General features: G+C 71.6%; 51 protein-coding genes (1 of these 51 cut by a window edge). 39 read left to right on the forward strand and 12 right to left on the reverse strand.

Translation table 11 applies throughout. The features are described from left to right. The first annotated feature begins 92 nt into the window (after nt 1–92). The 4 genes from ACFWGN_RS13550 (at nt 93) to ACFWGN_RS13565 (ending at nt 4666) form a co-directional block, all read left to right on the forward strand. Nucleotides 93–1388, forward strand: a complete 1296-nt coding sequence (locus ACFWGN_RS13550; protein ID WP_377617466.1) for an extracellular solute-binding protein — start codon at nt 93–95, stop codon at nt 1386–1388. Then, nucleotides 1385–2371 (forward strand): sugar ABC transporter permease, encoded by a 987-nt coding sequence (locus ACFWGN_RS13555; protein WP_318244506.1) that lies wholly within the window; start codon nt 1385–1387, stop codon nt 2369–2371. Before ACFWGN_RS13550 ends, ACFWGN_RS13555 begins: the two co-directional genes overlap by 4 nt. Next, nucleotides 2371–3222: a carbohydrate ABC transporter permease gene (locus ACFWGN_RS13560; RefSeq protein ID WP_377617468.1), complete on the forward strand. Its 852-nt coding sequence runs from the start codon at nt 2371–2373 to the stop codon at nt 3220–3222. The genes ACFWGN_RS13555 and ACFWGN_RS13560 overlap by 1 nt, the downstream gene beginning before the upstream one ends. Before the next feature lie 172 nt (nt 3223–3394). Beyond that, the gene (locus ACFWGN_RS13565) at nt 3395–4666 is read left to right on the forward strand and encodes an ABC transporter ATP-binding protein (protein WP_191803381.1); all 1272 of its coding nucleotides are present in this window, start codon (nt 3395–3397) and stop codon (nt 4664–4666) included. Nucleotides 4667–4676: 10 nt separating this feature from the next. Here the strand turns inward: ACFWGN_RS13565 and ACFWGN_RS13570 are convergent, their stop codons facing one another. Both ACFWGN_RS13570 and xseA read right to left on the reverse strand, forming a co-directional pair. After that, entirely contained in the window at nt 4677–4952 is a 276-nt protein-coding gene (locus ACFWGN_RS13570) for an exodeoxyribonuclease VII small subunit (RefSeq protein WP_377617470.1), read from the reverse strand. An 86-nt stretch (nt 4953–5038) separates the two neighbouring features. After that, on the reverse strand, nt 5039–6292 hold the full coding sequence (xseA, locus tag ACFWGN_RS13575; protein WP_377617471.1) for an exodeoxyribonuclease VII large subunit: 1254 nt from the start codon (nt 6290–6292) through the stop codon (nt 5039–5041). Nucleotides 6293–6443: 151 nt separating this feature from the next. Between xseA and ACFWGN_RS13580 the strand changes: the two genes are divergently transcribed. Further along, complete coding sequence (locus ACFWGN_RS13580; protein ID WP_377617473.1) at nt 6444–7463, forward strand: 4-hydroxy-3-methylbut-2-enyl diphosphate reductase; 1020 nt, start codon at nt 6444–6446, stop codon at nt 7461–7463. Between the two features lie 125 nt (nt 7464–7588). Here ACFWGN_RS13580 and rmuC read toward each other — a convergent pair whose 3' ends face one another. Beyond that, nucleotides 7589–9199, reverse strand: coding sequence for a DNA recombination protein RmuC (gene rmuC / locus ACFWGN_RS13585; RefSeq protein ID WP_377617475.1), 1611 nt, complete (start codon nt 9197–9199; stop codon nt 7589–7591). Nucleotides 9200–9331: 132 nt separating this feature from the next. Between rmuC and ACFWGN_RS13590 the strand changes: the two genes are divergently transcribed. The 7 genes from ACFWGN_RS13590 to ACFWGN_RS13620 all read left to right on the forward strand — a co-directional run bounded on the left by ACFWGN_RS13590 (nt 9332) and on the right by ACFWGN_RS13620 (nt 18640). Beyond that, on the forward strand, nt 9332–10222 hold the full coding sequence (locus tag ACFWGN_RS13590; RefSeq protein WP_377617476.1) for an ABC transporter ATP-binding protein: 891 nt from the start codon (nt 9332–9334) through the stop codon (nt 10220–10222). Then, a complete protein-coding gene (locus ACFWGN_RS13595; RefSeq protein WP_377617477.1) occupies nt 10204–11790 on the forward strand; it encodes a hypothetical protein in 1587 nt (528 codons plus the stop codon). Before ACFWGN_RS13590 ends, ACFWGN_RS13595 begins: the two co-directional genes overlap by 19 nt. A 136-nt stretch (nt 11791–11926) precedes the next feature. Continuing rightward, nucleotides 11927–13012: a redox-regulated ATPase YchF gene (gene ychF / locus ACFWGN_RS13600; protein ID WP_030152107.1), complete on the forward strand. Its 1086-nt coding sequence runs from the start codon at nt 11927–11929 to the stop codon at nt 13010–13012. A gap of 186 nt (nt 13013–13198) precedes the next feature. Next, on the forward strand, nt 13199–13570 hold the full coding sequence (locus tag ACFWGN_RS13605; protein ID WP_377617478.1) for a zinc ribbon domain-containing protein YjdM: 372 nt from the start codon (nt 13199–13201) through the stop codon (nt 13568–13570). A 384-nt stretch (nt 13571–13954) separates the two neighbouring features. Next, complete coding sequence (locus ACFWGN_RS13610) at nt 13955–15802, forward strand: ABC transporter family substrate-binding protein (RefSeq protein WP_377617480.1); 1848 nt, start codon at nt 13955–13957, stop codon at nt 15800–15802. 259 nt (nt 15803–16061) lie between these two features. After that, complete coding sequence (locus tag ACFWGN_RS13615; protein WP_377617481.1) at nt 16062–17588, forward strand: ABC transporter permease; 1527 nt, start codon at nt 16062–16064, stop codon at nt 17586–17588. Continuing rightward, nucleotides 17585–18640 carry an ABC transporter permease gene (locus tag ACFWGN_RS13620; RefSeq protein WP_377617483.1) on the forward strand — a complete coding sequence of 352 codons (1056 nt, stop codon included), beginning with the start codon at nt 17585–17587 and terminating at the stop codon, nt 18638–18640. The genes ACFWGN_RS13615 and ACFWGN_RS13620 overlap by 4 nt, the downstream gene beginning before the upstream one ends. Before the next feature lie 23 nt (nt 18641–18663). On the opposite strand, the gene ACFWGN_RS13625 is transcribed toward ACFWGN_RS13620, so the two are convergent. Then, a complete protein-coding gene (locus ACFWGN_RS13625) occupies nt 18664–19245 on the reverse strand; it encodes a hypothetical protein (RefSeq protein ID WP_377617485.1) in 582 nt (193 codons plus the stop codon). Nucleotides 19246–19316: 71 nt separating this feature from the next. On the opposite strand from ACFWGN_RS13625, the gene ACFWGN_RS13630 reads away from it, so the two are divergent. The 9 genes from ACFWGN_RS13630 (at nt 19317) to ACFWGN_RS13670 (ending at nt 31787) form a co-directional block, all read left to right on the forward strand. Beyond that, nucleotides 19317–21140, forward strand: coding sequence for an ABC transporter ATP-binding protein (locus ACFWGN_RS13630; RefSeq protein ID WP_377617487.1), 1824 nt, complete (start codon nt 19317–19319; stop codon nt 21138–21140). Between the two features lie 248 nt (nt 21141–21388). Then, entirely contained in the window at nt 21389–23299 is a 1911-nt protein-coding gene (gene typA, locus ACFWGN_RS13635) for a translational GTPase TypA (RefSeq protein WP_377617488.1), read from the forward strand. Between the two features lie 99 nt (nt 23300–23398). Beyond that, nucleotides 23399–24520, forward strand: coding sequence for a PIG-L family deacetylase (locus tag ACFWGN_RS13640; protein ID WP_377617489.1), 1122 nt, complete (start codon nt 23399–23401; stop codon nt 24518–24520). Beyond that, a complete protein-coding gene (locus tag ACFWGN_RS13645) occupies nt 24517–24987 on the forward strand; it encodes a DUF6113 family protein (protein WP_377617491.1) in 471 nt (156 codons plus the stop codon). The genes ACFWGN_RS13640 and ACFWGN_RS13645 overlap by 4 nt, the downstream gene beginning before the upstream one ends. 83 nt (nt 24988–25070) lie before the next feature. Beyond that, nucleotides 25071–28073, forward strand: coding sequence for a VanW family protein (locus tag ACFWGN_RS13650; RefSeq protein ID WP_377617492.1), 3003 nt, complete (start codon nt 25071–25073; stop codon nt 28071–28073). Between the two features lie 293 nt (nt 28074–28366). Then, on the forward strand, nt 28367–29254 hold the full coding sequence (locus tag ACFWGN_RS13655) for a hypothetical protein (RefSeq protein WP_191803346.1): 888 nt from the start codon (nt 28367–28369) through the stop codon (nt 29252–29254). Continuing rightward, nucleotides 29251–30252, forward strand: a complete 1002-nt coding sequence (locus tag ACFWGN_RS13660) for a prephenate dehydratase (RefSeq protein WP_191803344.1) — start codon at nt 29251–29253, stop codon at nt 30250–30252. The genes ACFWGN_RS13655 and ACFWGN_RS13660 overlap by 4 nt, the downstream gene beginning before the upstream one ends. Further along, nucleotides 30249–31265, forward strand: coding sequence for a prephenate dehydrogenase (locus ACFWGN_RS13665; RefSeq protein ID WP_377617494.1), 1017 nt, complete (start codon nt 30249–30251; stop codon nt 31263–31265). The genes ACFWGN_RS13660 and ACFWGN_RS13665 overlap by 4 nt, the downstream gene beginning before the upstream one ends. A 120-nt stretch (nt 31266–31385) precedes the next feature. Continuing rightward, on the forward strand, nt 31386–31787 hold the full coding sequence (locus tag ACFWGN_RS13670; protein ID WP_191803340.1) for a RidA family protein: 402 nt from the start codon (nt 31386–31388) through the stop codon (nt 31785–31787). A 47-nt stretch (nt 31788–31834) separates the two neighbouring features. Here the strand turns inward: ACFWGN_RS13670 and ACFWGN_RS13675 are convergent, their stop codons facing one another. Next, on the reverse strand, nt 31835–32170 hold the full coding sequence (locus tag ACFWGN_RS13675; protein ID WP_377617496.1) for a hypothetical protein: 336 nt from the start codon (nt 32168–32170) through the stop codon (nt 31835–31837). Nucleotides 32171–32260: 90 nt separating this feature from the next. Here ACFWGN_RS13675 and fdxA point away from each other — a divergent pair, with 90 nt between their 5' ends. From fdxA to ACFWGN_RS13690, 3 genes are all read left to right on the forward strand, one after another. Beyond that, on the forward strand, nt 32261–32578 hold the full coding sequence (gene fdxA, locus ACFWGN_RS13680) for a ferredoxin (RefSeq protein WP_056764260.1): 318 nt from the start codon (nt 32261–32263) through the stop codon (nt 32576–32578). Nucleotides 32579–32599: 21 nt separating this feature from the next. Further along, nucleotides 32600–33736: a succinyldiaminopimelate transaminase gene (gene dapC, locus ACFWGN_RS13685; protein WP_377617498.1), complete on the forward strand. Its 1137-nt coding sequence runs from the start codon at nt 32600–32602 to the stop codon at nt 33734–33736. 251 nt (nt 33737–33987) lie between these two features. Then, the gene (locus tag ACFWGN_RS13690) at nt 33988–35286 is read left to right on the forward strand and encodes a citrate synthase (protein WP_056650274.1); all 1299 of its coding nucleotides are present in this window, start codon (nt 33988–33990) and stop codon (nt 35284–35286) included. Between the two features lie 92 nt (nt 35287–35378). Here ACFWGN_RS13690 and ACFWGN_RS13695 read toward each other — a convergent pair whose 3' ends face one another. Then, complete coding sequence (locus ACFWGN_RS13695; protein ID WP_377617500.1) at nt 35379–36389, reverse strand: hypothetical protein; 1011 nt, start codon at nt 36387–36389, stop codon at nt 35379–35381. A gap of 1 nt (nt 36390) precedes the next feature. Continuing rightward, nucleotides 36391–37374 carry a 2,3,4,5-tetrahydropyridine-2,6-dicarboxylate N-succinyltransferase gene (gene dapD, locus ACFWGN_RS13700; RefSeq protein WP_377617501.1) on the reverse strand — a complete coding sequence of 328 codons (984 nt, stop codon included), beginning with the start codon at nt 37372–37374 and terminating at the stop codon, nt 36391–36393. 59 nt (nt 37375–37433) lie between these two features. Here dapD and dapE point away from each other — a divergent pair, with 59 nt between their 5' ends. The 6 genes from dapE (at nt 37434) to ACFWGN_RS13730 (ending at nt 43781) form a co-directional block, all read left to right on the forward strand. Then, complete coding sequence (dapE, locus tag ACFWGN_RS13705; protein ID WP_377617503.1) at nt 37434–38591, forward strand: succinyl-diaminopimelate desuccinylase; 1158 nt, start codon at nt 37434–37436, stop codon at nt 38589–38591. Nucleotides 38592–38633: 42 nt separating this feature from the next. Then, nucleotides 38634–39452, forward strand: coding sequence for a TIGR00730 family Rossman fold protein (locus tag ACFWGN_RS13710; protein WP_191803331.1), 819 nt, complete (start codon nt 38634–38636; stop codon nt 39450–39452). Between the two features lie 110 nt (nt 39453–39562). Next, the gene (folP, locus tag ACFWGN_RS13715; protein ID WP_318244504.1) at nt 39563–40471 is read left to right on the forward strand and encodes a dihydropteroate synthase; all 909 of its coding nucleotides are present in this window, start codon (nt 39563–39565) and stop codon (nt 40469–40471) included. Next, entirely contained in the window at nt 40468–41817 is a 1350-nt protein-coding gene (locus ACFWGN_RS13720) for a hypothetical protein (protein ID WP_377617505.1), read from the forward strand. Before folP ends, ACFWGN_RS13720 begins: the two co-directional genes overlap by 4 nt. 161 nt (nt 41818–41978) lie before the next feature. Beyond that, on the forward strand, nt 41979–42146 hold the full coding sequence (locus ACFWGN_RS13725; protein WP_064506638.1) for a DUF3117 domain-containing protein: 168 nt from the start codon (nt 41979–41981) through the stop codon (nt 42144–42146). Between the two features lie 78 nt (nt 42147–42224). Next, the gene (locus tag ACFWGN_RS13730; RefSeq protein ID WP_377617507.1) at nt 42225–43781 is read left to right on the forward strand and encodes a leucyl aminopeptidase family protein; all 1557 of its coding nucleotides are present in this window, start codon (nt 42225–42227) and stop codon (nt 43779–43781) included. 154 nt (nt 43782–43935) lie between these two features. On the opposite strand, the gene ACFWGN_RS13735 is transcribed toward ACFWGN_RS13730, so the two are convergent. Then, complete coding sequence (locus ACFWGN_RS13735; protein WP_377617605.1) at nt 43936–44586, reverse strand: O-methyltransferase; 651 nt, start codon at nt 44584–44586, stop codon at nt 43936–43938. A 227-nt stretch (nt 44587–44813) separates the two neighbouring features. Here ACFWGN_RS13735 and sigE point away from each other — a divergent pair, with 227 nt between their 5' ends. The 7 genes from sigE to ACFWGN_RS13770 all read left to right on the forward strand — a co-directional run bounded on the left by sigE (nt 44814) and on the right by ACFWGN_RS13770 (nt 51419). Then, on the forward strand, nt 44814–45443 hold the full coding sequence (gene sigE, locus ACFWGN_RS13740; RefSeq protein ID WP_377617508.1) for an RNA polymerase sigma factor SigE: 630 nt from the start codon (nt 44814–44816) through the stop codon (nt 45441–45443). Continuing rightward, nucleotides 45440–46438 (forward strand): anti-sigma factor family protein, encoded by a 999-nt coding sequence (locus ACFWGN_RS13745; protein WP_377617510.1) that lies wholly within the window; start codon nt 45440–45442, stop codon nt 46436–46438. The genes sigE and ACFWGN_RS13745 overlap by 4 nt, the downstream gene beginning before the upstream one ends. After that, nucleotides 46435–48285, forward strand: coding sequence for a trypsin-like peptidase domain-containing protein (locus ACFWGN_RS13750; protein WP_377617511.1), 1851 nt, complete (start codon nt 46435–46437; stop codon nt 48283–48285). Before ACFWGN_RS13745 ends, ACFWGN_RS13750 begins: the two co-directional genes overlap by 4 nt. Nucleotides 48286–48294: 9 nt before the next feature. After that, entirely contained in the window at nt 48295–48669 is a 375-nt protein-coding gene (locus ACFWGN_RS13755; protein WP_377617512.1) for a twin-arginine translocase TatA/TatE family subunit, read from the forward strand. Nucleotides 48670–48739: 70 nt separating this feature from the next. Then, entirely contained in the window at nt 48740–49777 is a 1038-nt protein-coding gene (trpS, locus tag ACFWGN_RS13760; RefSeq protein WP_377617513.1) for a tryptophan--tRNA ligase, read from the forward strand. Then, the gene (locus ACFWGN_RS13765) at nt 49777–50328 is read left to right on the forward strand and encodes a 2'-5' RNA ligase family protein (protein ID WP_377617515.1); all 552 of its coding nucleotides are present in this window, start codon (nt 49777–49779) and stop codon (nt 50326–50328) included. The genes trpS and ACFWGN_RS13765 overlap by 1 nt, the downstream gene beginning before the upstream one ends. A 29-nt stretch (nt 50329–50357) precedes the next feature. Next, complete coding sequence (locus ACFWGN_RS13770; protein WP_377617517.1) at nt 50358–51419, forward strand: YihY/virulence factor BrkB family protein; 1062 nt, start codon at nt 50358–50360, stop codon at nt 51417–51419. 69 nt (nt 51420–51488) lie between these two features. Here ACFWGN_RS13770 and ACFWGN_RS13775 read toward each other — a convergent pair whose 3' ends face one another. The 4 genes from ACFWGN_RS13775 to sdhC all read right to left on the reverse strand — a co-directional run bounded on the left by ACFWGN_RS13775 (nt 51489) and on the right by sdhC (nt 55023). Next, nucleotides 51489–52262 (reverse strand): succinate dehydrogenase iron-sulfur subunit, encoded by a 774-nt coding sequence (locus ACFWGN_RS13775; protein ID WP_056650307.1) that lies wholly within the window; start codon nt 52260–52262, stop codon nt 51489–51491. Then, on the reverse strand, nt 52262–54094 hold the full coding sequence (gene sdhA, locus ACFWGN_RS13780) for a succinate dehydrogenase flavoprotein subunit (RefSeq protein WP_377617519.1): 1833 nt from the start codon (nt 54092–54094) through the stop codon (nt 52262–52264). The genes ACFWGN_RS13775 and sdhA overlap by 1 nt, the downstream gene beginning before the upstream one ends. 84 nt (nt 54095–54178) lie before the next feature. Beyond that, on the reverse strand, nt 54179–54640 hold the full coding sequence (locus ACFWGN_RS13785) for a succinate dehydrogenase hydrophobic membrane anchor subunit (protein WP_056650313.1): 462 nt from the start codon (nt 54638–54640) through the stop codon (nt 54179–54181). Continuing rightward, complete coding sequence (gene sdhC / locus ACFWGN_RS13790; RefSeq protein ID WP_191803309.1) at nt 54640–55023, reverse strand: succinate dehydrogenase, cytochrome b556 subunit; 384 nt, start codon at nt 55021–55023, stop codon at nt 54640–54642. The genes ACFWGN_RS13785 and sdhC overlap by 1 nt, the downstream gene beginning before the upstream one ends. 324 nt (nt 55024–55347) lie before the next feature. Between sdhC and ACFWGN_RS13795 the strand changes: the two genes are divergently transcribed. Both ACFWGN_RS13795 and ACFWGN_RS13800 read left to right on the forward strand, forming a co-directional pair. After that, nucleotides 55348–56511 (forward strand): mannose-1-phosphate guanylyltransferase, encoded by a 1164-nt coding sequence (locus ACFWGN_RS13795; RefSeq protein ID WP_068625338.1) that lies wholly within the window; start codon nt 55348–55350, stop codon nt 56509–56511. A 225-nt stretch (nt 56512–56736) separates the two neighbouring features. Next, nucleotides 56737–57282 carry the 5' end (the start) of an amidohydrolase gene (locus ACFWGN_RS13800; protein ID WP_191803854.1) on the forward strand. Its footprint extends 660 nt past the window's final position, so the window shows 546 of its 1206 coding nt (coding positions 1–546); the start codon lies at nt 56737–56739; the stop codon falls past the right edge of the window.

Raw genomic sequence — 57282 nt, forward strand, 5'->3', positions numbered from 1 at the left:
GTGGCGAGACGTCCCGCGACGGTGTAGCCCTAGGAGGAGGGAACCAACCGAGAACGGGCACGAGGCAGTGCCCGTTGGACGAAGGGGAGACCGTGCACCGACGCACCCGAGCACTCGCCGCGGCGCTCGCCGTCGCGACGATCGTGCCGCTCGCCGCGTGCAGCACCGGAGAGGGCTCCGGCCCTCCCGTGCTCACCTGGTACATCAACCCGGACAACGGGGGACAGGCCTCGATCGCGGCCTCGTGCACGGACGCCGCAGGGGGCGCCTACACGATCGAGACGTCCCTCCTGCCGCGAGACGCCGCCGCCCAGCGCGAGCAGCTCGCGAGGCGTCTCGCGGCCAAGGACTCGTCGATCGACCTCATGAGCCTCGACCCGCCGTTCATCCCCGAGCTCGCCGAGGCGGGCTTCCTCGCCCCCGTCCCGGACGACGTCGCGGCCGCGGCGACCAAGGACGTCGTGCAGGGCGCGATCGACGGCTCGACGTGGAAGGGAGAGCTCGTCGCGATCCCCTTCTGGGCCAACACCCAGCTCCTCTGGTACCGCAAGTCGGTCGCCGAGGCCGCAGGACTCGACCTCACCCAGCCCGTGACCTGGGACCAGCTCATCGACGCCGCGCAGTCCCAGGACAAGTACCTCGCGGTCCAGGGCGCCAAGGCCGAGTCGCTCACGGTGTGGATCAACGCCCTGATCGCCTCGGCGGGCGGCCAGATCCTCGAGAACCCCGAGGCCCCCGCGGACGAGCTCAAGCTCGGGCTCGAGACCGACGCGGGCCGTGACGCGGCCCGGATCATCGGCGAGATCGGGACGTCGGGCGTGGGGGGACCGGGCCTGCCGAGCGCTGACGAGTCGGCCTCCCTCACGCTCTTCCAGGGGGACAAGGGATCGTTCATGGTCAACTGGCCGTTCGTCTGGTCCTCGACGCAGGGCGGTGTCGAGGCGGGCTCGCTCGACCAGTCGCTGCTCGACGACATCGGCTGGACGCTCTATCCCCAGACCGTGGCGGGCCAGGACACCCGCCCGCCCTACGGCGGCATCAGCATCGGCGTCGGGGCGTTCAGCGACCACTCCGACCTCGCGTACGAGGCCGCGCAGTGCATCGTCGGAGCCGAGAACCAGGCTGCGTACTTCGTGTCCGACGGGAACCCGGCGTCCAACACCACGGCCTACGACGACCCGGCGGTGCAGGCGGCGTACCCGATGTACGACGTGATCCGGCAGTCGCTCGAGCAGGCCGCACCCCGGCCGCAGACCCCGTTCTACAACGAGGTCTCGACGGGCCTCCAGCAGACCTGGTACCCGCCCTCGAGCGTGACCGAGGACGGGACCCCCGTGAAGTCCACCGACTTCATCACCGCCGTCCTGCGAGGGGAGCGACTGCTGTGAGCACCGAGACCCGAGGCGCGCGCCGCGCCCAGCCCGAGCCCGCCGCACCGGACCCCGCGCACGGCAGGAAGGGCCGGGCCGCACGCAGCGACCGTGCCCGCGCCGAGGCCCGGCTCGGCTGGTACCTCGCCGGACCCGCGTTCGTCGTGATGCTGGCCGTGACGCTGTACCCGATCCTCCAGGCGGTCTACGACTCGCTGTTCAACTACAAGCTCACGGCGCCCGACGACCGCTCGTTCGTCGGGCTCGGCAACTACCTGGTGATCCTCAGCGACCCCGTGTGGTGGCGCGACTTCGCGGTGACGTTCTTCATCATGGTCGTGTCCGTCGTGGTCGAGCTCGTCCTGGGGTTCGCGCTCGCGCTCGTCATGCACCGGGCGATCAAGCGTCTGCGAGGGCTGCTGCGCACCGCGATCCTCGTGCCCTACGGGATCATCACCGTGGTCTCGGCGTTCGCGTGGTTCTACGCGTTCGACATCACCTCGGGGTACGTCAACAGCTGGTTCGACTGGGTGCCGGGGGTCGGCCCCGACCTCAACTGGTTCGCCCACCAGGGCACGAGCCTGTTCGTCATCATCGCGTCCGAGGTCTGGAAGACCACGCCGTTCATCTCGCTCCTGCTGCTCGCGGGCCTGGCCCAGGTGCCGGGCGACCTCGAGGAGGCCGCGAAGGTCGACGGCGCGACGGCGTGGCAGCGCTTCTCGCGCGTGATCGTGCCCAACATGAAGGCCGCGATCATGGTCGCGGTGCTGTTCCGAGCGCTCGACGCGTTCCGCATCTTCGACAACGTCTTCATCATGACCAACGGCGCGAACAACACCGAGGTCCTGTCGCTGCTGGCCTACCGGACCTCGATCGGCCAGCTCCAGATCGGCATGGGCTCGGCGATCTCGGTCCTGCTGTTCCTGTGCGTGATCGGGATCTGCTTCGTGGCGATCAAGCTCTTCAAGGTCGATCTGGCCGGCGCGAGAGGGGAGCGATGATGGGCAGCGTCCTGAGCACCCGGGCCCGCGTGTGGTGGGCCGTCATCACGGTCGTCGTCCTCGTGGGGGCGCTGTTCCCGGTCGTCTCGATCCTCATGACGAGCTTCAAGGGCCCGAGCGACATCAACTCGGGCACGTTCCTGCCCCCGCAGTGGAGCACCGACAACTACGAGCAGATCCTGTCCTCGGGCGGGTCCGCGCAGGAGCTCTTCCTGTCCGCGCTGCGCAACTCGGTGGGCATCTCGCTCATCGCGACGGCGATCGCCGTGGTCCTCGCGACGCTCGCGGCCTACGCGATCGCGCGCCTCGACTTCCCGGGCAAGCGGCTGATCCTGACGACCGCGCTCGGGGTGTCGATCTTCCCCGTGGTCTCGATCGTGACGCCGCTGTTCAACCTGTGGCGCAACATCGGGCTCTACGACACGTGGCTCGGGCTCATCATCCCGTACCTCTCGCTCACGCTGCCGATCTCGATCTGGACCCTCGCGGCCTTCTTCCGGCAGATCCCGTGGGAGCTCGAGCAGGCCGCGCAGGTCGACGGCGCCACGCCGTGGCAGGCGTTCCGCAAGGTCATCGTGCCGCTCGCGGCGCCCGGCGTGTTCACGACGGCGCTCATCGCGTTCTTCATCGCGTGGAACGACTTCATCTACGGCATCTCGTTGACGTCGACGAGCGCGGCCCGGCCCGTGCCCGCGGCGCTCGCGTTCTTCACGGGCGCGTCGTACTTCGAGGAGCCGACGGGGGCGATCTCGGCCGCTGCCGTGGTCGTGACGATCCCCGTGGTGATCCTCGTGGTGCTGTTCCAGCGCCAGATCGTCTCGGGCCTGACGCAGGGGGCGGTCAAGGGATGAGCAGAGCCACCGGCCCGACGGCGCCGCCCGCCCCGAGCGCTCGACGACCCCTGCGCACGGCGCGCCGCGCGCGGGGGAGAACCCGCTCGGAGGTGCGCGACGCCGTCGGGCACCTCCCACCAGCACGCGCCCGAACCCTTCGCTGCCCGACCCCCGACCGAGGAGAGAGCTGATGGCGTCGATCACCCTCAAGGACATCGTCAAGAAGTACGGCGACGGGTTCCCCGCCGTGAACGGGGTGAGCATCGACATCGCCGACGGCGAGTTCGTGATCCTCGTCGGCCCGTCGGGCTGCGGGAAGTCGACGCTGCTGCGCATGATCGTCGGCCTCGAGGACATCACCTCGGGAGACCTGATGATCGACGGGCAGCGTGTCAACGAGAAGGCGCCGCGCGACCGTGACCTCGCGATGGTCTTCCAGAACTACGCCCTGTACCCGCACCTGACCGTCGGGGAGAACATCGCGTTCCCCTTGCGGCTGACCAGGGGGAAGTTCAGCGACGCGGAGATCCGCGAGAAGGTCGAGTACGCGGCCGACCTCCTCGAGCTGCGCGAGCACCTCGACCGCAAGCCCGCCAACCTCTCGGGTGGTCAGCGACAGCGCGTCGCGATGGGCCGGGCGATCGTGCGAGACGCCAAGGCCTTCCTGTTCGACGAGCCGTTGTCCAACCTGGACGCCAAGCTGCGCGGGCAGATGCGGACCGAGATCGCCCGGCTCCAGCGGCGCCTCGCGACCACGACCGTGTACGTGACCCACGACCAGACCGAGGCCATGACGCTCGGGGACCGTGTCGCGGTGCTGCGCAAGGGCGAGCTGCAGCAGCTCGCGAGCCCGCGCGCCCTGTACGAGCAGCCCGTCAACCTGTTCGTCGCGGGGTTCATCGGGTCGCCGCCCATGAACTTCCTGCCCGGGCAGGTCTCCGGGAGCAGCATGGAGCTGCCGTTCGGGACGTTCGAGCTGCCCGAGCGGATCGTGAGCGCGGTCGGGGAGCGCGAGCTGGTCATCGTGGGGCTGCGCCCGGAGCACTTCGAGGACGCCCGGCTCGTCGACCCGACGAAGAAGGACCGAGGTCGCACGTTCGACGCCCAGATCGACGTGACCGAGTGGCTCGGGGCCGAGCTCTACGCGTACGTGCCGTTCGAGATGCACGCGTCGGTCGCCGAGAAGCTCGAGGAGCTGGACCGCGAGCTCGACGGCGAGGGCCTGCGGACCCAGTTCGTCGTCGCGCTCAACTCGGCCTCGCGCGTGCGCGACGGTGACACGACCGAGCTCTGGTTCGACCCCGACAAGATGATGATCTTCGACCCCGAGACGGGGGAGAACCTCACGCACGACCAGGACGAGGTGGACCGGCTCGACCGGGAGAACGAGGAGGACCGGCGCGCCTCGCTCGAGCGCGCCCAGGCGCAGGCCGACGCCCAGTCCCAGAAGGCCAGCGCCTGACGCGACCCGGTCAGTCGTCCTCGGTCGCCTCGGAGGAACCGCCCGCCGCGGCGGGGGCGTCCGCGGCGGGGGCGTCCGCGGCGCGTGCTGACGCGAGGCGCTCGCGCGCGCCGTCGAGCCACTGCTGGCAGCGGGCCGCGAGGGCCTCGCCACGCTCCCACAGGGCGAGCGAGGCCTCGAGCGGCTCGCCGCCGGTCTCGAGGCGGGACACGACCTGGACCAGCTCGTCGCGGGCCTGCTCGTAGGTGAGGTCGGCGACGTCGGCGTGGGGAGGGGTGGTGGTCATGGTGGTGGGCCTTCCTGGGGCTGGTCTGTTGGCTGGGGTGCTGCGGTGCTGTGTTGCTGCGGTGCTGTGGGGGCGGCCGGATGGGCTCAGCGCACGGTGGCGTCGATCGCGCCCTGGGCGAGGCGGACGTGCAGCGCGTCGCCCGGGCTCACGTCGCCGGGGGAGCGGACGATCGCGCCGTCCGGGCCGTGCACGACCGCGTAGCCCCGCTCGAGCGTCGAGGCGGGGGACAGGGCGCGCACCTGGGCCGCGAGCCGGTCGACCTCGCCGTGCGCGCGCAGCAGGACCGCGTCGAGCGAGCGCCGGGCCCGGTCCCTCGCGGTGAGGACCTGCTGCTCGCGCGTCGAGATCATGGTCTCGGGGGCTGCGAGCACCGGACGTGAGCGTGCGCTGTCCAGACGGGACTGCTCGCGCTGGAGCTGGTGCGTGATCGCGGCGCGGATCCGGGACCGGGCCTGCAGGACGCGCGCGCGCTCCTCGCCCACGTCCGGCACGATCCGCTTGGCGGCGTCCGTGGGGGTCGAGGCGCGGTAGTCGGCGACGAGGTCCAGGAGCGGCGTGTCGGTCTCGTGGCCGATCGCGCTCACGAGCGGGGTGCGGCAGGCCGCCGCAGCCCGGACCAGGGCCTCGTTGCTGAACGGCAGGAGGTCCTCGACCGCGCCGCCCCCGCGTGCGACCACGATCACGTCGACGTCGGGGCGCGCGTCGAGCTCGGCGATCGCGGCGCTCACCTGCGCGACGGCCCCCGTGCCCTGGACGGCGACCTCGCGGATCTCGAAGCGCACCTGGGGCCAGCGGGCGCGGGCGTTGACCACGACGTCGTGCTCGGCCTTGGACTCGCGGCCGCACACCAGGCCGACGACCGCCGGAAGGAAGGGGAGCGGGACCTTGCGGTCCGCGTCGAACAGGCCTTCGGCGGCCAGGACTCGCTTGAGGTGCTCGATGCGGGCCAGGAGCTCGCCGATCCCGACCGTGCGCACCTCGCTCGCCTGGAGCTGGAACGACCCGCGCTTGGGCCAGAAGACCGGCTTGGCGTGGACGACGACGTGCGCGCCCTCGGTGAGCGGCGTGCTCGCGGCCTCGAAGACCTTGGCGAGGGCGGCGACCGGGAGCGACATGTCGGCGTCGGTGTCACGCAGGGTCAGGAAGGCCATCGAGGCGCCGGGCCGACGGTTGAGCTGGACGACCTGACCCTCTACCCAGACGGGGGCCATCTTGTCGATGTACGCCGTGATCTTGCTCGACAGCAGCCGGACGGGCCACGGGTTCTCGGCGGTCGTGTCGAGAGCCCGGGCGGGGAGCGCGGGCGGCGGGGCGGGGCTGGCGGGGCGGTCGGTCACGGGTCAAGACTGCCTCATGGGACTGACAGGAGGGCTGTGTGCGCGCCGACCCGTGGGGATCCTGTGGAGTTGCTGCCAGGACCTGGCCCGGACCGCACCCGGGGCCGCCGGCCCGGCCCGGCCCCGGAGGCCCGTCGCCTAGACTCGTGGGGTGACTTCCCCGACTGGTAAGCGTGTCCTCCTCGCCGCCCCCCGCGGCTACTGCGCGGGGGTCGACCGCGCCGTGATCGCGGTCGAGAAGGCGCTCGAGCACTACGGCGCCCCCGTGTACGTCCGCAAGGAGATCGTCCACAACAAGTACGTCGTCGAGTCCTTGAGCGACAAGGGCGCGGTGTTCGTCGACGAGACCGACGAGGTGCCCGAGGGCGCGCGCGTCGTGTTCTCGGCCCACGGCGTCTCGCCCGCGGTCCACGAGGCCGCTGCGCAGCGCAACCTCCAGACGATCGACGCGACGTGCCCCCTGGTCACCAAGGTGCACAAGGAGGCCGTGCGCTTCGCGGCGGACGACTACGACATCCTGCTGATCGGGCACGAGGGTCACGAGGAGGTCGAGGGCACGGCTGGTGAGGCTCCGGACCACGTCCAGATCGTCAACTCGCCCGACGACGCCGCGAACGTGACGGTCCGCGACCCGGACAAGGTCGTGTGGATCTCGCAGACGACGCTGTCGGTCGACGAGACCATGGAGACCGTCGACCGCCTCCGTGAGCGGTTCCCGACGCTCCAGAACCCGCCGTCGGACGACATCTGCTACGCGACGCAGAACCGTCAGGTCGCCGTCAAGAAGCTCGCCCCCGAGTGCGAGCTCGTGATCGTGGTCGGTTCGGCCAACTCGTCGAACTCGGTGCGTCTCGTCGAGGTCGCCCTGAACGCCGGCGCGGACGCCTCGTACCGCATCGACCGGGCGCAGGAGATGGACGAGGCGTGGCTCGAGGGCGTCACGACGGTCGGCGTGACCTCGGGGGCCTCGGTCCCGGAGATCCTCGTCAACGACGTGCTCGCGTACCTGGCCGAGCGTGGCTACGGCGAGGTGCAGGAGGTGCGCACCGCGACCGAGGACCTCATGTTCTCGCTCCCCAAGGAGTTGCGCGCGGACCTCAAGGCCGCGGGCAACGCCCCGGCCCGCCCGCGCCGCGAGAACCGGACGTCGCTGTCGGTCGAGCCCGTCTGACCCGTCCGCGTCAGTCTGCATCGAGCAGCCGCACGAAGGCCCGCCCCCCTGCTGGGGGCGGGCCTTCGTCGTCCGGCCCGACGACGGCGCTCACCTCGCGGCGAGACCCCCGACCGTGCTGTGCGTCAGGACGCGTCGGCCCCGCGGTCGCGCTCGTGCCGTCCGGGGCCGTTGATGGTCCCGAGCATGCCCGCGTCGAGCACACCGTCACTGCCGTCGCCGCGTGAGCCGGGGGCCGCACCCGCACCCGAGGCGCTCCCGATCTCGTCGAGCGCGACGACCGACTCGTTGACCGAGGCGAGGAGCTCGGGTGCGCTCACGGCGCTGAGCTGCGGGTTCGCCGGGGCGGGGGTCTCGAGGTCCTCGTCGACGACGTTGAGGTCGGCGAAGCGGCGGGCGCTCACGAGGACGCGGGTCTCGAGCGAGGCGACGGTCTTGTTGTACGACTCGGCGGCGCCCTGGATGGACCTCCCCAGCTTGGCCAGGTGGCTGCCCATGACGGCGAGGCGCCCGTGCAGCTCCTTGCCGAGCGTCAGCACCTGCTGGGCGTTGGCCGCGAGGGCGTCCTGGCGCCACGCGTACGCGACGGTCCGCAGCAGCGCGATCATGGTCATGGGGGCCGCGATGATGACGTTCTTGGCGACCGCGTACTCGAGGATCGAGGGGTCCTGCTCGACCGCGGCCGACAGGAACGACTCGGCGGGCACGAACATGACCACGAACTCGGGCGCGGGGCTGAACTGGTCCCAGTACCTCTTGCCCGCCAGGTCGTCGATGTGCTTGCGGAAGTGGCGCGCGTGCGCGGCCAGGCGTTCGGCGCGCACCCGGGGGTCGGCGGTCTGCTGGGCGTCGAGGTAGCCGAGGAACGCGACCTTGGCGTCCACGACGACGTTCTTCCCGCCCGCGAGCCTGATCACCATGTCAGGGCGCAGCGCGCCGTCGTCGGTGCTGACCTGGTCCTGCTCCATGAAGTCGACGTGGGGGATCATGCCCGCGGCCTCGACCACGCGGCGCAGCTGGAGCTCGCCCCAGGCTCCGCGCACCTGCGAGGATCGCAGGGCCGTGACGAGCTGGGCCGTCTCCGAGCGCAGGGCTTCCGAGTCGAGGCGCATGCTGCGCACCTGCTCGGTGAGCGTGCCGTGCGCCTCCCGGCGGGCCTGCTCGGCGGCCGTGACCTCGGCCTTGACCTGGTCGAGGGCCTTGCTCAGCGGCTCGACGAGCTGCTGGACCGCCTGCTCGCGCTTGGCCAGCTCGGACTCGCCGACCTGCTGGCTGCGCTTGAAGCGCTCCTCGGCCTGGGTGAGGAACTGCTCGCTGCTGGTCGCGAGGGCCTTGCGGGCCAGGACCTCGAACTGCGCCTCGAGGCGCGCCTGGTCGCCGCGGATCTCGCCGAGCCTCTTCTCGGAGCCCGCGCGCAGCTCCTCGATGGCTCGCTCGTGGTTGGCGCGCTCGATGTCGAACCGTTCGTCCGCTGCGCGCTCGACGCCCGCGAGGTGACGTCCGAACCCCTCGCGCTCGGTGCGGAGCTGTCGCTCGAACCCCTCGCGCTCGGCCGCGAGGCGCTCGGCGAGCCCCGCGCCGCGCGCGGCCTCCTGCTGCGCCTGGGACAGCAGGCCCGTGAGCCTGCCGATCTCCTCGCGCCCCGAGTCCGGCGCGGACCGCCGCGCGAACCACCCCAGGAGGGCACCCACGAGGAGCCCGACGACGAGCATCAACCACGGCAAGGCGTTGTCCATGCCCGCACTCTGCCAGGTGCCACCGACAGGACGGGTGAGCGACGCCGTCGGGCGTGCGGGCGAACCTCCCACCTCGAAAGACGTGACATTTCACAGGGGGAGCAGCGGCCCTGCTCCGCTACGTTTGTCCGTATGGCCCACGACCCTGAGCCCCGCGACCAGTTCCCACCCACGACCCCCGGCGCACCCGAGGCGCCGACCGCACCGGCAGAGACCGCCCCCGTGCTCGCCCCCGCAGCGCCCCCGGCCCCGTCGACGCAGGGGCCCGCGGCCCCCGCGCTCTCGGTGCGCGGTCTGTGGAAGAAGTTCGGCGAGAAGATCGCCGTGGCCGGGATCGACCTCGACGTCCCGGCCGGATCCTTCTACGGGCTCGTCGGCCCCAACGGCGCGGGCAAGACGACCGCGCTGTCCATGGCCACTGGCCTGCTGCGACCCGACTTCGGCACGGTCCACGTGCACGGCCTGGACCTGTGGGCCAACCCGCTCGAGGGCAAGCGCATGCTCGGCATCCTGCCCGACGGCGTGCGCCTGTTCGACCGCCTCACGGGCGCCCAGCTGATCACGTACGCGGGCCTGCTGCGCGGCATGGACCGGCAGACGGTCGCCGAGCGCACCGCGGACCTGCTCGAGGCCCTGGGCCTGGCGGCCGACGCGAACACGTTCGTCGTCGACTACTCGGCGGGCATGACCAAGAAGATCGCGCTCGCCTCGGCCCTCATCCACGCGCCGAGCCTGCTCGTGCTCGACGAGCCGTTCGAGGCCGTCGACCCGGTCTCCGCGGCCAACATCCGCGAGATCCTCAACGGGTACGTCGCGAGCGGCGGCACCGTGATCGTGTCCTCGCACGTCATGGACCTGGTCCAGCGCATGTGCGACCACGTCGCGGTCATCGCGGGCGGGCACGTGCTCGCGGCGGGCACCGTGGACGAGGTGCGCGCGGGCCAGAGCCTCGAGGACCGCTTCGTCGACCTCGTCGGCGGCCGTCACACCACGGAGGGGCTGTCGTGGTTGCGCACCTCGTAAGGCTCAAGCTCACGCTCATGCGCAACACGCTCAAGAAGAGCGTGTGGCAGACCATCGGGCTGGCCCTCGGCATCCTCTACGGGCTCGGCATCGCGACCATGGCGCTGATCGGGCTCGCGGTCCTGGGCACCACGGCCCCGGAGACCGCGGGCCAGATCGTGACGATCGTCGGCTCGGTCGTGGTCATCGCGTGGTGGGTCGTGCCGCTGTTCGCGTTCGGCGTGGACGCCACGCTCGACCCGCAGCGCTTCGTGACGTTCGCGGTGCCCCAGCGCCAGCTCCTGGCGGGCCTCGCAGTCGCAGGGCTCGTCGGGATCCCGGGTGTCGTGACGCTCCTGGTCTCGCTCGGCACCACGCTCGCGTGGTGGCGCTCTCCCGTCGCGGCCCTCGCCGCGGTCGTGGGCGGGCTGCTCGCGGTCGCGATGTGCGTCGTGGGGTCGCGCGCGACCACGACGGCGCTCGCGCCGCTGCTCGACTCGCGCCGCTACCGCGAGGTCCTGTCGATCGCGGCGTTCGTGCCGCTCATGCTCGCCGGCCCGATCATCGGCTGGGCGACCGCGGCGATCGCCCGCGGCCAGGACGTCCTGCCGGTCATCGCGGACGTCCTGGGCTGGACGCCTTTCGGAGCACCGTGGGCCGTCGCGTCCGCGGTCGCGGACGGCGCCTGGGGACTCGCGCTCGCCCGGCTCGCGATCGCCGTGGTCGTGGTCGCGCTGGCGTGGGTCGTGTGGGACCGCGCGCTCGCCAAGGCGCTCGTCGCCCCGCGCGGCGGCGCGAGCGCGGGCAAGTCCAAGGGCCTGGGCTGGTTCGACCGCTTCCCGGCGACCCCGGTCGGGGCCGTCGCGGCGCGCTGCCTGACGTACTGGTTCCGCGACCCGCGCTACTCGGGGTCCATCGCGGTCGTCCCGCTGCTCCCGGTCCTGCTGTGGTTCGTCGGGTCGAGCATGGGGATCGACGGCGGCGACGGGTTCCGCGAGCTCATGCTCGTGCTCGGGCCGCTCACGGCGTTCACGTTCGGGTTCGCGATCTCGGCGGACATCGCCTACGACCACACCGCCTTCTGGACGCAGCTCTCGTCCGGGGTCACGGGCTTCGCGGACCGCGCGGGCCGTGTGCTCGCGGCCGCGGTGCTGGGGGTCCCGGTCGTGACGATCTTCGCGGTCGTCTCGGTCGCGTTCACGGGGCGCTGGGACCTGCTGGTCGCCACGGTCGGGCTGAGCCTGGGCGTGCTCGCGACGGGGCTCGGGGTCTCGAGCGTGGTTTCGGCGCGGCTCCTCTACCCGGTGCCCAAGCCGGGGGACAGCCCCTTCAAGTCGCCCCAGGGGGCCGCGATGGCGACCATGTTCGCGCAGATGATCACGATGCTCGTGCTCCTCGCGCTGTCCCTGCCCGCGGCGGCCCTGGCGCTCACGAACGTCCTGACGGGCGACGCGGTGTGGGGCTGGCTCGCGCTGGTCGTGGGCATCGGTCTCGGCGGGCTCTTCCTGGTGCTGGGCATGCGCTGGGGCGGGCGTCTGGTGGACCAGCGGGGACCGGAGCTGCTCCAGCAGGTCATGAGCTACAAGTAGCAGGCCCGACGCCGCCTCTCGCCCGGGTGCGCACGTGCAGTCCTGCACGGGCCCACCCGGGTGGGCGGCGCCGTCGGGCTGCGGGCCACCGAGCGCGCGAGCGGGCCGGGGCGCGGCTCCCGTAGACTCAGGCCCCGTGGCTCTTACAATCGGCATCGTCGGCCTGCCCAACGTCGGCAAGTCCACCCTCTTCAACGCCCTGACGCGCAACCAGGTCCTCGCCGCGAACTACCCGTTCGCGACGATCGAGCCGAACGTCGGCGTGGTGTCCCTCCCGGACCCCCGGCTGAACAAGCTCGCGGAGATCTTCGGCAGCGAGCGCATCCTGCCCGCGACGGTCTCGTTCGTGGACATCGCGGGCATCGTCAAGGGCGCGAGCGAGGGCGAGGGCCTCGGCAACAAGTTCCTCGCGAACATCCGCGAGGCGGACGCGATCTGCCAGGTGACCCGCGCGTTCGACGACCCCGACGTGATCCGCGTCGAGGGGTCCACGGACTCCGCGGACGACATCGAGACCATCAGCACCGAGCTGATCCTCGCGGACCTCCAGACCCTCGAGAAGGCGCTGCCGCGCCTCGAGAAGGAAGTCAAGATCAAGAAGGGCGACCCCGTCCTCGTCGCGGCCGCGCAGAAGGCCCAGTCGCTGCTCGAGCAGGGCATCACGCTCTTCCAGGGCGCTGCTGCCGCGGGCCTGGACCTGGCCGAGATCGCGAGCCTGCAGCTCATGACGGCCAAGCCGTTCATCTACGTCTTCAACACCGACGACGCGGGGCTCGTGGACGAGGCCCGCAAGGACGAGCTGCGCGCGCTCGTCGCGCCGGCCCAGGCGATCTTCCTGGACGCCAAGTTCGAGTCCGAGCTCGCCGAGCTGGAGCCCGAGGAAGCGGCCGAGATGCTCGCCGAGACGGGCCAGGAGGAGTCGGGGCTCGACCAGCTCGCTCGCGTCGGCTTCGACACGCTCGGCCTGCAGACGTACCTGACCGCCGGGCCCAAGGAGTCGCGCGCCTGGACCATCCGCAAGGGCTGGACCGCGCCGCAGGCTGCGGGCGTCATCCACACCGACTTCGAGCGCGGCTTCATCAAGGCCGAGGTCATCTCGTTCGACGACCTCGTCGAGACCGGCTCGGTCGCGGCTGCTCGTGCGGCGGGCAAGGCCCGCATCGAGGGCAAGGACTACGTCATGGTCGACGGCGACGTCGTGGAGTTCCGCTTCAACGTGTAGTCGCGCGGGCGCCCGACCCGGGTCGGGCGCCATCTCGACGAAGACGAGCTGCCGTCAGCGCGCTCGTCCCGTCGATCGGGTGGGACTGGAGCCGGCTCGTCCCGCATGATCCGACGTGCCGCACCTTGACGGGAACGAGGACCGGCTCGAGGCCGGTTCCCCGACACACGACGACCTGGAGGTTCGATGTCTGATCAGCTGCCCCCGTGCCCCTCGTGCGCGAGCGACTTCACGTACGAGTCCGGTGCGCTGCTGGTGTGCCCGATGTGCGGCCACGAGTGGTCGCCCGGAAGCTTCGACGGCACCGACCACGCTGGGCCGTCGGACGCACGTGTCGTGAAGGATGCCGTCGGCAATCCGCTGGAGGACGGCGACGACGTCACGATCGTCAAGGACCTCAAGGTCAAGGGCGCGGGCGGTGGGGTCGTCAAGGTCGGCACCAAGGTGCGTGGCATCCGACTGATCTCCGACGGCGTGGGTGACCACGACATCGACGCGAAGGTGCCGGGCTTCGGGCAGATGCAGCTGAAGTCGAGCGTGGTGAAGAAGGCCGTCTGATCCGGGCAGCCGACCGTGGTTCGCGTCCCGGTCTGTTCAGCAACGGGACGTGACCGACGCCTCCGAGAGACCGGTCACACTCACGGTTCGTGGGACAACGAAAGCCGTATCGTGAGACGAGGCAGGTCTCCGTTCCTTGTGTCCGGGTTGTTACGTACCGGTTTCTCCCGGTATCAAGACGGAAACAGGACCGTACCGGCCAGTATCAACTCGGTAACGATCGGTTGCCCGAATGGTGCAACCGGGTGAAGTCGCCCATCTTGGTCGGTACCGTTGCCCCAAACCATGGTGGGCTTCCCTGACGATGCCGCCGAGGGACGCCCCGCGGGTCACCCCGCGCGTTCCTTCGGGGCAAGGGAGTCGCCATCCCCTTGAGGAGGAACATTGAACATCAGGCGCACAAGTGCCGTTACCGCGGCCGTGGCCTCGGTCGCGTTGGTGCTGACCGCATGCGGTGGCACGGCCAACGAGGCGGAAACTGACGACGCAGGCATCAACCAGGAGTCCGCGGTCACCGTGGCCTGGGAAGCCCCGCTCAACGAGCTCAACCTCAGCTCGACGAACGGCAACGCGACGCAGAACGCCGTGATCGGCTACATGCTGAACTCGGGCTTCAACTACTACGACGAGAACCTCAACCTGGTCGAGGACACCTCGTTCGGTACGTACGAGAAGGTCTCCGACGACCCGCTGACGGTCAAGTACACGGTTGCCGACGACACCAAGTGGTCCGACGGCACGGCGTTCGACGCGACGGACATCCTGCTCCAGTGGGCCGGCACCTCCGCCAAGTTCAACAACGTCCAGCCCGAGACCGACGAGGAGGGCAACGTCACGAACCAGGCCGCCCTGGACGCCGGTGTCTACTTCGACGGCACGACCCCCGGCGCCTCGCTCATCAGCGCGGTCCCGGAGATCAGCGAAGACGGCAAGTCGATCACCTTCGTGTACGACAAGCCGTTCGGTGACTGGGCCCTGAACTTCACCAACCAGTTCGTCCCGGCGCACGTCGTCGCCCAGAAGACGCTCGACATCGCGGACCCGCAGGAGGCCAAGGACGCTCTGCGTGACGCCATCCTGAACGCCGACGTCGCCAAGCTGTCGCCCATCGCGACCTTCTGGAACTCCGGCTTCGAGATGACCAAGATGCCCGAGGACAAGTCCCTCGTGCTCTCGAACGGTGCCTACCTCCTCGACGCGTACGAGGAGAACCAGTACCTGACGCTCAAGGCGAACCCCGACTTCAAGGGCAAGAACAAGGCCTCGGTCGAGACCATCACGGTTCGTTACATCGACGACCCGATGGCCCAGGTCCAGGCGCTGCAGAACGGTGAGGTCGACCTCATCGGCCCGCAGGCCTCGGCAGACGTGCGCAGCGCCCTCGAGGCCCTGCCCGCGATCGAGACCAACAACAGCGTCGAGGGCACGTTCGAGCACGTCGACCTGGTCTTCGAGAACGGTGGCCCCTTCAGCCCCGCGACCTACGGCGGCGACGCGGAGAAGGCCAAGAAGGTCCGCCAGGCGTTCCTCCTCTCCATCCCGCGCCAGACGATCGTCGACAACCTGATCGTCCCGCTGAACCCTGACGCCGAGGTCCGCAACTCGCAGATCCTCATCCCGGGCTCGCCCAACTACGACAAGATGGTCGCCGAGAACGGCTCGGACTTCTACCCGGCCGCGGGTGACGTCGAGAAGGCCAAGGCGCTGCTCGCCGAGGCCGGCGTGACCACCCCCGTCAAGGTCCGCTTCGCGTACAACAACGAGAACGCGCGCCGCGTGAACCAGGTCGCGCTCATCACCGACACCGCCTCGCAGGCCGGCTTCGAGATCGTCGACACCGGCCGTCCGGCCGCTACGTGGGGCACGCTCCTCGGCACCGGCCAGCAGGAGTACGACGCATCGCTCTTCGGGTGGCAGTCGACCTCGACCGCCGTCACCGAGTCGGACGCCAACTTCCGCTACTCGCCCGAGCGTGGTCTGAACAACTACGGCTTCTACTCGAACGCGGCCGTCGACGCTGCGCTCGACCAGCTCCAGGTCTCGACCGACCCCGACGAGCAGTTCGCTCTGCAGCTCGAGGTCGAGAAGAACCTGTGGGCCGACGCCTTCGGCACCACGATCTTCCAGTTCCCCGCGATCCAGGGCTGGAACGAGAACCTGAAGGGCGTCGACGCGATCACCATCAGCCCGACGATCTTCTACGGCTTCTGGAACTGGGAGCTCGGCGCGTAGCGTCGAGCCCATCCGTTCCTGAGCACGGGGCCAAGCCCCCGGTCGGCACCAGGCCCACGCCTGGTGCCGGCCCGTGCTCGGCGCGTCGCACGACGAGGGCACCGGTCGATTCGATCACCGGTGTCCTCGTCGTGGGTTGTGCGGCAGGAGTCCACCATGACCCTCACCTCGCGCCGGCTGAACGTCTCCTCGCGCTACCCGCGCGTAGACTTGCCCGGCCCTAACCTGGGTCCCTAGTTTCAGCGAGGTATGCCCTCCAATGTTCTCTTTCATCTCGCGGCGTCTGCTGGCAGGGTTGGGAACCCTGCTCGTGTCGACGTTCGCCATGTACCTGCTCGTGAGCAAGTCGATCAGGCCCTTCGAAGACCTCGAGTCGCTGACGGACGGCGCGGTCAAGGCGCAGAGGATCGCCGAGCGCACCGAGATCCTCGATCTCAACACGCACCCGGTGATCCGCTACTTCAAGTGGCTCGGTGACTTCGTGACCGGCGACTTCGGCGTCGGCTGGCGTTCTGGTCAGCCCGTCTCGAGCCTGCTCCAGGGGGCCGTCGCCTCCACGATCCAGCTCGTCGCCGCAGCGACCGTCATCGCGATCATCCTCGGCGTGATGATCGGCATCGTGAGCGCGCTGCGCCAGTACAGCTCGTTCGACTACATCACGATCTTCCTGTCCTTCGTGCTCTACTCGCTCCCGGCCTTCTGGGTCGCCGTGCTGCTCAAGCAGTGGGGTGCTATCGGCTTCAACGACTTCCTCAAGGATCCGTCGCTGAGCCCGCTCGTGATAGCGGTCGCCGGTGCCCTGGCAGGGACGGCCTGGATGCTCGCCTTCGGCGGGACGGCCCGCAAGCGGCTCATCACGTTCGGCAGCGCCTTCCTGGTCACCGTCGGCGCGCTCTACTACCTCCAGCTCTCCAACTGGTGGCTCCAGCCGAACCTCGGCCCCGTCATCATCCTCATCACCGGTACGGCGCTCGCCTTCGCCATCACCGCGCTCACGGCCGGCCTGCAGAACCGCCGCGCCCTGGGCGCCGCACTGTCGACCGTGGCGCTGGGGCTCGCGCTCTACTACCCGCTGAGGTCCGTGCTCCGTGCGGTCGACAGCTGGGCCCTCGTCGGTGGCCTCGCGATCCTGACGGTCGCCGTCGGCATCGCCATCGGCTACCTCTGGGGAGGACCGGACCGAGGAATCTCCGCGCGCAGCGCTGCGATCACGGCGTTCCTCGTGGCGTCCATGATCTTCGTGGACAAGGTCATGTCGATCTGGCCCGCCTACCTCAAGGCTCCGGCGATCAACGGCCGGCCGCTCGCGACCATCGGCGACGCCACCCCGAACCTCGGAGGCAACTTCTGGGTCGGGACCCTGGACAGCTTCACGCACCTTCTCCTGCCGACGATCGCGCTGGTCCTCATCCAGTTCGCCGGCTACACCCGCTACTCGCGGTCGAGCATGCTCGAGGTGATGAGCCAGGACTACATCCGCACCGCGCGGGCCAAGGGCCTGCCGGAGCGGACGGTCATCATGCGCCACGGGTTCCGCAACACGCTGATCCCGCTCGCGACGATCGTCCCGATCGACGTCATCACGCTCCTCGGTGGCGCGATCATCACCGAGAAGGTCTTCGCCCGTCCGGGCATGGGCACCCTGTTCATCGACTCCTTGCAGGGTGCTGAGGTCGATCCAGTGATGGCGTACCTCGTCATCGTGGCGGCCCTCGCCATCATCGCCAACATCGTGGCTGATCTGATCTACGCAGCCCTCGACCCGCGGATCCGGGTGAACGCATGAGCAACGCCATTTCTCCTCAAGATTCCACGTTCGACCCGAACGTCGAGAACCAGATCGAGCTCAAGGAGGTCGAGGGGCTCTCGCAGAACCAGATCGTCCGCCGGCGGTTCCTCCGGCACAAGGGCGCGGTCATCTCGGTCGTCGTCCTCGCGCTGATCACGATCCTCGCGGTCACCTCGGTCGGCTTCGGTTCGTGGACCGGCTGGTGGAACTTCGTCCCGTCCGGCCAGGGAGCGACCAACCCTCTGGTCAACGGTGGTGCTCCGAGCTCGGTGCACCCCTTCGGTCAGGACGAGGCCGGTCGTGACATCTTCGCCCGCGTCATGCGCGGTACGCAGACGTCGCTCATCATCATGTTCTCGGTCGGCCTCATCGCGACCGTCATGGGCATCGTCGTCGGGGCGCTCTCGGGCTTCTTCCGAGGCGCGACGGACTCGCTCCTGATGCGTTTCACGGACCTCATCATCACGATGCCCGTGATCGTCCTGGGCGCCGTCCTGGGTCTGATGTCGGGTGGCAACAACGCCGCGGTGTTCGGTGCCTTCCTCGGGCTGATCCTCTGGCCGCCGCTGGCCCGTCTGGTGCGTGGCGAGTTCCTCTCGCTGCGTGAGCGCGAGTTCGTCGACGCAGCACGCGTCGCGGGCGCGAGCAACACGCGCATCATCTTCAAGCACATGCTGCCCAACGCGGTCGGCGTCATCATCGTCAACACGACGCTGCTGCTGAGCTCGGCGATCCTGCTGGAGACGTCGCTCAGCTACCTCGGGGTCGGCATCAAGTCGCCGTCCATCTCGCTGGGTCTGCTGATCAACGACTACCAGCAGGCGTTCGCCTCACGCCCCTGGCTGTTCTGGTGGCCGGGTGCCTTCATCGTGTCGATCGCGCTGTGCGTGAACTTCATCGGTGACGGTCTGCGCGACGCGTTCGACCCGCGTCAGAAGCGGATCCCCTCGTTGCGCAAGATGGCGCGTGCGCGCCGCATCGAGCGTCCGCTGCCCTCGACGCGCCCGACCGACGGCACGGGTGCCGCTGCGGAACCGAGCACCCCGTGACCTGCGCGCCACGGCGCGTCGGGTCACCCTCCGACGGTCGTGACCACGATCGTCGCGGCCACCAGAGCGCCGAGCACGGCGAGCTGGCGGACGTTCCACCGGGTGCTGGCGCCGGGCGTGCCGTCGCGGCGGGCATCGAGGTAGCCCGCCGCGACGAGGGCCGCGTGGCGCTCGGCCACGGCTGCCGCGACGGTCTCGGCCGTCGCGGCAGCCGTGCCGCCGCCGCGCTGGGTGCCGTCACGGCGGGTGCGCAGCCAACGGGCGCTGCCGCTCGACCGGGGCGCTGCCCAGGCGGACACCGTGCCGCCGCGGTAGCTCACCTCGAGCGACCAGCGCGTCTCGGCGCCCTCGAACGCGGGCCACGGGACGTGCACGCTGCGCACCACGTTGTGCACGTCGATCCCGCCGTCGGACACCTCGACGCGTGGCAGCCAGAACAGCATGGCGACCGCCCAGGTCACCAGCGCCACGCCAGGCAGCGTGCGCAGTCCGGCGGCCGCGCCGTCGGACGTCCAGATCGCGGCGCAGAGCATGACGCCGACCACGCCCACCGCCACGGTGAGCACTCGGCCGTACATCGAGAAGAAGACCTTCGTGGGACCCATGGCCCCATGTTCCCAGAGATGAGGCGCCACGAGCGCCAGGTCTCCCACCTGCTGGAAGGACACTGATCATCGTGGCCATCGACACATCATCCGTGCCTCAGTTCACGCCCACGGGGAGCCCCGTGCTCTCGGTGCGCGACCTGGGCGTGGACTTCTACGTCGACGGGGTCTGGTACCCGGCGGCGACCGACATCAGCTACGACCTGTACGCGGGCGAGGTCCTGGCGATCGTGGGCGAGTCGGGCTCGGGCAAGTCCCAGTCCTCGCTCGCGCTGCTGGGCCTGCTGCCCTCGAACGGGCGCGCACGCGGCAGCGCCAAGCTGGGCGACCGCGAGCTCATCGGTCTGACGCAGGGCGGTCTGCGCAACATCCGTGGGCGGGAGATCTCGATGATCTTCCAGGAGCCCATGACCGCGCTCAACCCCGTCTACACGGTCGGATTCCAGATCGTCGAGACGATCCGCACGCACTTCACGGTCGGCCCCTCGGAGGCCAAGAAGCGCGCGATCGAGCTGCTCCGTCTCGTGGACATCCCCGAGCCCGAGCGTCGCTTCGACGCGTACCCGCACCAGCTCTCGGGCGGTCAGCGCCAGCGCGCCATGATCGCCCAGGCGCTCGCCTGCGACCCCAAGCTCCTGGTCGCCGACGAGCCGACGACCGCGCTCGACGTCACGGTCCAGGCGGAGATCCTGCGCCTGCTCCGCGACCTGCGCCACCGGGTCGACGCCGCGATCATCCTCATCACGCACGACATGGGCGTGGTGGCCGACATGGCCGACACCATGATGGTCATGAAGGACGGCCACGTCGTCGAGCGGGGGACCGCGGCCGAGGTCTTCGGCGCGCCGAAGGACCCGTACACGCGTCGTCTGCTGGACGCCGTCCCGCACCTGGGGACGTCCAAGACCGGGGTCGAGTCCGTCACGGACCGCGCGCCCGTCGCGGCACCGGTCGTGGACAAGGACGTCGTCCTCGAGGCGACCGACATGATCATCGAGTACCCGGCCCGTCGTCGGCAGAAGGCCTTCCGCGCCGTCGACCAGGTGAGCTTCTCGATCCGCAAGGGCGAGGTGCTCGGCCTGGTGGGCGAGTCCGGCTCGGGCAAGACGACCATCGGTCGTGCCGTCGTCGGGCTGCTGCCCGTGACGGGTGGCGCGCTGCGCGTCGGCGACATGAACATGGTCGGGGTCTCCCCGAAGGCGCTGCGTCCGCTCCGCAAGGAGGTCGGCATCGTCTTCCAGGACCCGGGTTCGTCCCTGAACCCGCGCCTGCCCATCGGCGAGTCGATCGGCGAGCCGCTCATGCTCCACAAGGGCATCAGGGGCAAGGCGTTGAGCGCCGAGGTCGAGCGGCTGCTGGACCAGGTCGAGCTGCCCAGGGCCATGCGCAACAGGTATCCGCACGAGCTCTCGGGCGGCCAGCGTCAGCGCGTGGGCATCGCCCGTGCGCTCTCGCTCGAGCCCAAGCTGCTGGTCGCGGACGAGCCGACGTCGGCCCTCGACGTCTCGGTCCAGGCCCGCGTGCTCGACCTCTTCCAGGACCTGCAGCGCGAGCACGGGTTCGCGTGCCTGTTCATCTCGCACGACCTCGCGGTCGTCGAGATGCTCTCGGACCACGTCGCGGTCATGCACCAGGGCAAGCTGGTCGAGGTCGGGACGACCGAGCAGATCGTCCACGCCCCGGTGGACCCGTACACGCAGCGCCTGCTCGCTGCGGTGCCGGTCCCGGACCCTGCCGAGCAGCGTCGGCGTCGTGAGGTGCGTGACGCCCTGCTCGACGCGTCCAAGAACGACCTGGCGCGCGACGAGCGCAAGGAGCTCGGTGCTCTGGCGCGTACGCAGGACGACGACCGCGAGGACCTCGAGGGGGACCGCATCCCGCAGCAGCCGGTCTGACCGGACTCGCGCACAGCACGGGTGAGATGCCCGACGACGGCACGCGCCGTCGTCGGGCATCTCGCGTCTGAGGGCAGGGGAGCGGGGTGTGACGGAGCACCCCCTCCACGCACTGGCCTGCACCCGGTAAGATAGCCGTGCCCGGACGACGGCGCGCGCGTGCTCTGCGCGGGCGGCGCCCGTCTGCTGGCCACCAACTCCGGGGCGGAAACCTCCGTCGCTTGCTCCTCTCCCGAAATGAGTTCTGTATGTCTGTGCGCTCTGACCTGCGCAACGTGGCGATCGTCGCCCACGTCGACCACGGCAAGACGACCCTGGTCGACGCGATGCTGCACCAGTCCGGCGCCTTCGGCGCTCACGCGCACGTCGACGAGCGGGCCATGGACTCCGGTGACCTGGAGCGCGAGAAGGGCATCACGATCCTCGCGAAGAACACCGCCGTGCACTACGCCGGTCCGGCGGCAGTCGAGGCGGGGCACCCGGAGGGCATCACGATCAACGTGATCGACACCCCGGGCCACGCCGACTTCGGTGGTGAGGTCGAGCGCGGCCTGTCCATGGTCGACGGTGTCGTGCTCCTGGTCGACGCGTCGGAGGGCCCGCTGCCCCAGACGCGCTTCGTGCTCCGCAAGGCGCTCGTCGCCAAGCTCCCCGTGATCCTCGTGGTCAACAAGACCGACCGCCCCGACTCGCGCATCGAGGAGGTCGTCGCCGAGGCGACCGACCTGCTGCTCGGTCTCGCGAGCGACCTCGCGGACGAGGTCCCCGACCTCGACCTCGACGCGATCCTCGACATGCCCGTGGTCTACGCCGCGGCCAAGGTCGGACGCGCCTCGACGGTCCAGCCGGCCGACGGCTCGGTCCCGGACAGCGAGGACCTCGAGCCCCTGTTCAAGGTCATCCTCGACAAGATCCCGGCCCCCACGTACGAGGAGGGTGCGCCGCTCCAGGCTCACGTCACCAACCTCGACGCGTCGCCGTTCCTCGGCCGCCTCGCGCTGCTGCGCATCTTCAACGGCACCATCCACAAGGGCCAGACCGTGGCGTGGGCCCGTGCCGACGGCACCATGCAGAACGTCAAGATCACCGAGCTCCTCGAGACCAAGGCGCTCACCCGTGTGCCCACGGACTCTGCGGGCCCGGGCGAGATCGTGGCCGTCGCCGGCATCGAGGAGATCACCATCGGTGAGACCCTCACGGACCCCGACGACCCGCGTCCGCTGCCGCTCATCACGGTCGACGACCCGGCGATCTCGATGACGATCGGTATCAACACCTCCCCGCTCGCGGGCAAGGGCGGCAAGGGCCACAAGGTCACGGCCCGCCAGGTCAAGGACCGTCTCGACAAGGAGCTCATCGGCAACGTGTCGCTGCGCGTCCTGCCGACCGAGCGTCCGGACGCCTGGGAGGTCCAGGGCCGTGGAGAGCTCGCGCTCGCCATCCTGGTCGAGCAGATGCGCCGCGAGGGCTTCGAGCTGACCGTCGGCAAGCCGCAGGTCGTCACCAAGCAGATCGACGGCAAGCGCCACGAGCCCATGGAGCGCATGACGATCGACGTGCCCGAGGAGTACCTGGGCAACGTCACGCAGCTCCTCGCGCAGCGCAAGGGCCGCATGGAGACCATGTCGAACCACGGCACGGGCTGGGTCCGCATGGAGTTCGTCGTCCCGGCTCGCGGGCTCATCGGCTTCCGTACGCGCTTCCTCACGGACACGCGCGGCACGGGCATCGCGTCCTCGATCGCCGAGGGCTACGAGCCGTGGGCGGGCCCCATCGAGACCCGTGTGAACGGTTCGCTCGTCGCTGACCGTGCGGGCGTCGTGACGCCGTTCGCGATGATCAACCTGCAGGAGCGCGGCTCCTTCTTCGTCGACCCCACGCAGGAGGTCTACGAGGGCATGATCGTCGGTGAGAACTCGCGCAACGAGGACATGGACGTCAACATCACCAAGGAGAAGAAGCTCACGAACATGCGTGCCGCGTCGAGCGACACGTTCGAGAACCTCACCCCTCCGAAGCACCTGACGCTCGAGGAGTCGCTCGAGTTCGCCCGCGAGGACGAGTGCGTCGAGGTCACCCCCGAGGTCGTGCGCATCCGCAAGGTCATCCTCGACCAGACCGAGCGCGCCCGCGCGTTCTCCCGCGCCAAGAAGTCCTGATCTCGTCAGGACTGCACAACCGCTGAGCACGCAGCCCGTGCCGCTGGTCCTCGTGACCGGCGGTGCGGGCTCCGCTCTACCTGCACCTCTGGAGGACGAATGAGGCTCGAGCCGGTCCAGCCCCGTGGTGGGCTGCTCGCCGTGCACGCGCACCCCGACGACGAGACCCTCGCGACCGGCGCGCTGCTGGCGACGTGGGCGGCGGCGGGCGAGCCGGTGACGCTCGTGACGTGCACGCGCGGCGAGCAGGGCGAGGTCATCGGCGCGGAGCTGGCGCACCTCGAGGGCGACGGCCCGGCTCTCGCGGCGCACCGCGAGGGTGAGCTGGCCGCGGCGCTGGCGAGCCTGGGCGTGTCCGACCACGTGTTCCTCGACCAGGTCGAGGACGGCGGGCCCGGCCGCTCGCCGGGCCAGGTCGGTGAGCGTTCCTTCCGCGACTCGGGCATGGCGTGGGCCGCGCCGGGCATCGCCCGGGCCGCGGCCGAGGCGGACCTCCCCGAGGGAGCGCTCGTCGGCGTCCCGCTCGACGAGGCGGCGCGCCGCCTCGCGCGCGTGCTGCGCGAGCGGCGCCCGCGCGTCGTGGTGACGTACGAGCCGTCGGGCGGCTACGGCCATCCGGACCACGTGCGGGCGCACGAGATCACGGTCCGCGCGATCGAGCTCGCCCGGGAGCAGGGTTCCGCGCTGCCCGACGGCGGAGCCCCGGACCCCGAGGTCGTCCGGCTGGGCGGTGCGCGCGCAGGAGACCCGTCGGCGGGTCACGAGCCCGCGCTGTGGCAGTCCGTGGTGCCCGCCGAGGTCGCGCGAGCAGCTCGACGTGAGCTGGCCGTCCTGCCGGGGGTCGCGGCGCTGCGCGCCGAGCATCCCGAGCTCACGCTGCCCGACCCCGAGGAGCCGCTGCCCCCCGTGGCCAAGAACGGTCTCGAGGAGGTCGTCGTGGTCGAGGTCGAGCCGGTGCTCGGTGCCGTGGTCGGCGCACTGCGTGCGCACGTGACCCAGGTGCAGCACGTCGGCGTCGCGGTGCGGCACGGCGACGGAGCCCCGGCGGGGGAGCGGGGTCAGAGCGCTGCGGGTGAGGTCCTCGGGTGGTACGCGCTGAGCAACGACGTCCTCGCTGCCCTTCCTTCACGCGAGTTCTACACGGTGACCTCGGAGTCTGCGGGAGCCTCTCGCACGTTCACGGGAAATGATCAGACAGGACCAGTAGCGTGGACGTCGTGAAGAAGACCGGAACCCGTCGCCTGACGCACGCGCTGCTGTGCGTGCTGCTCGGCCTCGTCGTGGGCGTCGTCGGCACGGTCATGCACCGTGTCGTGGTGACGGACCACCTCCTTCCCGTGGGGGTCGTCGTCGCGCTGCTCGCGGTGCTCGCCGCGGGGACGCTCGCGCGGGCCTGGGCCGGGTACGCCGGGATCGTCGGGTTCGCGATCGGATGGGTCGTCGCCGTCCAGGTCCTGTCGATGCGCGGGCCAGGTGGTGACCTGCTCGTACCCAACCAGACCGTCGGGCTCGTGTGGGTCTACGGCGGGATGCTGCTCGTAGCGGCCGCGGCCTTCCTCCCCACGTCCTGGTTCAGCGACCGACCCGTGCGTGCCGTCGCCCGCACGAGCGACGAGTCGCCGCAGCCGCAGATCGCCACCGGATCTTCACCCGGAACACCCACCGGACACTTCGGTACAGACGCATAGAATTGCCCCCGTGCGGGCTGCCCGCATCCCCCACTCTTTCGTCGCGGCTCGACCGCGCACCCACATCATCACGGAGACAGTCGATGGGACACCCGACCGAGCGTGAGAACGCGCCCGACCCGAGCCTGAGCGACGGGACTGCGACTCCTGTGGAGCCAGGCACCCCGTCCGCCGCAGCGGCAGCGCCCGACGCGGCCGACGCCCCGACGAGCCCGGCCCCCGTGGCCGGGCGCGCCGTCTCTGACCAGGAGGTCGTCGAGCCTGCGGAGGAGTCGGCTCCGGTCGAGGGCGGGTCTCTGGACACGCAGCCCGTGCCGACGCCTGCCGAGGATGCGGCAGTGCCTGCCGCGGACACGGTGTCTTCGCCTGAGCCGCCCGCCGAGACGCTCGGCACAGATGACGTCACGGTCGAATCCGGCGCGGACGTTCTGCCGGTCGACTCGGACGCGGTGGTCACCTCCGCGACGGCACCGGCTGTACCTGCCGAGCCCGCGCCGGTCGCCGAGGCGACCGCGCCCGCAGCCGCAGATGCTCCTTCGGGAGAGGCCCCGGCACCGGTCGAGCCTGCATCAGTCGAGTCGGCAGAGACCGTGGCCGATGCCGAGCTCCCCGCTCCTGTCGAAGCGGCGCCGGTCGAGCACGCCCCTGTTGCGGTCGAGCCGGTGAGCGCACCCGCGCCGACTGCCGCTCCCGTCGCGGACACCGAGCCCGCGGCAGCTGCTCACGGCCCGTCGTTCGACGATGACGACGACGTGCCCTACTCTCCTCGGGTCTTCGCGTTCGAGCAGGCGGACGCTCCCGCCGAGCCGGCTCCCGCCGAGCCGGCTCCCGCCGAGCCGGCTCCCGCCGAGCCGGCTCCCACCGAGCCGGCTCCCGTCGAGCCCGCTCCCGCTGAGCCCGCACGTCCGGTGGCGGCCGAGCCCGCTCCCGCCGAGCCCGCTCTCGCCGAGCCCGCTCCCGCTGAGCCCGCAGGTCCGGTGGCGGCCGAGCCGGCTCCCGTCGAGCCCGTTCTCGTCGAGCCCGCGCGCGCTGAGCCCGCGGGTCCGGTGGCGGCCGAGCCGGCTCCCGTCGAGCCGGCTCCCACCGAGGTCCCGACCAACGCCGTGACCGAGGTCCTGCCGCCCGTGGAGGCCCTCCCGGTCCCGGACGCCCAGGCGACCCAGGTTCTCGCGCCCCTGCCGGGCGCCCCCGAGGTTCCCGCAACCCCGGTCGCGGCCTCCGCGGCGCCCGCTTCCCCCTTCGCCCCGGCGACGTCTGCGTGGACGAGCGCGGCGACGTCGGGCGCTGCGGCGACCCCCGCACCCGCCGCTCCCGCGCGAACCTCTGTCACCTCGGCGTTCACGCCCGTGGGGGTTTCGGCCCCCGCCGGAGCGGAGCCGCCGGCCGACGACTCGCCCCTCGCGGGCCTGTCCGGTGACAAGGCACCGAGCCGACTGCCCAAGGTCGCCCTGTGGGCGGGCATCGGCGTCGTCGTGCTCGCCGGCCTCTACACGGGTGCCCAGTGGTTCTACTCGGACAAGGTGCCGCCCGAGACCACGGTGGCGGGGGTCGAGGTCGGCGGCCTCGACCGGACCTCGGCCGTGTCGGCGCTCGAGAAGGGGCTCGGGGGACGCGCGAAGGAGCCGATCACGCTCCAGGCCGGTGAGGCGACGACGACCCTCGACCCCGCGGCCGCAGGCCTCGCGTTCGACGCCCAGGCCACGGCCGACGAGCTGACGTCCTTCTCCATGAGCCCCGTCCAGCTGTGGAAGCAGCTCTTCGGCGGCGAGGAGGAGCTGCCCGTCACGACGGTCGACAAGACCAAGCTCGCAGCCCAGGTCGCGGAGGTCGAGGCGAGCCTCAACGTCGAGCCCGTCGACGGTTCGGTCGTGTTCACCGACGGGCAGCCCACCGCCACGCCGGCGCTCGACGGCGCCGAGGTCGTCGCGGACGAGGCCACCACGATCATCGAGTCGTCGTGGCTCACTGCCGCGCAGCCGCTCGACCTGCCGACCGACCCGATCGCTCCGGCCATCACCCAGGCGGAGACGGACGCGGCGCTCGCGCAGGCCACGACGCTGGTCTCGGCGCCGGTCACGGTCGAGGTCGGGGGCCAGCGTGCCGAGCTGAGCCCGGACGTGCTGGCAGAGGCTGCGGCATTCAACGCGGCGGACGGCTCGCTCCAGCTCACGCTCGACGGGGCGACGCTCCTCGATGCGGTGGTCGACGGGACGGACGACCTGCTCAACGCGGCGGCCGACGCCAAGTTCGTCTTCGTCAACGGCGCCCCGGTGATCGAGGGCGGGGCGCCCGGCACGACGATCGATCCCGCGGCCCTCAGCGCCGCGGTCGCCACTGCGGGGACGGGGACGGAGCGGACGGCGACCGTCGAGCTCGTCGAGTCGGACCCGGCTCAGTCGGTCGCCGCGCTCGAGGCGCTCGGCGTCAAGGAGAAGGTCTCCGAGTTCTCGACGCCCCTGACCAACGACGCCCAGCGCACCGAGAACCTGCGCGTCGGGGCGAGCAAGGTCAACGGGACTCTCGTGCTGCCGGGCGAGACGTTCTCGCTGACGGAGACGCTGTCGCCGATCACCAAGGCCGGGGGCTACTTCTCGGCCGGCATCGTCCAGGACGGCAAGCACGTCGACGGGATCGGAGGCGGTCTGTCGCAGATGGCCACCACGACGTACAACGCCGGGTTCTTCGCGGGCCTCGACGACGTCGAGCACCGTCAGCACAGCTACTGGTTCAGCCGCTACCCGGCGGGGCGCGAGGCGACCATCTTCGTCGGCTCGATCGACATGAAGTTCAAGAACGACACCCCCTACGGCGTCCTCATGCAGTCCTGGGTCGGCGGCGGTGAGCTGCACGTCGCGATCTGGAGCACCAAGTACTACGAGGTGCAGACGAGCGAGGGCGAGAAGCGCAACGTCGTCCAGCCGACGACCGTGACGCACTCGGGCGCCGACTGCGTGCCGCAGCCCAAGGGCAACCCCGGGTTCACGATCACGACGCCCCGCAAGGTCCTGCTCGACGGCAAGGTCGTCAAGGACGAGAAGAACACGTGGACGTACAAGCCGGACAACCAGGTCGTGTGCGCGCCGTGACCTGCTGACCAGCTGTTCCTCCGACCAGGAGCCAGCAGGTCGGCGTCGGGCGTCGGCGAGGCGCCCGGTAGTACCACGGAGCGGGTCGTGACCGGAAGGTCGCGGCCCGCTCCGTCGCGCTCGGCGCGGCACTCGCCGCTGCCTGGAAGGTCGGGGCGTCACCGGTGGCCCGGGACGTCTCACGGAGCCCTGCGTCCGCGGCCGGGACGTGCCCTCGCGGCTAGACTGCTCGGCGGACGCTGACCCGCGCTGCGCTCGCGCAGCCACCCCTCGAGGCAAGGCAGAGACACTCGATGCTCGGACGTAGTGAACGCGAGTCGGGGGCCCACGCGCGGCTCGCGGCGCAGATCGCGAAGTGGCACGGCGCGGACGGTCTGCCCGCGGGGACCGGCGCCGACGACCTGCTGGACCTGGGATCCACGTCGTCGACCCTGGCGACGGTCGCGAGCATCGACGACCTCGCGGCCGTCATGCACATCGGGCACCCCGCGCAGCCGTCGCACGACCTCGAGCGGGCGCTCCTGGCGGCGTCGCCGTCGCTGGTCGTGACCGCGGCCGTCGCGGTCCCCGCCCAGTGGGTGTGGGTCGGTCGACCTGGCCAGGCCACGGGCAGCGTCGTGGTCGACGAGGCCGGGATGCGCGACTGCCGTCACGTCCTGCGGACCCTGGGCGCGAACCCGCGTCTGGTCCCCTCCCGGACGGCGCTCGACGAGCGCATCGCACTCTCGGGCCGGGACGGCACCCTGGTCGTCGAGCGCTCGGAGATCCCCGCGGGGTGGGCCGAGATCCCGGGCAGCGAACAGCTGAGCGCGGGGGCCCCCATCTGGTACGGGCTCGTCGAGGCCCGGCGTCCCGCGCCCGTCGTCGAGGGCGAGGCGCAGGTGTGGTTCGCGTTCGGTCCGCGCGACGACCACCGCGGTTCGCTCCAGCAGACCCTGTCGGTCATCGCGGAGAGCGGGATCGACATGCAGCACCTGCGCAGCCACCGCTCGCTCGCGGGGCCGCACATCTTCTTCTCGTCGTTCTCGTGCCCCGACGCAGCGGTGCTGTCGTCGCTCGTGAGCGAGCTCGCGGCGCGCGACGTGGCGCACCGCGTCCTCGCGGTGCTCCCGGGACGTGACTTCCTGCCCGGCCCGGACGCGTTGGTGCCGCAGTGGGCGCCGGAGCACGTGGGCTCGTGAGCCGGGTCGCCTACCTCGGGCCCGAGGGCACGTTCACGCACCAGGCGGCCGTGCAGTGGGTCCGGTCCCAGGGACAGCCCGCTGAGGCCCCGGAGGCGTCCGGCACCACCTCGGGCCGTGCCGTGGGTCCGGTCGAGGCGCCCGTCGAGCTGGTGCCGGCCGCGACCGTGACGGACGTCTACGCCGGGGTCGCCTCGGGGGCCTTCGACCAGGGCATCGTCGCGATCGAGAACTCGGTCGAGGGGTACGTGGTCCCGTCGCTCGACGCGATCGTGGGCAGCGAGGACGTCGTCGCGATCGACGAGGTGGTCCTCGAGATCACGTTCGACGCATTCGTCCGACCGGGCCACGGCGAGCTGACCGAGGTGACCGCGCACCCGCACGGCCTGGCGCAGTGCCAGGAGTTCGTGACGCGCTCGGGGGCGCTGCCGGTGCCGGCCGCGTCCAACGCGTCGGCGTGCCGGGACGCGACCGCGCACCAGGTGGCGCTGGGGCCGAGCATCTGCGGCGAGCTCTACGGTCTCGACCTGCTCGAGGCCGGCGTCGAGGACTTCCACGGCGCACGGACCCGGTTCCTCACGATCGTCCGGCGGGACCGCGCGAGGGACGCCCTCGCGGCGGCGCGGACCGACGGTCCCGCACAGTGGCGCACCATGCTCGCGCTCACGCCACTCGTGACGGGCCCGGGGGTCCTGGCACGGATCACGCAGGCGTTCGGGGCGGGCGGGGTCAACCTGTCGAGTCTCATCACGCGTCCGCTCAAGGCGCTCGAGGGCAAGTACGTGTTCGTCCTGACGGCCGACGCGGCGCCGTGGGAACCGGCCGTGCGGAAGGTGCTCGAGGGCCTGCTCGCCGCGGGCGACTCGGTCAAGACGCTCGGTGTCTTCCCGGCCCGGGGCGAGCTCGACGAGGCGCTCTCGAGCGACCACGTGCCGGTGGGCTCGGTCGGGGCCGGCGCGAGCGCCGACGAGCTGGACCGGGGGCTGCTGTGGGCATGACGTCGCCGACCGTCGCGGTCCTGGGCCTCGGGCTCATCGGTGGGTCGCTGGCCCGGAGACTCGCGGCGCAGGGGATCGAGGTCACGGGCCACGACTCCTCGGCCGCGACGCGCGCCGAGGCAGCGACGGCCGGGATCCTCGTCGCGTCGGACGTCGAGGCGCTGTGCACCGCGGCGCCTGACGTCCTGGTCCTCGCGGTGCCGTTGCGGGCCATGCGCCCCGTGGCCACCGAGGTCGCGCGCCACCTGCCGGCGACCACGCTCGTCACGGACGTCGGGTCGGTCAAGGGGCCGGTGCGCGACGTCCTCGACGCGTGCGGTCTGGGGGAGCAGTACGTCGGCGCGCACCCCATGGCGGGGACCGAGCACTCGGGATTCGCGGCCTCCTCGGAGTCGCTGCTCGACGGCGCGCGGTGGGCCGTCACGGTCACCGAGCGCACACGGGCGGACCTGCTCGTGACGCTGCTCGCGCTCGTGACGGGCCCCGCGGGTGGGAGCGCCTACGTCCTGACGGACGAGGTGCACGACGAGGCCGCGGCGCTCATCAGCCACGTCCCGCACGCGTTCGCGATCGAGCTGCTGAACCTGGTCTCGGCGGCCCCGGTACGTGACGTCGCGCTGGCGCTCGCGGCGGGCAGCTTCCGGGACGGGACCCGGGTGGGCCGGACCGACCCCCGCCGGACAGAGGCCATGCTCACCGAGAACGCGGGGTGGGTCGCTCCCGCCCTGCGCCTCGCCGCACGGGACCTGGAGGCGCTCGCGACGGCGCTCGAGGCGAACGCGTCGGCGGCGGAGTTCTTCGACCGCGCCGACGACGTCCGGGCCGGCTGGCAGCCTCGGGGCGCCGACGGGCCGTCGTCGGTCTCGTCCGGGTCGCCGGTGCAGGACGGGTCGGGCGAACGGCTGACGGTCGACCTCGCGGAACCGGACGGTGCAGGGGAGCTCGTCGAGCTCTGCCTCGCGGGCTGGGCCGTCGTCTCGGTGCAGGGCTCGCTCGTCGGACTGCACCGCTAGGCCGGTCGCCGCGCGAACGCGCCACCGCGGGCCGGGTCCCTCCACCCCGGTCCTCGGGCCCGTGCGCTCGCCGTGCCGCTCGTGCTGCCGGTGTCAGGGGGCCGTGGAACCGTGGGGGTCATGGAGATCACACGGATGCAGCCGGCCGGGCTCGTGGTGAGCCCGGCGTTCAGTCATGTCGCGATCGTCCCCGCGGGGGCCGCGACCATCTACGTGGGCGGCCAGAACGGCGTCGACGACACGGGCGCGGTCGTCTCGGACGACGTCGCAGAGCAGTCGGTCCGGACCATCGACAACGTCAGCATCGCGCTCGAGGCGGCGGGGGCCTCGCTCGCCGACGTCGTGCAGTGGACGGTCCTCCTCGCGGCCGACGCGGACCTCGGCGCGGCGTACGGTGCGATCGCGCCGCGACTGGCGACCGCCGGGGCGCCGCCCCTCGTGACCGCGGCGCGGGTCGTGGGGCTCGGGGTGCCCGGGGCCCTGATCGAGGTGAGCGCGATCGCCGCGGTCGTGCCGGGCTGAGCGGACCGGGCCGGAACCCGGGCGCCGGGCTCGGCCGTTCGCCGGGCTCAGTCGACCGGCTGGCGGGGCAGCCGTCGCGGCGGCCTCGGGGGGATGCGCTTGGCCGCGACGAGCTGGTCGGCCGGGATCGTCACCTCGACCGCGTCGCGCGAGCCGCCCGCGTCGGTGCGGACCGTCACGGACTCCCCGGGCGCGGTCGACTGGACGATCCCGATGACGTCGGTCACGGTCTTCGCGGGCTCGCCGCTCGCCGGGTCGCGCGTCGCGAGCGACTCGGCGTCGGTCAGACGGCGACGGAGCACGACGCGCGTGCCCGCGGGCCAGGAGGCCCAGTCGGGGTCGACGGCGGGGAAGCGGTGCGGGGGGTTCACAGCAGTCGTCACGCTCACTTGGTCGGCGGGTGGCCGGGATGTCCGTCTCCTGAGAGATACTAGGGGGAAGTGCCCTGTGCAGAAGGTGGAAGGACCTCCGACGTGACGTACGTGATTGCTCAGCCTTGTGTGGACGTGAAGGACAAGGCGTGCATCGAGGAGTGTCCGGTGGACTGCATCTACGAGGGCAAGCGGTCGTTGTACATCCATCCTGACGAGTGCGTGGACTGTGGTGCGTGCGAGCCGGTGTGTCCGGTGGAGGCGATCTACTACGAGGATGACGTGCCCTCGGAGTGGAGCGACTACTACCGGGCGAACGTGGAGTTCTTCGACGACCTGGGGTCGCCGGGTGGTGCGGCGAAGATGGGCATGATCGAGAAGGACGACCCGATGATCGCCGCCCTGGCCCCGCAGGCCTGAGCCCGGAGGCCGGACAACACCATGGGATTCGCCAGCCTGGGTGGCCTCGCCTACCCGTGGGACTCGCTCACGCCGTTCGCCGAGCGCGCCCGACAGCACCCGCGCGGGATCGTGGACCTCTCGATCGGCACGCCGGTCGACCCGACCCCCGCCGTCGTGCGGGACGCGCTCGCCGCCGCCGGGGACGCGCACGGGTACCCGACCACGCACGGCACGCCCGTGCTGCGCGAGGCCGTCGTCGACTGGTTCGCGCGGCGTCGTGGCGTGCCCAGGCTGGACCCGGACGCGGTCCTGCCCACGGTCGGTTCCAAGGAGCTCGTGGGCCTGCTGCCGTCGCTGCTGCGGCTCGGTCCGGGGGACGTCGTCGTCCACCCGGCCACCGCGTACCCGACCTACGACGTGGGGGCCCGGCTCGCCGGCGCGACCCCGCTCGCGACCGACCGGGTCGAGGACTGGGCAGGGCGAGACGACGTGCGCCTGGTCTGGGTCAACTCCCCGGGCAACCCGACGGGGGAGGTCCTCGGGGTCGAGCAGCTCGCGCGGGTGGTCGCCGCTGCACGGGAGATCGGTGCGGTCGTCGTGAGCGACGAGTGCTATGCCGAGCTCGCGTGGGAGGAGCCGTTCGCCACCTCCGGTGTGCCGAGCATCCTCGACCCGCGCGTGAGCGGCGGTTCGAACGAAGGCCTGCTCGCCGCGTACTCGCTGTCCAAGCAGTCGAACCTCGCGGGGTACCGGGCCGCGTTCGTCGCGGGAGACCCCGGGGTCGTCGCCGACCTGCTCACGACGCGCAAGCACCTGGGCATGATCGTGCCGGCCCCGGTCCAGGCGGCCATGGTCGCGGCTCTCACGGACGACGCGCACGTCGCAGCCCAGCGCGAGGTCTACCGGCGGCGTCGGGACGTGCTCCTTCCTGCGCTGGGGCAGGCCGGACTCCAGGTCGACGGGTCGCAGGCCGGTCTCTACCTGTGGTCGCGCCCGGCGGGCGAGACGGCGGATGAGCACGACTGCTGGGAGACCGTGGGCGCCCTTGCGGACCTCGGGATCCTCGTGGGTCCCGGGGCCTTCTACGGCCCGACGGCGGCCGGCCACGTCCGCGTCGCGCTCACCGCGAGCGACGAGCGGGTGCACGAGGCCGCGGCCCGGCTGACCGTGGTGTGAGCCACCTGTCGATTGTTGGGCGAATCGCGCCTCGTTCTCGCCTGTGACCCGCATCACAGGCGAGTGTCGGTTGTGTGACCGTTCCAGATTGGTCACGTGTGGGTGAAGCGAGTACCGTCGACCCAGGCCAACGCTGTCCGACACTTCGGCCACCGACGGCTCGGCCGGACAGGTGGCGATCTCGCGGCGACACCACGGAAGACACGCGCAGCCACCCGCAGGGGGAGCGGCAGCGCGCAAGGAAGGAAGACATGACCACCACCCAGCAGGCGACCGTTCGGCTCGTCGTCAACGAATCGAGCCAGGACCTGCCCGTGGTCGCAGCGACCGAGGGCAACGACGGCATCGTCGTGTCCTCGTTGCTCAAGTCGACCGGGCTCGTCACCGTGGACCCCGGGTTCATGAACACCGCCTCGTGCGAGTCGGAGATCACCTACATCGACGGCGACGCGGGGATCCTGCGCTACCGCGGGTACCCGATCGACCAGCTCGCGGAGAAGTCCACGTTCCTCGAGGTCGCGTACCTCCTGATCCACGGCGAGCTCCCGGACGGGCCCACGCTCGACGCGTTCGTCGAGCGCGTCAACCGCCACACCCTGGTGCACGAGGACTTCCGCACGTTCATGGGGACGTTCCCCCGCAACGCGCACCCCATGGCGGTCCTGTCCTCGGCGATCAACGCGCTGTCGACGTTCTACCCGGAGTCGCTCGACCCGTTCGACGACGAGACGGTCGAGCTCGCGACGGTCCTGCTCCTCGCCAAGACGCGGACCATCACGTCCTACCTGCACCGTCGCGCCGTGGGTGAGCCGCTGCTCTACCCGGACTACTCGCGCGGGTACGTCGACGACTTCCTGCGCATGACGTTCGCGACGCCCTACGAGAAGTACGAGTCCGACCCGACCGTGGTCGACGCGCTCGACAAGCTCCTCATCCTGCACGCCGACCACGAGCAGAACTGCTCGACCTCGACCGTGCGCGTCGTGGGCTCGAGCCACGCCAACCTCTACGCGTCGGTCGCGGCGGGCGTCAACGCGCTCTCGGGTCCGCTGCACGGTGGTGCGAACGAGGCCGTCCTGTCGATGCTGGACAAGATCCAGAACAGCGACTTCGACGTCGACACCTTCATGAAGAAGGTGAAGAACAAGGAGGACGGCGTCCGCCTCATGGGCTTCGGGCACCGGGTCTACAAGAACTACGACCCGCGCGCGGCGATCGTCAAGGCCAAGGCCGACGCGGTGCTCTCGACCCTGGGCAAGAAGGACGAGCTGCTCGACATCGCGCTGCGGCTCGAGGAGATCGCGCTCAACGACGACTACTTCATCGAGCGCAAGCTCTACCCGAACGTCGACTTCTACACCGGGCTGATCTACAAGGCCATGGGCTTCTCGCCGGCCATGTTCACCCCGCTGTTCGCCCTGGGCCGCATGCCCGGCTGGATCGCGCAGTGGCGCGAGATGATGAAGGACCCGCAGACCAAGATCGGGCGCCCGCGCCAGGTCTACACGGGGGCCACCGAGCGTCCGTACCTGCCGGTCGACGGTCGCTGACCTCGCCCATCACCCGCATGTGACGACGGCGCCCCGCACCATTGCGTGCGGGGCGCCGTCGTCGCGTGCGGGGAAGGCGTGGAGCGAGCGGTTCACTCCTCGTCGGCCGTCGCGACCGTGATCCGCACGTGGCCGACCGGGAGGGGCGCGGTGACCTCCTCCGGAGGCAGGTCGCCCGACGGCGTCCACACCGGGTTCTCGCGGGTCCAGGTGCTGTCGCCGACGTCCACCCGCACGACGTCGGTCTCGTCGGCGCTGGCCACGGCCCACTGGCCGACGGCCCACCCGGTCCGGCGCGCCTCCGACGCGACACCTGTGAGCGGCACGGTGTCCACCACGGTGCTCGCACGCTCGACCGTGAGAGGCAGTTCCCCGAGATCGCGCACGAGCCGTGTCCTCAGGGTCTCGTTCGAGTCGGAGACGCTCACGAGCGTGGCCGGGTCGACCGCGACGAGCTCGCACGAGAGCGTGCCCTCGGAGTTCCCCGTCAGGGCCGAGGCCCATGCGCGTGACCTGGACTCGTGCTGCGCGTAGGCGTCGGGGAAGCCGGATCGCTGCACTGCCTGGGCCGCGACCGTCACCGGGAGGTCCTCGTACCCGTCCACCTTGTCGAGGCCGTCGTAGAACGCCGTGGTCGAGAAGACGGGGTCCATGATCTGCTCGATCGTGCCCCAGCCCTGGGACGGACGCTGCTGGAAGAGCCCGATCGAGTCGCGGTCGCCGTAGTCGATGTTGAGCAGGCGCGACTCCTGCAGCGCGGTCGCCAGGCCGATGGTCGCGGCGCGGGCGGGCATGCCGCGGCGCACCGTGGTGACGGCGATCAGGGCTGCGTTGTCCGCCTGTGCGGGGGAGAGGTGCCAGGCCTGCCCGTCGGCCTCGGCCGAGCAGCGCTCGGCCACCGGGGTGTGGTCCGTCAGCCGGTTGAGCGCGATGACGACCCCGGCGCTCGCGACCGCGAGGACGGTCACGACCGTGACGACGATCCGCAGAGGACGGTGCCGGCGTCGACGGACGTCGCGCCCCTGGGCGCGGGGGCTCGTGTCCCCCTGCCCAGGAGCGGACGGGGCGCCCTGGTGCCCCGGGGCGCCGAAGACGGAGGACATGTCAGTTCGCGTGCAGCGCGGCGTTGAGCTCGATCCCGACGCCCGTGCGTGAGACCGCCTCGACACCGCCCGTGAGCGAGTTGCGGCGGAAGAGGAGGTTGTCCTGGCCCGACAGGTCACGTGCCTTGACGACCACGGGACCGCCGTCGGGACCGCTGCGTCCCACGAGGGTGACCTTGGTGCCCGCGGTGACGTAGAGCCCGGACTCGACGACGCAGTCGTCGCCGAGCGGGATGCCCAGCCCGGCGTTGGCGCCGAGCAGCGAGCGCTGGCCGATCGAGATGATCTCGCGGCCGCCGCCGGAGAGAGTGCCCATGATGGACGCTCCGCCGCCGATGTCCGACCCGTCGCCCACGACCACGCCGGCCGAGATGCGGCCCTCGACCATCGAGGTGCCGAGGGTGCCGGCGTTGAAGTTCACGAAGCCCTCGTGCATGACCGTCGTCCCCGCAGCGAGGTGCGCTCCCAGCCGGACGCGGTCCGCGTCGGCGATGCGCACACCCGAGGGGACCACGTAGTCGACCATGCGGGGGAACTTGTCGACCCCGAGGACCTGGACCTGCTGGCCGGTCGCCGCGCGCAGGCGCAGGCGCGTCTCCTCGAAGCCCTCGACCGCGCACGGGCCGTGGTTGGTCCAGACGACGTTGGCGAGAGCGCCGAACACACCGTCGAGGGAGAGACCGTGGGGGGCCACGAGGCGGTGCGAGAGCAGGTGCAGGCGCAGGTAGGCGTCCGCGGCTCCCGACGGTGCGGCGTCCAGGTCGATCACGGTGCGCACGACCACGACGTCCACGCGCCGCGCCTCGTCGTGCTCGGTCAGCGCGTCGAGCGACGCGGGGACGGTCTCGTCCGAGGGGGCCTCCCCGAGCGCGGGGGACGGGTACCAGACGTCGAGCACGGTGCCCTCGTCGGTCACGGTGGCGAGGCCGAAGCCCCAGGCGGTACGGGGGCCCGTTGCGGCGCCGGTGGGAGTCGCTGAAGTCATGCCTTCACCCTATCCGTCACTCCGGGCCCGAGGGTGAACTGTCCGGGTAGGGTCTGCGTGTGACCAGCGACGAGACTCTCGACCAGACCTCCGACCAGACCGCACCGCCTGCGTCGGCGGCTCCGACGGTCCGGCTCGACCTCGACGGCGACCTCACCGCGCTCTTCCGCGCGGTGTGCGACGTGCCGTCCGTGAGCGGGGACGAGAAGGCCCTGGCCGACGCGATCGAGGCCGCGCTGCGCCCGCTCGCGCACCTCGAGGTCGTCCGTGACGGCAACGCGGTCGTCGCTCGCACGCACCTCGGGCGTTCGCGTCGCGTCGTGATCGCCGGGCACATCGACACGGTCCCGTTGACCGACCCGCCGAACCTGCCCACCCGTGTGGTCGGCGAGGGGGCCCAGGCCGAGGTCTGGGGGCGCGGCACGGTCGACATGAAGGGCGGCGTCGCGATCCAGCTCGCGCTCGCGTCCTCGCTCACGGCCCCGGACCAGGACGTCACGTGGGTCTTCTACGACCTCGAGGAGGTCGCGTCCGACCTCAACGGCCTGGGGCGGCTGGCCCGCAACCGCCCCGAGCTCCTGCAGGGCGACTTCGCGATCCTCGGCGAGCCCACGGCCGCGGGGATCGAGGGCGGCTGCAACGGGACCCTGCGGGTCGAGGTCCGCGTCCCCGGGGTCACGGCGCACTCGGCGCGTGCGTGGATGGGCTCCAACGCGATCCACTTGGCCTCGGTCGTGCTCGACCGCCTGGCGGCCTACGAGCCCGCGTCGATCGAGGTCGAGGGCCTCGTCTACCGCGAGGGCATGAACGCGGTCGGCATCCGCGGCGGCATCGCGGGGAACGTCATCCCGGACGAGTGCGTGGTCACGGTCAACTACCGCTTCGCGCCCTCGCGTTCGTTGCCCGACGCCGAGGCGCACGTCCGCGACCTCTTCTCGGGTTTCGAGGTGGTCGTCACGGACGCCGCCCCGGGTGCCCGGCCCGGGCTCGACGACCCGATCGCTGCCGACTTCGCCGAGACGGTGCTGAGCCTCACCGGCGGCCGCCCGGCGCCCAAGTACGGCTGGACCGACGTCGCTCGCTTCGCCGAGCTGGGGATCCCGGCCGTGAACTTCGGCCCCGGCGACCCGTTGCTCGCGCACAAGGACGACGAGCGGTGCCCGGTCGGCCACCTCGTGCTGTGCCACGACGCGCTGCGTGCGTGGCTCACCCGCTGATCGTCCCCGCCACGGGCCCCGGAAACGCTTAGGCTCGAGAGCATGAGCGACGACGGAGTTCCCCAGGCAGGCACCGGCTACCGCAAGGGTCCGGTGCTGCTGCGGGGAGAGCAGATCCCCCAGCAGACGACCGACCAGCGGCTGCTCGACACCGCGGGCAGCGCCGACTGGGTGCACAGCGACCCGTGGCGGGTCATGAGGATCCAGAGCGAGTTCGTCGAGGGCTTCGGAGCTCTTGCCGAGGTCGGCCCGGCGGTGTCGGTCTTCGGTTCGGCGCGCACGAGCCCCGACCACCCGGACTACGCGCTGGCGGAAGAGGTGGGCCGGCTGCTCGCCGAGCGCGACCTCGCGGTGATCACGGGTGGCGGGCCGGGCATCATGGAGGCCGCGAACAAGGGGGCCACCGAGGCCGGGGGCCTCTCGATCGGTCTGGGGATCGAGCTGCCGTTCGAGCAGGGCATGAACAAGTACGTGAACCTGGGAGTGAACTTCCGGTACTTCTTCGCCCGCAAGACCATGTTCGTCAAGTACGCGCAGGGGTTCGTGGTCCTTCCGGGCGGGTTCGGCACGTTCGACGAGCTCTTCGAGGCGTTGACCCTGGTCCAGACGCACAAGGTCACCGAGTTCCCCATCGCCCTCGTGGACAGCGGGTACTGGTCGGGCCTGCTCGAGTGGGCTCGTACGACCGTCGCGGGGCGCGGCATGATCAGCGCGCACGACCTCGACCTGCTGTACCTGTGCGACGACCCGGCCGAGGCGGTCGAGTACGTGTGCGAGCGCGGCGAACAGCTGCGTGCCGAAGAGCTCGAGTCGGTGGCCGACACGGCAGCCGCTCAGCAGCGGGCTGCCGGCGACCGGTGACGGGCGCCGCGACCCCGGAGCCCGGGGGCCGGGCGGTCGGCGCCGACCCGGCGTCGACCGTGCCCCCGGTCCCTCCGCAGTGCGCTCCGCTCGTCCTGCGAGGGCGGGAGGTGGGGGTCGACGAGAACGCCCCCGGTCGCCCCGTGCGCCCCGTGGTCATGGCGATCGTCAACCGGACGACGGACTCGTTCTACGCGCCCGCACGTCAGCTCGACGACGGGGCGGCGCTCGAGGCGGTCGCGCGGGCCTGGTCCGAGGGTGCGGCGATCGTCGACGTCGGGGGAGTGCGCGCGGGGACGGGGCCCGAGGTCACACCGGCCGAGGAGATCCGTCGGGTCGTGCCCTTCGTCGAACGGGTGCGGGCCGACTTCCCCGACCTCCTCGTGAGCGTCGACACCTGGCGAGCCGAGGTCGCCCGCGAGGCGGCCCTGGCCGGCGCGGACCTCGTCAACGACACCTGGGCCGGGCACGACCCGCGCCTGGTCGAGGTCGCGGGCGAGCTCGGCGTCGGCGTCGTGTGCTCCCACACGGGAGGCGCCACGCCACGGACCGACCCGTTCCGGGTCGCCTACCCGCCCGAGGGGCTCGACGGCTCGGCGAGCCGGCGGACCGACCCTCGCGACGCCGTCGTGCAGGACGTCGTCGCGACGCTCACGGCGGCCGCCGCGCGCGCGGTCGCGTGCGGCGTACCGGCGGCCTCGGTGCTCGTCGACCCGACGCACGACTTCGGCAAGAACACCTGGCACTCGCTGCACCTCGTGCGCCGGACCCAGGCGCTCGCGGGCCTCGGCTTCCCGCTGCTCATGGCGCTGTCCCGCAAGGACTTCGTGGGCGAGACGCTCGACCTCCCGGCCGACGAACGGCTCGAGGGGACGCTCGCCGCGACGGCGGTCGCCGCGTGGCTCGGCGCCCGGGTCTTCCGCGCCCACGACGTCGCGGCCACTCGACGGACGCTGGACACCGTGGCCGCGATCCGGGGCGACGCACCCCCGGCCGTCGCGCTGCGCGGTCTCGCGTGAGCGAGCCGGCCGCGGTGCGCGGGCCGGGCGACGAGCAGGCGGCCCGGTCGCGGGCCCGGGAGGCGGCCCCGCCCGGCGGGACCGATGCCGCGCGGCCCGGGCGAGCCTCCTCGCTCGTGACGGCCCTCCGGGCACCCGTGCGGTGGCCGTGGTGGGTGCAGGTGCTCGCGGTCTACGCCGCGGCCCGGCTCGTCACCGCCGCGATACTCCTGGTCGTCGCGCGCTCGCAGGAGTCCAACCTCTGGACCGACGCGGCGCCGTCGTACGCCGCCTGGACGGGGCGGATGTGGGACGCCTCGTGGTACCAGCAGATCGCCGAGCACGGCTACCCGGCCGAGCTGCCCGTGGGGGCCGACGGGCAGGTGCAGCAGAACGTCTGGGCCTTCTACCCGCTCTTCCCCTTCCTGGTGCGGGCCGTGCAGCAGGTCACCGGCCTGGGCTGGGACGTCGTCGCCCCGACCACGGCGCTGCTGTGCGGCGCAGGCGCGATGCTGGTGATCCATCGCCTGGTCGAGCGCGCCGGTCGCCTCGCCGTGGCGCGCCGTCCGGGCCTTCCGCTCGCCACGGTCGCGCTCGTGAGCGTCTTTCCCTCCTCGGTCGTGCTCCAGGTCGCCTACACCGAGGCGCTCGCGCTCCTGCTGATCGCCGGGGCGCTGTACCTGGTGTGGGCCCGCCGCTACGAGTGGGCGGGGCTCGTGGTCGTGCTGCTCGGTTTCAGCCGCGCCGTCGCCCTCCCGCTCGCCCTGGTCGTGGCGTGGCACGCGGCGGTCCGTGGACGTGCGTGGTGGCGCGCCAGGCGCGTGGTCGGGCACACGCCTGGCGGTGGTTCTGTGGCGGTGCCCTGGCGCGACGTCGCCCGCATCGGGGGGCTCCTCGTCGTCACGGTCCTCAGCGGGCTCGTGTGGCAGGTCCTGTGCGGCCTCGTGACCGGTCGGCCCGACGCCTACTTCCTGACCCAGGAGGCCTGGCGGGGAACGGGACCGGTCGTCCCGTTCGTGCCCTGGGTCGAGGTCTCCCAGATGCTCTTCGGCGGCGCCGGCCCCTGGGTCCTGCTGGCGGTCCTGGCCGCGGTGGCCGCGGTGGGACTGAGTCCCGTCGCACGCCGGCTCGGCCCTGAGCTCCAGGCGTGGCCGCTCGCCTACCTGGGATACCTCGTCGCCGTGATCGAGCCCTGGACGAGCCTGGTCCGGTTCCTCCTGCTCGCCTTCCCGCTGGGGGCCGTGACCCTCGGGTGGACCCGGTCGCGGTGGTGGTTCTGGGGGTGCGTCGTGGCGTGCGTCGCGGGGCAGGCCTGGTGGGTCTGGGGCCTGTGGCGGCTCACCCCGCCGAGCGGATGGCCGCCATAACGTCGACCGGTTCACGATCTGCGCATTTGCCGCGACGGCGTGTCGCACGGGTGAACTAGAATGGTGCACGGGCGTCCTCGGGCGGTCGGCGCGGCGACGTGCTGCCACCCTGCCGGGACGCCGACCACAGCAGTACTGGACTACGGAATGGAGAGCCCACAATGGCTGCGATGAAGCCGCGTACGGGGGATGGCCCGCTCGAGGTCACCAAGGAGGGCCGCGGCATCGTCATGCGTGTCCCGCTCGAGGGTGGCGGTCGACTCGTGGTGGAGCTCAACGCGACCGAGGCCAGCGAGCTGGGCGAGGCGCTCCAAGCCGTCGTGGGCTGAGACGCCTTGACCGCGCGCGACGCACAACCGCTCCTGGACCTACCTCCCGTCGGAGGAGCCCCTCGGCACCTCCCCGAGGTGGTCGAGACGCCGGGCACCGTCCTGGACTGCCCGTTCCTGACGGACGACGCGGTCTCCGCCCTCGTGGTGGCCGTCGCTCCTCCGCTCGAGGAGGAGGACGGACTGCAGCCGCGCGCGGGGACCGTGGACGCGGCCGCGCGCTACGGGATAGACCTCGCAGAGCTGGCCGACCGCTCCGGAGGCTCGGGCTTCCGGGGCGCGGCCGGCGAGGTCACGACCGTCGACCTGCCGCGCACCCACGCGGGCGCGGCCAACCCGCTGCCCTGGGCAGGGCTCCCGTCCACGATCGTGCTGCTCGGGATCGGAGCAGGCTCCGACCTCGAGCTCCGACGCGCGGGAGCCGCGCTGGCCGGGGCGACGCGCGGGCTCGAGCGCGTCGTGAGCGCAGCGACGGCCGACGCCACCCCCAGCGGTGTGACGGCGTTCGTCGAGGGGTACCTGCTCGCGGCCTACCGCACGCCACGCTTCGGCGGAGCCGCCCCGAGCCGCAAGGTGCGTGGGCCGGCCCCGGACCCGCGTGCGGCCGCGGAACAGCTCGTCCTCCTCGGCGAGGGCGCCGAGCAGCAGATCATCGCTGCACGGATCGCGGCGAGCGCGACGTGGCTCGTGCGCGACCTGTCGAACACGCCGTCCAACATCAAGGACCCGGCCTGGTTCGCCCAGCAGGCGACGGATCTCGCCGAGGCCGGAGGCCTCGAGACCCAGGTCCTCGGCCCGCGCGAGCTCGCGGCGAAGGGGTTCGGAGCCCTGCTGGCCGTGGGTGCGGCCTCGGCGAGCCCGCCCCGGCTCGTGACGATCACGTACGTGCCGGAGGACGCCGACCAGCACGTCGTCCTCGTCGGCAAGGGCATCACTTATGACACCGGTGGGCTCTCGATCAAGCCCCGTGAGGCCATGGTGCCCATGAAGACCGACATGGCCGGGGCCGCCGTCGCGCTGGCCGTGGTGCTCGGTGCCGCAGAGGCCGGTATCCGGCACCAGGTCACCGCGGTCCTCCCGCTCGCCGAGAACCACTTCGGTGCGGACTCGTACCGTCCCGGGGACGTGCTGCGCACCTACTCGGGACGCACGGTCGAGGTCGCGAACACCGACGCCGAGGGTCGCCTGGTCCTCGCGGACGCGCTCGGCTATGCGGTCTCCGAGCTCGCGCCGGACCTGCTGATCGACGTCGCGACCTTGACCGGCGCCGCGAGCGTCGGCCTCGGACGGGGCCATGCGGCCCTCTACGCGACCGCTCCCGAGCTGGTGGCAGGCCTCGAGGCCGCTGCCGACGCGACGGGCGAACGCGTCTGGCACATGCCCCTCGTCGAGGACTACACGTCCGCGCTGCGCTCGACCGTCGCAGACCTGCGGCACGTGCCGCTCGAGGCCGGAGGCGGCGGCGGATCCATCACGGCCGCCCTCTTCCTGCGGGAGTTCACGGGAGGGCTGCCCTGGGTCCACCTCGACATCGCCGGGCCGGCACGGGCCACGGCTTCGCGGCACGAGGTCACCGAGGGGCCGACGGGCTACGGGGCGCGCCTCCTGCTCCGGTACCTCGCCGACCTGCGCTGAGGTCACGCCCGGCGATCTGCCGGGTGCACGACGAGGGCCCCTCACCCGTTCGGCGGGTGAGGGGCCCTCGTCCTGTCTCACGCCCGCGCCGGCTGCGCGGAACGACGCGTGCGGTGGTCCGGCCGGTGCTCTCTGCTGCCCGGACGTCCCTGGGCTACCGGCGCACGCCGAGGAGCAGTCCGTCGCCGCTCGGGATCAGTGCGGGCAGGACGCGGTCGTCGGCGCGCAGCGAGCGTCCCACCTCGCGCACGATCGCGGTGATCTCGTCGCGCCGGGCGGGGTCTGCGACGCGGTCGCCGACGAGCGCACCGTCGACCGCGACGATGCCGCCCGGGCGCAGGAGACGCAGCGCCTGCTCGACGTACTCGGGATAGCTGTGACGGTCGGCCCCGACCAGGACCAGGTCGTACGCGCCGTCGGTGAGTCGGGGCAGGACGTCGCTCGCACGACCGGGGATGGTCCGGGTCCTGGTGGCGCGGATCCCGGCCTCGGCGAAGGCGTCCTTGGCGGCACGCTGGTGCTCGACCTCGACGTCGATGGTCGTCAGGACGCCGTCCTCGGGCATCCCGCGCAGGAGCCAGAGCGACGCGACACCCGTGCCCGTGCCGATCTCGACGACCGAGCGGGCGCCCAGCGCGGCCGCGAGAGCCTGGAGCACGGCGCCCACGCCGGGCAGGACTGCGGGGCAGCCCAGCTCGGCGGCACGCTCGCGAGCGCGCAGGAGGACGTCGTCCTCCGGCACGAACTCCTCGCAGTAGGTCCAGCTCGACGCCTTGGCGTTCGTCCGGCCGATGTCGGTGGTGATAGGGCCCTCCTGGTCTCGGGCACCGCGCGTCTCCGGGGAACCCCGGACGGACTGCTGCGGTGCTGCCGTCCTGCGCGGTGCAGGTGAGGCGATCGTACCGGCCCGCGGGCTCCGTGGCGCTGGATGAGCCCCCGTCCGGGGGAGGTTTCGTGGACGTGGTGCGCACGTCCGCGCGACGCCGGGAACGGATGCGCGACGCACGGCGTTGTACGGGGACAATGGACCGTGTGAGCAGTGACGTGAGTGCCCAGCCCTGGACGCCCCCCTCGTGGGACCAGATCGTGCGGGAGCACTCCGCGCGCGTGTACCGGCTGGCGTACCGCCTGACCGGGAACCAGCACGACGCCGAGGACCTGACCCAGGAGACGTTCATCCGCGTCTTCCGGTCGTTGTCGAGCTACACCCCGGGGACGTTCGAGGGGTGGCTGCACCGCATCACCACGAACCTCTTCCTGGACCAGGTGCGGCGCAAGCAGCGCATCCGCATGGAGGCCATGGGCGAGGACTCGGCCCAGTACGCGGCCACGGGGGAGATGACGCACCCGGAGCGAGGGTACGAGCACACGAACCTCGACCACGACGTCCAGCGCGCGCTCGACGCCCTCTCGCCCGAGTACCGGGCGGCGGTCGTGCTGTGCGACATCGAGGGGCTGAGCTACGAGGAGATCGCGGTCACGCTGGGCATCAAGCTCGGCACGGTGCGTTCGCGCATCCACCGTGCGCGCTCGCAGCTGCGTGCGGCGCTGCCGCACCGTGACCCGTCCGAGCGTGCGGCCACGGACGGCACGCCGTCCGAGGACGCTGCGGTCGACCAGCTGACGGCCCTGGCGGTCCGCACCGCACCGGGGGGACCATGACGCACCTCGGGACCCTCATCAGCGCGCTGGCCGACGACCAGCTCTCGCCCGCGATGCGCGAGCGGGCGCTGACGCACGTCGCAGGGTGCGACCAGTGCGCGGCCGAGCTCGCGGTGGCGCGCGCGGTCCGCAAGCGCCTGTCGTGCGCGCGCGACGTGCTGCCGACGACGGACCTGACCTCCCGGCTCCTGGCCCTCTCGGCCCAGATCCCGGAGGTCGACGGAGACCCGCTGCGCCAGGGGCCGGCCGTGCGCGACCCGTGGGCGCCCCCTCCGGAGGCGGGGGCGCTGAGCTGCGCGCTCACGGGAGACATCGCCGCTCATGCCCGACGACGCCGCTCCCGTCGCGTTCTCGTCGCCGCATCGAGCGGGGTCGCCGTGCTGGCCGTCGCGCTCTTCACGCTCGGTGACCGGCCGGTCGTGGTGCCGGACCGTCACGTCGCGTCGCCCCTGACCGTGCTGGCCGAGGCCGGCGGTGCCTCGGCGGCGGGAGCCACCGAGGTGGCCCTCGTCCCCGTCCTGCCGGAGATCTCCGAGGACGGTGGGGCCGGTGGCGGTTCCGGTGGCGTGGACCTCGCGGACTCGACGGCGCTCGCGTGGATGGCGGAGAACGGGTGGACGAGCCCGTCGGGGATCCTCGACGGGTTCGACGTTACGTCGGTCCGGCTCGTCGGATCCGAGGGCGACGTGCTCCGCGTGGACCTCGCCGGCCCCGAGGGAACCATCGTGGTGCGCGAGCAGGTCGGCCGGCTGGACACGTCGAGCCTCTCGCGCTCGGAGGGCTTCGAGGGGCGCGCCGTCTACGTCCTGTCCGACGAGCCGCCTCACCTGGTGTGGCAGGCTGGGGACACGGTGATCGACGTCGTGGCAGAGGTGAGCAAGGACGTCCTCGCCTCGTTCGTGGCGACGTTCCCCGCGCACGACTTCGACGCGGGGGTCCCGGCCCGCATCTCCCGGGGATGGACGACCATGACAGGAGCCTTGGGCACCCCATGACCGCACACGACTCAGCGCTGGACCCCGCCGAGCCACAGCCCGCTGCGCCGCCTCACGAGAGCTCGCCCGAGCACGCGCCCGTGTCGGTGAACGGATCTGGACCGTCGGAGGACGTGCCGTCGTCGCCCGAGCAGGCGTCGACCCCGCAGACGGACGCCCCCGAGGTGCTGGGTGCATCGTCGGTCGAGGCGCCGCCGTCGGCCGTGGCGCCGGACGCTCCTGCACCGGTTCACCGGTCCGGCGGCGAGCCGGTTGCGCCGGAGCCGAGCACCCCTTCGGAGCCCGCACCGACCCCCGGGGCAGGGCAGCGCACCGAGGAGGTGCCCGTGCCTGTCCCGGCCCCCGCGCTGCCCCCGGCAGCTCCGAACCCCTTCGCTCCGCCGTCGGCGTTCCGGTCCACCCCGACCGCCCCCCTGTCCCCGGGCGCGCCGGGGGCGAGCCACGCGGCTCCCGGCCCCGTGCCGCCGCCCGGTCCGCACGACACCCGCCCGTACGGGGCGCCCCTGGGCGCGCTGCCCGTCGCCCGACAGGGCCTGCCGGGATACGCCCCGCAGGGGCCGGCCGGCCGGCCCCCGTACGCCGCGTACCAGCACCCCACGGCCACACCGGGCGGTCCAGCGCAGCACGGAGCCACCCCGCCGCAGCCGGGGTATCCGGGAGCGGACGGCCTGCCCGGCGAACCCGACCCGCAGGGCCCCACGACGCCCGCCGAGCACTGGGGTGCACCGCCCCCGCCGCCGGCGCAGAAGCCTCGTCGCCGGATCGGCGTCGGTGCCGTGGCGGGTATCGCGGCGCTCGCCCTCGTGGCGGGCGCGGTCGGTGGCATCGCCGCCGACCGGATCGCCGACGGCACCCAGCGCCGTCCGGTCAGCGCGTCGCTCCCGCTCGCAGGGACGAGCCCTGAGGCCGAGCGCCCCGAGGGATCGGTCGCCGCGATCGCCGCGACCGTGCTCCCGAGCGTCGTGTCCCTGCAGGTCGAGGGCGCGGACGGGATCTCGACGGGCTCCGGCTTCGTGATCCGTGAGGACGGCTACATCCTCACCAACAACCACGTGGTCGCCGGCGGCGCGGACGGCGGCAAGGTCACGGTGCTCTTCGCGGACGGGAGCGAGCGTCCGGCCACGATCGTCGGTCGGACCGCGGACTACGACCTCGCGGTCGTCAAGGTCGACGAGGCCGGCCTGACCCCGCTCGTGCTGGGCGACTCGGACGCCGTGGGCGTCGGTGACCCCGTCGTCGCGATCGGTGCCCCGCTCGGGCTCAACGGGACGGTCACGACCGGGATCGTCAGCGCGCTGAACCGTCCCGTCGCGGCAGGCGACTCGGCCGAGACCGCGTTCATCAACGCGATCCAGACGGATGCGGCCATCAACCCGGGGAACTCGGGCGGACCGCTGGTCAACGGTGCGGGCGAGGTCGTGGGCGTGAACTCCGCGATCGCGCAGCCGCCGGGCACGGGTGGCGCGACGGGCAGCATCGGCCTCGGTTTCGCGATCCCCTCCGACCAGGCCCGGCGCACGGCCGAGGAGCTGATCGAGAAGGGCACCGCCACCTACCCGGTGATCGGGGTCCTGCTCGACTCGCGCTACCAGGGCGAGGGCGTCCAGGTCACGACCGAACCGCAGGGCGGGCAGTCGCCAGTGACCGCGGGCGGTCCCGCGGACGCCGCCGGGATCCAGGCCGGAGACGTCATCCTCGCGATCGACGGGAGGCCCGTGAGCCTGAGCGACGAGCTCATCGTCGCGATCCGCGCGAAGGCACCCGGGGACACCGTGACCCTGCGTGTGCGCACCGGCGACGACGAGCGCGACGTCCGCGTGGTGCTCGACGAAGCCACGAGCGAGTAGTCTGACCGCGTGTTCGGTATCAACGGCGCCGAGTTCGTCGTCCTCCTCGTCGTCGCCGTGATCGTCATCGGTCCCGAGCGACTGCCCCGCTACGCCGAGCAGCTCGGCGCGTTCGTCCGCACGGCCCGCGGCTTCCTCAAGGACGCCAAGTCGCGCGTCGACGAGGAGCTGGGGCCGGAGGTGGGCGACGTCGACTGGTCCAAGCTGGACCCTCGTCAGTACGACCCGCGACGCATCGTCCGGGAGGCGCTGCTCGACGACGACGACCTGCTGGGCACGTCCTCGCGGCCCCGTGGCGCGTCGCCCGTCCCGCCGCCGCCACCGCCGCCCACGGACGCGGACGGCGTGCGTGTCCCGGCGCCGTTCGACGACGAGGCGACCTGAGCGAACTGGCCTGGATCCCAGGGAACGACCCGGATTCGGTCGACGCACGTCGACCTGTCAGAATGGGGCAATGGTCAACGAGGTTCCCGGTGAACGGCGTCCACGCATCTTCTCGGGGATGCAGCCCACGGAGGATTCGCTCCAGCTGGGCAACTACATCGGGGCTCTGAGCCAATGGGTCGCGCTGCAGGAGTCGTACGACGCGATCTACTGCGTCGTGGACATGCACGCCCTGACGGTCAACCCCGAGCCCGCGAAGCTGCGCGAGCGCACGCGTCGTACCGCAGCGCAGTACCTGGCCGGGGGAGTCGACCCCGAGACCTCGACGCTGTTCGTGCAGTCGCACGTCCCCGAGCACGCTGAGCTGGCGTGGGTGCTGTCGTGCCAGACGGGCTTCGGCGAGGCGGGTCGCATGACCCAGTTCAAGGACAAGTCCGCGAAGCAGGGCACCGACGGCACGACCGTGGGCCTCTTCACCTACCCGGTCCTGATGGCCGCGGACATCCTGCTCTACGACGCGGCGCTCGTGCCCGTGGGCGAGGACCAGCGGCAGCACCTCGAGCTGGCCCGCAACCTCGCGGAGCGCCTCAACTCACGGTTCGGCGAGGACACCGCCGTGGTCCCCGAGCCCCACATCGTCAAGGCCGTGGCGAAGATCTACGACCTGCAGGAACCGACCGCCAAGATGAGCAAGTCGTCGTCGGGCGGCAAGGGCGTCATCTGGCTCCTGGAGGACCCCAAGGCGGCCGCGAAGCGCATCCGCTCCGCGGCGACGGACTCGGACAACGAGATCCGCTACGACCCGGCGAACAAGCCGGGCATCTCCAACCTGCTCACCATCTTCTCGGCCCTGACCTCGCGTCCGGTCGAGGCGATCGCCGCCGACTACGAGGGCAAGGGGTACGGGCACCTGAAGGTGGACCTCGCCGAGGTCGTCGTGGACTTCCTGACGCCGTTCCAGGCTCGCGCGAACGAGTACCTGTCCGACCCGGCCGAGCTCGACGCGGTCCTGGCCCGGGGGGCCGAGCGTGCGCGCGGGCTCGCCCAGACCACCCTGGACCGCATCTACGACCGCGTCGGCCTGCTGCCGGCCCGTCGGACCCGCTGATGAACCTGCCCGAGCGCGGTCCGTCGCAGGTGCGGATCGGCATCGCGATCGAGATTCCCGAGCCGTTCGGCCCTGCGCTCCAGGAGGCTCGTGCCGCGTTCGGCGACCCCTTCGCCGGGGACATCCCCCCGCACATCACGTTGCTCGGCCCGACGGTCGTGGACGAGTCGGCCCTCGACGAGGTGTACGGGCACCTCGAGCGCGTGAGCGCGCAGGCTGCGCCGTTCCGGGTCATCCTGCGTGGCAGCGGGACGTTCCGGCCCGTGTCGCCCGTGGTCTTCGTGATCGTCGCGCAGGGCATCGCGGAGTGCGAGGAGCTCGAGGGCGCGGTGCGCTCGGGCGTGCTGGACCAGGAGCTCCGGTTCAACTACCACCCGCACGTCACGGTCGCCCACGAGGTCGACGACGAGGCGCTAGACCTGGCGTTCGAGGAGATGGCGGGGTTCGAGGCCGCGTTCGACGTCACGGGCATCCATCTCTACGAGCACGGCGACGACGGGGTCTGGCGTCCGGCCCGCCGGTTCGAGCTCTCCGGTCTGTCGGACGGGTGAGCCGGGGCTTCCTCTCCTAGGCTCGGGCGATGACCTCTCCCACGACGCCCGACGACGAGGCTCCTGGCCTGGTGGCTCGGCTCACGACCCGGGCCAAGGCGGTGCAGGCCTGGTGGAACACGACCCGGCCCGCTCGGGCCCTCGCGCAGTACGGGGTCCAGCGGGGGGCGCTCCTGTGCGGCGGCATGGCCTACTCGGCCCTGTTCTCGCTGTTCGCCGGCCTGACGATCTTCTACACGGCCTTCATGGCCTTCCTGGGCAACCGCGAGGAGCTGCGGGACGAGATCTTCACGCAGATCGACAAGGCGATCCCGGGACTGATCAAGCAGACTCCCGACGGCCCGGGCATCATCTCGCCCGACCAGCTGATCCTCGACCGTGGCTTCGACCTGTCGAGCATCATCGCGGTGTTCGTGCTGCTCTTCAGCGCGATCTCCTTCATGGCCGCGCTGCGCACCTCGACCCGCGCGATGTTCTCGCTGACGAACGTGGGGCAGAACCCGGTCCTGTCCAAGCTGCGCGAGCTCGGTGGGTTCGCCGTGCTGGGTATCAGCGTCGTCATCTCCGCGGCCGCGACGGTCGTGGTCCAGACCCTCGGGGCGACGCTCTTCGGCCATGGTGTCCTGGCGTCGGTCCTGGTGCCCGTGGTCGGCATCTTCGTCGGGCTCTTCTTCGACGCCGTCGTGGTCCTGCTCATCATCCGCTTCGTCGCGGGAGTACGCCCACCCCGCAAGGACCTGTACATCGGTGCCCTGACGGCCGCGGCAGCCTTCGGGGTCCTGCGCTACCTCGGGACGAGCGTGATCGTCGGCAGCTCGTCCCGCAACGCCCTGCTGGGCTCGTTCGCCACGTTCGTCACGATCCTGCTCCTCGCGAACTTCGTGACCCGGATCCTGCTCATGGTCGCGGCCTGGATCGCGGACCCGCCCGCGCAACCGACCGCGGACGAGCTGCGTGCGCAGGCCGAGGCCGAGCAGGAGGAGCGGCTCGAGGCGGAGGTCCGACGCGGGGCCGGCTACGGGTATCCCTGGAGTCCCGTGGTGCGCGGGGTGCGGCGCGGCCGCGAGCCGCGGGTGTCCGTCAAGATCTGAGCCGCCAGACGCCGACGGCGGCCCGCCGGCCGGAGCCGGGGACCGCCGTCGGGCAGTGCGGGAGGAGCGTCAGAACGCGCGGGTGATCATCGCGCGCTTGACCTCCTGGATCGCCTTGGTGATCTCGATGCCACGAGGGCACGCCTCGGTGCAGTTGAAGGTCGTGCGGCAGCGCCACACGCCCTCCTTGTCGTTGAGGATCTCCAGGCGCTGCGTCGCACCGTCGTCGCGCGAGTCGAAGATGAACCGGTGCGCGTTGACGATCGCGGCCGGACCGAAGTACTGGCCGTCGGTCCAGAACACGGGGCACGAGGACGTGCACGCCGCGCACAGGATGCACTTGGTCGTGTCGTCGAAGCGCTCGCGCTGCTCGGCCGACTGCAGGCGCTCCTTGCTCGGCTCGTTCCCCGACGTGATGAGGAACGGCATGATCTCGCGGTAGGAGGCGAAGAACGGCTCCATGTCGACGACCAGGTCCTTGATGACCGGCAGTCCCTTGATGGGCTCGACGGTGATCGGCTTGTCCGGGTTGACGTCCTTGAGGAGCGTCTTGCACGCCAGGCGGTTACGGCCGTTGATGCGCATCGCGTCCGAGCCGCAGATCCCGTGGGCGCACGAGCGACGGAAGGTCAGCGAGCCGTCGTGCTCCCACTTGATCTTGTGCAGCGCGTCGAGCACGCGGTCCGTGCCGTGGGCCAGGACCGTGTACTCCTCCCAGTACGCGTCCTCGCCGTGCTCGGACTCGGGGTTGTAGCGGCGGAGCTTGATCGTGACCTCGAAGGAGGGCACGGCGCCGACCTCGGTCTTCTCCGAACCGGCAGGGGCTTCGAGTGTGGCAGTCATCAGTACTTACGCTCCATGGGCTCGTACCGGGTCTGGGTGACGGGCTTGGAACCCAGCACGATCTTGTAGGAATCGAACTCCTCGACGTGGTCGAAGTATCCCTCCACGTGCCCGTCGGCGGTGTCGCCGGCGGCCGTGGGGCGACGGTAGGCCATCGTGTGGAGCATGTAGTTGGCGTCGTCGCGGTCCGGGAAGTCCTCGCGGTAGTGACCGCCGCGCGACTCCTTGCGGTTGATGGCCGCGATGACCGTGACCTCGGCGATGTCGAGGAGGAAGCCGAGCTCGATGGCCTCGAGCAGGTCGGTGTTGAACAGGCGTCCCTTGTCCTGGACCGAGACCTTGCGGTAGCGGTCCTGGAGGGTGCGGATGTCCGAGAGCGCCTGGTTGAGCGACTCGCCCGTGCGGAACACCTGGGCGTTGGCGTCCATGGTCTCCTGGAGCGCCTTGCGGACGTCCGCCACGCGCTCGCCGTCGGGACGGTTGCGCATCTCGTCGAGCTGGGCGATCACCGCGGCGGCGGGGTTCTCCGGCAGGTCGCGGTACTCGGCGGTCGCGGCGTACGCGGCGGCCTGACGGCCCGCGCGCTTGCCGAACACGTTGATGTCCAGGAGCGAGTTGGTCCCGAGGCGGTTGGAGCCGTGGACCGAGACGCACGCGACCTCTCCGGCCGCGTACAGGCCGCGGACGACGTTGTGCCCGTCACGCAGGACCTCGCCACCGACGTTGGTCGGGATGCCGCCCATGGCGTAGTGCGCCGTGGGGTAGACGGGCACGGGCTCGGTGTAGGGCTCGATCCCGAGGTACGTGCGCGCGAACTCCGTGATGTCCGGGAGCTTGGCGTCGATGTGCGCGGGCTCGAGGTGCGTCAGGTCGAGCAGGACGTAGTCCTTGTCCGGCCCGGCGCCGCGTCCCTCGCGGACCTCGTTGGCCATCGACCGCGCGACGATGTCGCGCGGCGCGAGGTCCTTGATGGTCGGGGCGTAGCGCTCCATGAAGCGCTCGCCCTCGCCGTTGCGCAAGATGCCGCCCTCACCGCGGGCGGCCTCCGAGAGGAGGATGCCGAGCCCGGCGAGACCTGTCGGGTGGAACTGGAAGAACTCCATGTCCTCGAGCGGCAGGCCGCGACGGTAGGCCAGGGCCATGCCGTCACCGGTGAGCGTGTGCGCGTTCGACGTCGTCTTGAAGATCTTGCCGGCGCCGCCTGTGGCGAAGATGATCGCCTTGGCCTGGAAGACGTGGATCTCGCCGGTCGCCAGGTCGTACGCGACGACGCCGGTCGCGTTGACCGTCTCGCCGTCCGGCACGTCCTCTGCCGCGAGGTCGTGGTCCGTGATGAGGTCCAGGACGTAGAACTCGTTGAAGAACTCGACGTCTTGCTTGACGCAGTTCTGGTAGAGCGTCTGGAGGATCATGTGACCCGTGCGGTCCGCGGCGTAGCAGGAGCGGCGCACCGCGGCCTCGCCGTGGTTGCGCGTGTGGCCGCCGAAGCGTCGCTGGTCGATCTTGCCCTCGGGCGTGCGGTTGAACGGCAGGCCCATGCGCTCGAGGTCGAGGACCGCGTCGATGGCCTCCTTGGCCATGATCTCCGCGGCGTCCTGGTCGACGAGGTAGTCGCCGCCCTTGACCGTGTCGAACGTGTGCCACTCCCAGTTGTCCTCCTCGACGTTCGCGAGGGCGGCGCACATGCCGCCCTGCGCCGCGCCGGTGTGGGACCGCGTGGGGTAGAGCTTCGAGATGACCGCCGTGCGGACCTTGCCGGACGACTCCAGCGCCGCGCGCATGCCGGCGCCGCCTGCTCCGACGATGACGACGTCGTACTGATGGGTTTGCATCGGTGTCGATGCCTCCTGTGACGAGTGGGAAGGGGGACGGGGGCTGTCAGGCGGCGTCTGGGGGAACGTCGACCGGCAGGTCCGTCAGGCGGTGCAGAACGACGGGAGCTGGTAGTCCAGCGCGTTCGGCGGGCACGGGTCGAACGTGAAGACCACGAGGGTGCCGAGCACGGTGACGATCACGAAGGCCAGGTACAGGGCCCACTTGAGCACCATGCGGGTGCCGTCGCGCTGGGCGTAGTCGTTGATGATGGTGCGGACGCCGTTGGTGCCGTGGATCATCGCGAGCCAGAGCATCAGGAGGTCCCAGACCTGCCAGAACGGCGAGGCCCACTTGCCGGCGACGAAGCCGAAGTCGATCGCGTGGACGCCCTCGCCGACCATGAGGTTCACGAAGAGGTGCCCGAAGATCAGGACGATCAGCACGACGCCCGAGGCGCGCATGAAGACCCAGCTGTACAGCTCGTAGTTCGAGCGCGTCGTCTTCTGACGCTTGTACGGGTCGCGGGGGGCCGCGAGCGGAGAGCTGGTGGTCGTGGTGCCCATCAGTGCCCACCTCCGAAGACGTTCATGAGGTGGCGGGGCAGGAAGCCCGCCATGGTCACGACGAACAGACCGACGACGACCCACAGCATGGTGCGCTGGTACTTGGGGCCCTTGGCCCAGAAGTCCACGAGGATGATCCGGACACCGTTGAAGGCGTGGAACACGATGGCGGCGACCAGGCCGGCCTCACCGAGTCCCATGATCACGGTCTTGTACGTGCCGATCACGGCGTCGTACGCCTCGGGCGAGACTCGTACCAGCGCTGTGTCCAGCACGTGCACGAGGAGGAAGAAGAAGATGAGCACGCCGGTCACGCGATGCGCGACCCACGACCACATGCCTTCACGGCCGCGGTACAGCGTGCCAGCAGGTGCACTGGGCACTTTAGGGGCCTCCTGTGGCGAGTTCAGGGGTGAGATATCGAGCTGGACGACGTCGTCCGCCGGTGGCCGTTCACGACCGCTCCGTCTCGAGGCTCCGAGGAGTCGGGAGGAGCGGCAGATCCAGGGCTCGCCGGAGTCCGTCGATATCCGTCTCTGGGGTTCCACCATAGTGACATCGGCGTCAGGTTGCGGACCGCCTGGGCTCCCAAGCGGCCCGCCCACCCCGGATTGTGACTCATTCCACAGGGCGTGAGGGAACTGTGGAGGACCGGTCTCGCGGGCGTCCCGGACGGCGTCTCGACCCGTGGTCACTATGCTTCGAGCATGTCGACCACTCCTGCGCCTGCCCCTGCTCCCGGTGGGTCGTCCACGGACGACCGGGCCGTCCCCGGCTTCTATGCCGTGATCCCCGCGGGTGGGGCCGGGACACGGCTGTGGCCTCTGTCCCGACGGGGCAACCCCAAGTTCCTGCTCGACCTCGCGGGCACCGGGCGCTCGCTGCTCCAGGCCACGGTCGACCGCCTGGCGCCCCTGACGGGCGAGGGGGGCATCGTCCTGGTCACGGGCCGCCAGCACGTGGCCTCGGCCAGGACGCAGCTGCCGGGGCTCGACGAGGACTCGGTGCTCGCCGAGCCGTCGCCCCGGGACTCGATGGCGGCCATCGGGCTGGCGGCCGCGGTCCTCGAGCAGCGTCACGGCGACGTGGTGATCGGCTCGTTCGCGGCCGACCAGGTCATCACGGGGCAGGCGGCGTTCGAGCAGGCCGTCCGGGAGGGCGTGGAGGCCGCGCGGGCGGGCTACGTCGTCACGGTCGGCATCGCGGCGTCGAGGCCCTCCACCGCGTTCGGCTACGTCCGCAGCGGGGCGCCGCTCGGCCTCGAGGGGGCTCCGACCGGTCTGCACGCAGAGGGCTTCACGGAGAAGCCCGACGCCCTGACCGCGCAGCGCTACGTGCGCTCGGGGGAGTACCGCTGGAACGCGGGCATGTTCATCACGCGGACCTCGGTCCTGCTCGGGCACCTGGCCGACCAGCGCCCCGAGCTCCACGACGGGCTGCGACGGATCGCCGCGGCCTGGGACACGCCCGAGCGGGACCAGGTCCTCGCGGACGAGTGGCCCGGGCTCGAGAAGATCGCGATCGACCACGCGGTCGCCGAGCCCGTCGCGGCCGTGGGCGGGGTCGCGGTGGTCCCGGGGAACTTCGGCTGGGACGACGTGGGTGACTTCAACTCGCTCGCCGCCCTGCTGCCCGCTGCGGACGAGTCGGGCTCCAAGGTCCTGGGGGACGCAGGCCGGGTCGTCCGGCTCGAGAGTGCGGGCTCGGTTGTCGTCCCGGCGAGCGAGCGCGTCGTGACGATCCTCGGCCTCGACGACGTCGTGGTCGTCGACACGCCCGACGCGCTCCTGGTCACGACGCGGGCGCGTGCCCAGCAGGTCAAGTCCATGGTCGACGCGGTGCGCGAGCGCGGGCTCGACGAGCTGCTCTGACTCTTCCCACCTGTGCGCCCGGGGCGGGCGTGCGCTCGCGCACCTGGGCGAGCGGCGCCGTCGGGCCGTGGGAGGAGCTCCCACGCAGCCCGACGGCGCAGCGCGGGCCGCGCGGTCCTCTCGCCGTCCGGTGCGTGACCGTCCCGCCCCGCCGTCGCAGGTCGGCGTTAGTCTCGGCGTGTGAGCACGCCTGAGGAGAGCACCCAGAACGACCGCACCCCGTCGCTGCCGTCGGGCGGCGGGCGGACCGAGGCCGGGGACCGCGTCGCGGCCGTCGCGGCCTCGCTCGCGGACGAGCTCGTCGCGATCCGGCGAGACATCCACGCGCACCCCGAGGTCTCGCGGGCCGAGACCCGCACCACGGCGCTGATCGCCGACCGCCTGCGCGCAGCCGGGCTCGTGCCGCGCCTGCTGCAGGGCACCGGGCTGGTGTGCGACGTCGGAGGAGCCGAGGGGCCCGACGGCGAGACGCGCGGGCGGGTCGCGCTGCGAGCCGACATCGATGCGCTGCCGCTCCAGGACCGCTGCGAGCTGCCGTGGGCCTCGACCGTCCCGGGGGTCGCGCACGCGTGCGGTCACGACGTCCACACGACCGTGGTGCTCGGGGCAGGCCTGGTCCTGGCCGAGCTCGCGCAGCGAGGAGAGCTCACGCGCCCCGTGCGGCTGATCTTCCAGCCCGCCGAGGAGGTCCAGCCCGGTGGCTCGCTCGACGTGATCGCGCAGGGCGGTCTCGACGGCGTCGACGAGATCTACGCGGTCCACTGCGACCCC

Origin of the sequence: Oerskovia sp. NPDC060338 (assembly GCF_042726295.1) — a bacterium.
In the GTDB taxonomy this organism is placed as follows: Bacteria; Actinomycetota; Actinomycetes; order Actinomycetales; family Cellulomonadaceae; genus Oerskovia; species Oerskovia merdavium.

Excerpts from the sequence above, each read along its gene's own strand:
- ACFWGN_RS13690 (WP_056650274.1), top strand. The coding sequence starts at position 33,988 with ATGACCACCACCCAGCAGGCGACCGTTCGGCTCGTCGTCAACGAATCG.
- ACFWGN_RS13770 (WP_377617517.1), top strand. The coding sequence starts at position 50,358 with ATGACCTCTCCCACGACGCCCGACGACGAGGCTCCTGGCCTGGTGGCT.
- ACFWGN_RS13665 (WP_377617494.1), top strand. The coding sequence starts at position 30,249 with ATGACGTCGCCGACCGTCGCGGTCCTGGGCCTCGGGCTCATCGGTGGG.
- ACFWGN_RS13670 (WP_191803340.1), top strand. The coding sequence starts at position 31,386 with ATGGAGATCACACGGATGCAGCCGGCCGGGCTCGTGGTGAGCCCGGCG.
- ACFWGN_RS13695 (WP_377617500.1), bottom strand. The coding sequence starts at position 36,389 with ATGTCCTCCGTCTTCGGCGCCCCGGGGCACCAGGGCGCCCCGTCCGCT.
- ACFWGN_RS13590 (WP_377617476.1), top strand. The coding sequence starts at position 9,332 with ATGGCCCACGACCCTGAGCCCCGCGACCAGTTCCCACCCACGACCCCC.
- dapD (WP_377617501.1), bottom strand. The coding sequence starts at position 37,374 with ATGACTTCAGCGACTCCCACCGGCGCCGCAACGGGCCCCCGTACCGCC.
- ACFWGN_RS13775 (WP_056650307.1), bottom strand. The coding sequence starts at position 52,262 with ATGACTGCCACACTCGAAGCCCCTGCCGGTTCGGAGAAGACCGAGGTC.
- ACFWGN_RS13615 (WP_377617481.1), top strand. The coding sequence starts at position 16,062 with ATGTTCTCTTTCATCTCGCGGCGTCTGCTGGCAGGGTTGGGAACCCTG.
- rmuC (WP_377617475.1), bottom strand. The coding sequence starts at position 9,199 with ATGGACAACGCCTTGCCGTGGTTGATGCTCGTCGTCGGGCTCCTCGTG.
- ACFWGN_RS13625 (WP_377617485.1), bottom strand. The coding sequence starts at position 19,245 with ATGGGTCCCACGAAGGTCTTCTTCTCGATGTACGGCCGAGTGCTCACC.
- ACFWGN_RS13710 (WP_191803331.1), top strand. The coding sequence starts at position 38,634 with ATGAGCGACGACGGAGTTCCCCAGGCAGGCACCGGCTACCGCAAGGGT.
- ACFWGN_RS13560 (WP_377617468.1), top strand. The coding sequence starts at position 2,371 with ATGGGCAGCGTCCTGAGCACCCGGGCCCGCGTGTGGTGGGCCGTCATC.
- dapC (WP_377617498.1), top strand. The coding sequence starts at position 32,600 with ATGGGATTCGCCAGCCTGGGTGGCCTCGCCTACCCGTGGGACTCGCTC.
- ACFWGN_RS13570 (WP_377617470.1), bottom strand. The coding sequence starts at position 4,952 with ATGACCACCACCCCTCCCCACGCCGACGTCGCCGACCTCACCTACGAG.
- ACFWGN_RS13650 (WP_377617492.1), top strand. The coding sequence starts at position 25,071 with ATGGGACACCCGACCGAGCGTGAGAACGCGCCCGACCCGAGCCTGAGC.
- ACFWGN_RS13725 (WP_064506638.1), top strand. The coding sequence starts at position 41,979 with ATGGCTGCGATGAAGCCGCGTACGGGGGATGGCCCGCTCGAGGTCACC.
- sdhA (WP_377617519.1), bottom strand. The coding sequence starts at position 54,094 with ATGCAAACCCATCAGTACGACGTCGTCATCGTCGGAGCAGGCGGCGCC.
- ACFWGN_RS13750 (WP_377617511.1), top strand. The coding sequence starts at position 46,435 with ATGACCGCACACGACTCAGCGCTGGACCCCGCCGAGCCACAGCCCGCT.
- ACFWGN_RS13765 (WP_377617515.1), top strand. The coding sequence starts at position 49,777 with ATGAACCTGCCCGAGCGCGGTCCGTCGCAGGTGCGGATCGGCATCGCG.
- ACFWGN_RS13640 (WP_377617489.1), top strand. The coding sequence starts at position 23,399 with ATGAGGCTCGAGCCGGTCCAGCCCCGTGGTGGGCTGCTCGCCGTGCAC.
- typA (WP_377617488.1), top strand. The coding sequence starts at position 21,389 with ATGTCTGTGCGCTCTGACCTGCGCAACGTGGCGATCGTCGCCCACGTC.
- ACFWGN_RS13655 (WP_191803346.1), top strand. The coding sequence starts at position 28,367 with ATGCTCGGACGTAGTGAACGCGAGTCGGGGGCCCACGCGCGGCTCGCG.
- ACFWGN_RS13745 (WP_377617510.1), top strand. The coding sequence starts at position 45,440 with ATGACGCACCTCGGGACCCTCATCAGCGCGCTGGCCGACGACCAGCTC.
- ACFWGN_RS13605 (WP_377617478.1), top strand. The coding sequence starts at position 13,199 with ATGTCTGATCAGCTGCCCCCGTGCCCCTCGTGCGCGAGCGACTTCACG.
- ACFWGN_RS13620 (WP_377617483.1), top strand. The coding sequence starts at position 17,585 with ATGAGCAACGCCATTTCTCCTCAAGATTCCACGTTCGACCCGAACGTC.
- trpS (WP_377617513.1), top strand. The coding sequence starts at position 48,740 with ATGGTCAACGAGGTTCCCGGTGAACGGCGTCCACGCATCTTCTCGGGG.
- ACFWGN_RS13795 (WP_068625338.1), top strand. The coding sequence starts at position 55,348 with ATGTCGACCACTCCTGCGCCTGCCCCTGCTCCCGGTGGGTCGTCCACG.
- ACFWGN_RS13565 (WP_191803381.1), top strand. The coding sequence starts at position 3,395 with ATGGCGTCGATCACCCTCAAGGACATCGTCAAGAAGTACGGCGACGGG.
- ACFWGN_RS13785 (WP_056650313.1), bottom strand. The coding sequence starts at position 54,640 with ATGGGCACCACGACCACCAGCTCTCCGCTCGCGGCCCCCCGCGACCCG.